The sequence below is a fragment of the Blautia sp. AM29-29 genome, from assembly GCF_003480555.1.
Taxonomy (GTDB): Bacteria; Bacillota; Clostridia; order Lachnospirales; family Lachnospiraceae; genus Fusicatenibacter; species Fusicatenibacter saccharivorans.
Genome location: NZ_QUJD01000012.1, coordinates 58116 through 107161, shown reverse-complemented (window position 1 = coordinate 107161; position 49046 = coordinate 58116). Strand labels below are relative to the sequence as shown.

At 44.0% G+C, this 49046-nt stretch carries 32 protein-coding genes (1 of these 32 only partly in view); 24 read left to right on the top strand and 8 right to left on the bottom strand.

Annotated features, from left to right (window positions below; translation table 11 throughout):
* Positions 1–220: 220 nt before the first annotated feature.
* The gene (locus DW769_RS10360; RefSeq protein WP_117805382.1) at positions 221–583 is read right to left on the bottom strand and encodes a helix-turn-helix domain-containing protein; all 363 of its coding nucleotides are present in this window, start codon (positions 581–583) and stop codon (positions 221–223) included.
* 217 nt (positions 584–800) lie between these two features.
* Between DW769_RS10360 and DW769_RS10355 the strand changes: the two genes are divergently transcribed.
* The 7 genes from DW769_RS10355 (at position 801) to DW769_RS10325 (ending at position 17813) form a co-directional block, all read left to right on the top strand.
* A complete protein-coding gene (locus tag DW769_RS10355) occupies positions 801–1676 on the top strand; it encodes a tyrosine-type recombinase/integrase (protein ID WP_242998507.1) in 876 nt (291 codons plus the stop codon).
* A 298-nt stretch (positions 1677–1974) separates the two neighbouring features.
* Positions 1975–3633 carry a PucR family transcriptional regulator gene (locus tag DW769_RS10350; protein ID WP_117814234.1) on the top strand — a complete coding sequence of 553 codons (1659 nt, stop codon included), beginning with the start codon at positions 1975–1977 and terminating at the stop codon, positions 3631–3633.
* Between the two features lie 274 nt (positions 3634–3907).
* Positions 3908–5374: an Rrf2 family transcriptional regulator gene (locus DW769_RS10345; protein WP_118750349.1), complete on the top strand. Its 1467-nt coding sequence runs from the start codon at positions 3908–3910 to the stop codon at positions 5372–5374.
* Between the two features lie 9 nt (positions 5375–5383).
* The gene (locus tag DW769_RS10340) at positions 5384–14266 is read left to right on the top strand and encodes a Cna B-type domain-containing protein (protein ID WP_118750348.1); all 8883 of its coding nucleotides are present in this window, start codon (positions 5384–5386) and stop codon (positions 14264–14266) included.
* A 115-nt stretch (positions 14267–14381) separates the two neighbouring features.
* Positions 14382–16136 carry a SpaH/EbpB family LPXTG-anchored major pilin gene (locus DW769_RS10335; protein ID WP_118750352.1) on the top strand — a complete coding sequence of 585 codons (1755 nt, stop codon included), beginning with the start codon at positions 14382–14384 and terminating at the stop codon, positions 16134–16136.
* A gap of 137 nt (positions 16137–16273) precedes the next feature.
* Positions 16274–17128 carry a class C sortase gene (locus tag DW769_RS10330; protein ID WP_118750347.1) on the top strand — a complete coding sequence of 285 codons (855 nt, stop codon included), beginning with the start codon at positions 16274–16276 and terminating at the stop codon, positions 17126–17128.
* Complete coding sequence (locus tag DW769_RS10325; protein WP_118750346.1) at positions 17112–17813, top strand: pilin N-terminal domain-containing protein; 702 nt, start codon at positions 17112–17114, stop codon at positions 17811–17813. The genes DW769_RS10330 and DW769_RS10325 overlap by 17 nt, the downstream gene beginning before the upstream one ends.
* Before the next feature lie 163 nt (positions 17814–17976).
* On the opposite strand, the gene DW769_RS10320 is transcribed toward DW769_RS10325, so the two are convergent.
* Positions 17977–18756 carry a hypothetical protein gene (locus DW769_RS10320; protein WP_243105446.1) on the bottom strand — a complete coding sequence of 260 codons (780 nt, stop codon included), beginning with the start codon at positions 18754–18756 and terminating at the stop codon, positions 17977–17979.
* A gap of 295 nt (positions 18757–19051) precedes the next feature.
* Between DW769_RS10320 and DW769_RS10315 the strand changes: the two genes are divergently transcribed.
* The 6 genes from DW769_RS10315 to DW769_RS10290 all read left to right on the top strand — a co-directional run bounded on the left by DW769_RS10315 (position 19052) and on the right by DW769_RS10290 (position 25455).
* Complete coding sequence (locus tag DW769_RS10315; RefSeq protein WP_243105445.1) at positions 19052–19342, top strand: ATP-binding protein; 291 nt, start codon at positions 19052–19054, stop codon at positions 19340–19342.
* Positions 19342–19560, top strand: a complete 219-nt coding sequence (locus tag DW769_RS10310; RefSeq protein WP_235853176.1) for an HTH domain-containing protein — start codon at positions 19342–19344, stop codon at positions 19558–19560. The genes DW769_RS10315 and DW769_RS10310 overlap by 1 nt, the downstream gene beginning before the upstream one ends.
* A gap of 124 nt (positions 19561–19684) precedes the next feature.
* Positions 19685–19864, top strand: a complete 180-nt coding sequence (locus DW769_RS10305; protein ID WP_028086473.1) for a hypothetical protein — start codon at positions 19685–19687, stop codon at positions 19862–19864.
* A 432-nt stretch (positions 19865–20296) separates the two neighbouring features.
* On the top strand, positions 20297–23170 hold the full coding sequence (locus DW769_RS10300) for a response regulator (RefSeq protein WP_118750345.1): 2874 nt from the start codon (positions 20297–20299) through the stop codon (positions 23168–23170).
* 80 nt (positions 23171–23250) lie between these two features.
* The gene (locus DW769_RS10295) at positions 23251–23454 is read left to right on the top strand and encodes a hypothetical protein (RefSeq protein WP_118750344.1); all 204 of its coding nucleotides are present in this window, start codon (positions 23251–23253) and stop codon (positions 23452–23454) included.
* A gap of 78 nt (positions 23455–23532) precedes the next feature.
* Entirely contained in the window at positions 23533–25455 is a 1923-nt protein-coding gene (locus DW769_RS10290) for a hybrid sensor histidine kinase/response regulator (protein ID WP_055221365.1), read from the top strand.
* A 93-nt stretch (positions 25456–25548) separates the two neighbouring features.
* Here the strand turns inward: DW769_RS10290 and DW769_RS10285 are convergent, their stop codons facing one another.
* Together DW769_RS10285 and DW769_RS10280 are read right to left on the bottom strand one after the other, a co-directional pair.
* Complete coding sequence (locus tag DW769_RS10285) at positions 25549–26604, bottom strand: DUF4097 family beta strand repeat-containing protein (protein ID WP_118750343.1); 1056 nt, start codon at positions 26602–26604, stop codon at positions 25549–25551.
* A gap of 17 nt (positions 26605–26621) precedes the next feature.
* Positions 26622–26939, bottom strand: a complete 318-nt coding sequence (locus DW769_RS10280; protein WP_022463160.1) for a PadR family transcriptional regulator — start codon at positions 26937–26939, stop codon at positions 26622–26624.
* A 213-nt stretch (positions 26940–27152) separates the two neighbouring features.
* Here DW769_RS10280 and pflA point away from each other — a divergent pair, with 213 nt between their 5' ends.
* From pflA to DW769_RS10265, 3 genes are all read left to right on the top strand, one after another.
* On the top strand, positions 27153–27932 hold the full coding sequence (gene pflA / locus DW769_RS10275) for a pyruvate formate-lyase-activating protein (RefSeq protein WP_330411471.1): 780 nt from the start codon (positions 27153–27155) through the stop codon (positions 27930–27932).
* A gap of 235 nt (positions 27933–28167) precedes the next feature.
* Positions 28168–28515: a HEAT repeat domain-containing protein gene (locus tag DW769_RS10270; protein WP_118750342.1), complete on the top strand. Its 348-nt coding sequence runs from the start codon at positions 28168–28170 to the stop codon at positions 28513–28515.
* A 247-nt stretch (positions 28516–28762) separates the two neighbouring features.
* Entirely contained in the window at positions 28763–30340 is a 1578-nt protein-coding gene (locus tag DW769_RS10265; RefSeq protein WP_022463163.1) for a flotillin family protein, read from the top strand.
* A gap of 93 nt (positions 30341–30433) precedes the next feature.
* Here the strand turns inward: DW769_RS10265 and DW769_RS10260 are convergent, their stop codons facing one another.
* Both DW769_RS10260 and DW769_RS10255 read right to left on the bottom strand, forming a co-directional pair.
* Positions 30434–31324: a LysR family transcriptional regulator gene (locus DW769_RS10260; protein ID WP_022463164.1), complete on the bottom strand. Its 891-nt coding sequence runs from the start codon at positions 31322–31324 to the stop codon at positions 30434–30436.
* A 147-nt stretch (positions 31325–31471) separates the two neighbouring features.
* Positions 31472–31945, bottom strand: coding sequence for an ATP-binding response regulator (locus DW769_RS10255; RefSeq protein WP_264466096.1), 474 nt, complete (start codon positions 31943–31945; stop codon positions 31472–31474).
* Between the two features lie 419 nt (positions 31946–32364).
* Here DW769_RS10255 and DW769_RS10250 point away from each other — a divergent pair, with 419 nt between their 5' ends.
* The 3 genes from DW769_RS10250 (at position 32365) to DW769_RS10240 (ending at position 38669) form a co-directional block, all read left to right on the top strand.
* Positions 32365–34236, top strand: a complete 1872-nt coding sequence (locus DW769_RS10250) for a beta-N-acetylhexosaminidase (protein WP_118750340.1) — start codon at positions 32365–32367, stop codon at positions 34234–34236.
* Between the two features lie 217 nt (positions 34237–34453).
* Entirely contained in the window at positions 34454–35443 is a 990-nt protein-coding gene (locus tag DW769_RS10245) for a glycoside hydrolase family 130 protein (RefSeq protein WP_055221374.1), read from the top strand.
* 115 nt (positions 35444–35558) lie between these two features.
* Complete coding sequence (locus DW769_RS10240; RefSeq protein WP_118750339.1) at positions 35559–38669, top strand: alpha-mannosidase; 3111 nt, start codon at positions 35559–35561, stop codon at positions 38667–38669.
* A 137-nt stretch (positions 38670–38806) separates the two neighbouring features.
* Here the strand turns inward: DW769_RS10240 and DW769_RS10235 are convergent, their stop codons facing one another.
* The gene (locus DW769_RS10235) at positions 38807–39829 is read right to left on the bottom strand and encodes a LacI family DNA-binding transcriptional regulator (RefSeq protein ID WP_055221378.1); all 1023 of its coding nucleotides are present in this window, start codon (positions 39827–39829) and stop codon (positions 38807–38809) included.
* Between the two features lie 51 nt (positions 39830–39880).
* The gene (locus tag DW769_RS10230) at positions 39881–40948 is read right to left on the bottom strand and encodes a carbohydrate-binding family 9-like protein (protein WP_055221380.1); all 1068 of its coding nucleotides are present in this window, start codon (positions 40946–40948) and stop codon (positions 39881–39883) included.
* Positions 40949–41190: 242 nt separating this feature from the next.
* On the opposite strand from DW769_RS10230, the gene DW769_RS10225 reads away from it, so the two are divergent.
* The 5 genes from DW769_RS10225 to DW769_RS10205 form a co-directional block, all read left to right on the top strand.
* Positions 41191–43431, top strand: coding sequence for a glycoside hydrolase family 3 N-terminal domain-containing protein (locus DW769_RS10225; RefSeq protein ID WP_147398855.1), 2241 nt, complete (start codon positions 41191–41193; stop codon positions 43429–43431).
* 454 nt (positions 43432–43885) lie between these two features.
* On the top strand, positions 43886–44821 hold the full coding sequence (locus DW769_RS10220; RefSeq protein WP_022463174.1) for an ABC transporter permease: 936 nt from the start codon (positions 43886–43888) through the stop codon (positions 44819–44821).
* A gap of 14 nt (positions 44822–44835) precedes the next feature.
* Complete coding sequence (locus DW769_RS10215) at positions 44836–45765, top strand: carbohydrate ABC transporter permease (RefSeq protein ID WP_022463175.1); 930 nt, start codon at positions 44836–44838, stop codon at positions 45763–45765.
* A gap of 138 nt (positions 45766–45903) precedes the next feature.
* Positions 45904–47544, top strand: a complete 1641-nt coding sequence (locus DW769_RS10210; RefSeq protein ID WP_118750337.1) for an extracellular solute-binding protein — start codon at positions 45904–45906, stop codon at positions 47542–47544.
* Between the two features lie 212 nt (positions 47545–47756).
* Positions 47757–49046: the 5' portion of an alpha-L-fucosidase gene (locus DW769_RS10205; protein ID WP_273693494.1), read on the top strand. Its footprint extends 9 nt past the window's final position; the window shows 1290 of its 1299 coding nt (coding positions 1–1290); the start codon lies at positions 47757–47759; the stop codon falls past the right edge of the window.

Below are 49046 nucleotides of genomic sequence, written 5' to 3'. Positions count from 1 at the left end.
GATCTGTCAATCCACTTTGACGGCATTCCATGATGAGACGGTATTGTTCTTCGACAGGTATTCTTTTGCTTTTCATGAGCACACCTCCATAACTTGAATAGAGTAAAATGCTCGCACCTATCATTTCTAGCAAGAAAAGATGAAGTAAAATGCTTGCATTCTCTATTGATTATTATGGGATATTTTTTAGGGCAACACAATCCGTCGAATTATTTTGCACTTACCTTTTTTGAGAGAGAAGGGTAATTTCTTTCTGATTAAAAAGGTTGTTACATTCATCTATAATAGCTTCAACTGTGCGTACCTGTGAAGGCGTGAGTCGGCGGAGCTTATCTGAAAGAATCAACAGATCCTTATCTATAATTTCACCAGTGAGTAAATAATCGGCACTTACTTCTAAAGCAGAGGAGATTTTTAGCAGATTTTCAGGCCTCATTGCTCGCTTCCCTGATTCAGCATAAGAAACAAACTGGGTAGTGACTTCCCCTTTTTCTGCAAGTGCTTCTTGAGTGAGTCCCAGCTTTTTTCGACGATCCATAATTCTTTTTCCGATTTCCTGTAAACATAATTCGCTATCCGACATTAGTATAAGACATCTCCTCTCGTATTGTTAAATTATATCCACAATAGATGATAAAAATAAGCGTCTACTGTTGACTAAAATCAACAATACGATATATAATCGGAGATAAATATTGAAAAATCTTGGATGCATAACAAGTAGAAAAAGTAGTGTATGGGAATACGAAAAAGCGAACAGCTATAATGAAAGAAAATGAATTCTCAGGAGGACTATGATTATGGAACAGATGGATTTTTCAATAGAGCTATCAGAAAGTGAGATAGAAAAATTTGCAGATTATCTATACCAGAAAGAAAATGCAAAAGCAACAATCAATAAATATATGGCAGATATAAAAAAGTTTTTATCTTTTTTGGCAGATGATAAGCGGATCAATAAAAAAGTATTGTTGCAATATAAAGAATGGCTTGCTCAAAAATATGCTGTCAATAGTGTTAATTCAATGCTTGCCGCCTTGAATCAGTTCCTGGAATTTTTGAATGTAGGAAAGCTGAAAGTGAAAAGAATAAAAGTGCAGAAGCAGCCTTTTTTACAGGATCAGAAAGAATTGACAGAAAAAGAATGCAGGAAATTGATTGCAACAGCTATGGCAGAAGGAAAAGAACAGCTTGCATTGTGTATTGAAACAATAGCATGTACAGGAATTCGGATTAGCGAAATAAAATTTTTTACAGTGGAGCGTGTAAAATCTGGAAAGATAGAGATTTATAATAAAGGAAAGTATAGAAGGATTTTTTTGCCGAAGGTATTGCAAAGGAAACTTCTTTCCTATTGCCATAATAACCAAATAGCAGAAGGTTGGATATTTGTCACGAAAAATGGGAAGTTAAAAGACAGAAGTAATATTTGGAGAGAAATGAAACGATTAAAAGAAAAGGCAGGAGTAGCAGAATCAAAAATATTCCCGCATAATTTTCGACATCTATTTGCAAGAATTTATTATAAAGTGACAAAAGATATTACAGGTCTTGCTGATTTACTTGGACATAGCAGTATCAATGTAACGAGAATATATACAGCAACTACAGAAACAGTGTTCCAAAAGAAGCTGGATAAGATTGTCGAACAGGAAATATTGGAATGTACAACATAATATCTGTTATGTTGTTTATGGACAGATTAAGTTTCGTACGATATAATGTTAAATAACACCCTGCTATCTGTTATGCTGTTCATATTACATAGTTCCTTTCTGATTTTTTGGTAGCTGTGCCCTATTTAAGTACCGCTCTTGGTAAATTGGCTATAATCTTTATTATTTTTATTGCTTAAAGTTATCTTTTAGAGGAAATGAATGACTTGCAGAAATAGGGTAGAACAGGTTAATAGAGGCACTGTACAACATAACAGATATTATGTTGTATTGATTTGGCAATGGATAAGGAGTAACGATGGGATATACTGTAAGAAAATTACTTGAATCAGAACAATTTCCAAAAATGAAGCTGCTTTGCGGTGAAAAAGGTCTAGATTTGGAAGTGAAAGGCATTCGAATAATCGAAATTGAAGATATGGAGCGATACCTGACGGGTGGTGAAATACTCATAACCAGTCTTCAGGTATATTTATCATGCAGTGATCGAGAAGTAGAGCAGCATTTTGAAGATTTAGTTAAAAGTGATATAAGTGGATTCATTGTAAAGAAAAAAAAAGAATATGATCCTACAGGACGCAGATTGAGTTTATTAGAAAAACACTGCAAAAAATATGAAATTCCTCTGGTAGAAATTCCAGGAGATTTATATTACTGGGGAATTATCCGTCATGTTATGATGCAGGTATTCGATAAAGACACTGCACGCTTAAAGTATTTTAAAATTACACATGATAATTTTAATACGTTTATTTTAAAAAATAATGGATCAAGCAATACAGCAAGTGATATTATCAAATTTTTAAGCATCATGATCGAGAATCCTGTTGTATTGTATTATGGTAATCTTAATTGTATGGTTTCAACAAACTTGGACAACTCCAAGTTAATATTGTCAGATGAAATTCAGCCATATAAACCCAATATTATTACGAAATTTCAATATATGAAGCAGATGAAAGGAAGCTGTGTTCAATATATAGTGAAATTTGCCATATTGAGTGAGGTGGATATATATATAACAATAACAGAAGAAAATAGAGAACTGATAGAACTTGATTATATGGCAATCGAGAATGCGATTATTAACTTGCAGTATGAATTTTTGAGTGAATTTGCACAGGATGAAGTGAAAAAGAAGTATCAGAGAGATATTATCCATAATATTCTGAATGGATTACTGAGTTCGAAAGAAATGACTGAAGCGGCAGCACAGCTCGGAATGAAAGAAAGCGATACTTACAGGGTTGTTGATTTTCATACCATCACAAAAAATGTACAAAGAAAATATACAAAAGAACAGCTTCACGAAGTAGGTGTTATCGAGGGTGAATTGATGCATCTTTTGCCGGATGCGCTTATTTACAGAAATATGGATCAGATTGTTATGATTCAACAGGTAGATTCCAATCAGACAGAACTGGAATATCAGAAAGAGATGGAAGAAATAGAGGAGGTTATCCAGCGAAGCATCCTTTATAGAAAGAAAGATACAGACTTTCAGATTGGTATAGGAAAAAGTGTGGAAGGGTATCAACGATTGAAAGAATCTTATTACGAAGCAAGTCAGGCTATCAAGTATATTGAGATTATCCGCCTGGTGACTGGTGATAAGAATAAGTCAGTAGTACATTATTCGAACCTCGGATTTTTCCAGATATTCGGCAAAGTTGATGATATGACGGAATTGGAAAGATGCATTCCGGAAACATTAAAGAAATTATATTTATATGATGATGAACATAAGGGAGAATTGATTACAACCTTGCAGATGTATCTTAGAAATAATCAAAGCATCAAGAAAACTGCAGGTGCAATGTTTGTTCATTATAGAACGATATCTTACAGACTTGAAAAAATAAAACAAATTTCTGGAATTAATTTTGACAATGCAAATGAAGTGCTGGCAGTCAGTAATGGTCTGATTATTTATAAAATGTTAAAAGAAATAGAATAGAAAAAGAAAGAGAAATCGTGTTGAGGCATGGTTTCTTTTTTTTTTGAACGAAGTTCATAAAAAGATATTAATGGAGAATATCGATACAATGGAACAGATTTTACAAAAAAACGGATAAATATTTTCATTGATTGTACATTATATTAACCGGTTTCAATCTGTATAATTGGGAAACTGATGAGAAAATATTTCAGGAAAAGAATCACTGCTACAGAGGATAGTATTTTTTTGATACAAACTAAGACCTTGCAGGGTTTAGATTAGAGGGATAACGATGCAACTAAAAAATTCAACAGATTACGCAATTAGAATTGTGTGTTACTTAGCAGCACAGGAACGGATGGTATCTACATCAGAATTATCACGGAAGCTAAATGTTTCTGCTAATTATGTTCCTAAAATAGCGAAAAAACTGAAAAATGCAAAAATAGTCACTGCCTGTGAAGGTACAAATGGTGGCTATATGCTGGCAAAACAACCGGAGAACATTTCTTTAATGGATATTATATCGTGCGTAGAGGAAACAATGGCAATTAATCGTTGTTTGGAAGAAGATCGATTTTGTTCCAGAAATTTAGAAGATACCTGCAAGATACATAAAATATTGTTGAGTTTGCAGAATACATACAATAATAAATTAGAGAGTGTAAAGGTTTCAGACGTTATTCGCCCTGGAGAAGATGAATATTTTGGACGATTTTATGTTGTATTAAAACTGAACTTAAAGGAAAAAAGCTACGAGTGTGTGTATTCACATATCCGTGAAGTGTACGAGAAAGTAAGAAAAACAGAAAGCTATGAAGAGTTCATAAGCCAATATGTAGAAAGATACGTGTATGCTTCTGACAAAAAAATGGTTCATGACTTCTTATCAAGTGAAGGATTAGAAGAAAGACTAGTTGATGGATGTGAGGAAAAAGATCTTCCGTATCGCAGAATTACTGGAAAAGATAAGAATGCATATGTTTGGATGGAAGCAAAAAAATATATAGATGCAAATGAGAATACTGCAATTATTACCTTACATAATGAGAAGATTGTCCAGAACACAGTTATAAAGATGGAACGGGAACTCATAAAAAAAGAACAAGATATGGCAAAGCAGTATTGGGATATGGTATCACTTTTAACTACTGTATTGAATCATAATCATTTAGTTGAAGTAGGGTACCAAGATGACATCAGTTTCTATACGAAACAGGTATATCTTCAATTGCAGAAAAAATATCCAGAATACGGGATTACGGATGAAGAAATTGCGTCAGTAGCTCATTTGGCACCGATTCATGATATTGGAAAGATAAAAGTACCAATTGAAATTTTAAATAAAAATGGAAAATTGACGGATGAAGAAATGAATGTAGTAAAGCAACATCCATTAGTAGGTGCAGCGATGACCCAGAGATTCCCAGAAGGGATAACAACGGAAAAGCTGAACCAGTATAGCTATGAAATATGCAGACATCACCATGAAAGATATGATGGTTCAGGATATCCGGACGGTTTGAAAGGGAATGCAATTCCAATGTGTGCACAGGTCGTTGGGATTGTGGATGCTTACGATGCATTGATCAATGATCGCCCATACAAAAGAAAATATGAACCGGAAGAGGCAATCCAGATGATTTCAAATGGTGAATGTGGAGCGTTTTCAAATCAGCTGATGCAATGCTTTCAGGAGGCAGCAAAGCAGCCAGAGTGGTTAAAAGTAACAAAAAGTCAAGCACGACAGAAGATTTGAGGCGATTTTGTGAACAAGAAATTGAGTGTTTTAAGACGAATTACAGCAGTTGTTCTGTGCGTTACATTATTATCTTCGCAAGTCGTAGTTGCGAATGCTGAAGATTCAGAAAGAATGAATGTGCAGACCAATAGTGAAATTACAGATATATCGGAACAGGATGGTTTCGACAGTGATACATCTGAAATATCTGATATCACGGAAAGTGATATTCCTGATTCTTTTGAAGGAGAATCAGAGCAAAATACAGATATTAGTACTGAAGTAACAGAGAAATTTGGTAATTCTGAAGATCAAGGATTTACAGATGGAGAAGAAACAATTATCGAGGATGAAAACACCTCAGATACTTTGGAAGAAGCAAATCCAGATTATGAAGATGGAAAAATATGTATCTACAATTACCAGCAACTTCTGCAAATCGGTACAGGAACACAGATGTTTTCCGGAGACAAAGATGGAAATGTTGGTGAAGGGGATAAGGTTCTTGCAGATGGTGCAGAACTTACCTATGCATCAGACGCTTCCTATTGTTTGATGAATGATATTCCAATAGATAATGAAAATGTCTGGAACTTCCCATCAGATTTTACAGGTAGCATCACTTCATCATCAGAGCGCACGGGCAACACAGTATATGATTCAGTGACTGATACGATTTATGTGTATAACCGATACCAGCTTGAATTGATGAAAGGGGAATCTTCAGACAGCGAACCTGTAATGAGCGAGGATTATATTGCTGAAAAAGTTGGAATGGGACAGGTTTTTACACTGGAAGATGGTACCTATCTTACTTATAGTAAAACACATAATTATGTGCTTGCTTCTTCATTTACAACAGAAACACCGGAGCTTCTTGCAAATAAGGCTGGGACAGAGGAGACAACTAAGGATATTACTAGCGCTTATCCATCTGATTATGAAGGAAGAAATTATTTCGGTCAGGTGGTAAAAAAGATCGGTGATAAAAATTATATTCTGATTGGAAATGAAACACAGCTCCGGGCAATCGGAACAGATGCGGATGTGACAGAACCAATCTGGCGAGTATATGAAACAAGAGAGAAAAATGAGGGAATACTGGGGGGATATACAGACTGGAAACCGGCAGCGGATACATCAGAATACAAAACGGAACTGTATTATCCGGGTGATGCGGATATTGTAAAGTTTAATGATACATATAATTGGTCCGGAAAGGAATTGTATGCTAATAAAAACGGTGCTCATAAGCTGAATGATACAGAATATTTGGATAATCAATCTTGGGATATAGCTGGTACAAAAGCTACACAGTGTTATGTGTATGTAAGTAGTACGATTCAGGAGTCAGCCGATATGACAGTAACTGCAACAGAAAGTACTGCCAGTGATTCCGAAGCGGCATCCGTTGAAGCAGATGAAACTGTAAATGACAGTGATTTGATTGATATGATTCCGTCAGATAGCGAGGAAGCAGCTGAGACAGGAAGTGATGATGCAGAAGCTTTTACAAGCAGTGGGGATGAAAGTGGTTTTACTGATGATATAGATTCGGAAAGTATAACAGTTGATGAGAATAAAACTTATGTACTTACTTATGATACGTCAAAACATAGCAATACCAATATTGCAGGATCTGGATATAAATACAGTAAGGATGCGAATTATATTATCTTTCGTGATATTGATCTTTCCAAAGAAGGGACAAATTCTAATGGGAAAGATGATAACTGGACTCCTATAAAGAACTTCCAGGGAAATATGGAAGGCCGCAAGGGAATGACAGAAGGTGCTAATGTCAAAATCAGTAACGTAAAGATTGTACAGGACACAGCAATTAATCAGAGTGCTTATTCAAATGGAAATAGCTCGGACACGGAATATGGTGTTGGATTTTTCAGAAGTTTATCGACCCCATATGACAGTTCATTACAGATTTCATCAAAACAGGTTGTCGTAAAAAATCTTACCTTATCAGGAGTTTCTGTATCAACGACAACGAATTCTATTAAAAAAGATTTTAGTTTGCTTGGTGTAGTGTTGACCGGAGTTTTAAAAATCCTGGGATTATCAAGTGGGTTGGAAAAGGATCCAAAATCTTTTTCAACAGGAGCTTTTGCCGGTGTTGTAAAAGGAAACGTACAAATATCAGACTGTCATGTAGAAGGATTATCAGGAGTGTCTAATGCAAACAGCTGGACAGGTGGTTTTGTCGGGTACATTTCAGGTATTACAAAATATGAAGCCCTTTCAGGAGTGCTTAAAGGAGTAACGGACGCACTTAGTACTTTATTAAACTTGATTCCAGTATTAGGTCTTGGGGATCTGATTACAACGCTTTTGAATGGAGGCGTTCTAAGTGTTGGAAACCTGATTCCAATTGGCTATGTGAATCCGGTGTTCAGCAATTGTTCAGTATCTGGCAATGATACGATATCTGGGCAGAATTATACAGGTGGATTTGCTGGTGAAACAATAGGTGCTGTAATGACTGGATGTTCAGTTAATGGTACTGAGAGTGTTAATGGTACAGATTACTCAGGAGGATTTATTGGTCGTGCTTCCAATGCAGTTGTTGCAGGTGCACTGGATCATCTGGGAATCCAAATAGCTGATTTCCCGGTCAATACAGTAATGCTTGGATGTAGCATTAATGGCAGTGCAAATGTATCTGCGACAGGAAGCTCTGGTAAGGAAAGTGGTTATGCAGGTGGATTTATAGGAGAAATGCGTAACAGTTATGCCGTGGACTGCAGTATTTCTTCTCTTGGTACAGTGTCCGGAAAAGATTATACCGGAGGATTTGCCGGCTTAGCAACCCTTGGTGCTGTTACATCTATTGATGAAAATAAAGGTCTTCTTGATCTTGTGAAAAAACTTCTTACAGGTTTGTTGAACGGTAATATTACGGATATGGATATTTTGAACCTGGTGGGACTTCGCCCTTCTGTTATAAGCGGATGTACCATTGACGGAAGTACGATATCCTTAGATGCCAGTGGCAAATATGCCGGCGGACTTGTAGGATATGCCGGAGCTGTTCAGGTTTCTAATACTTCAGAACTTGCAGATGGTTCAAAATCAACTACAAAAGCTTTGAATCGTATGCTTGCAAAAAACAGTATTTCTTACAGTTTTAATGAGCATTCTAATAGTATTACTGCATCAGAAAGCATGTCTGTTTCAGCAACAGAGAATGCTGGAGGAATCTTAGGTTACGCTAAAATGACCAGTGTCAGTGATGTCCTTGGCGGAACAGTTACAGCAGCAGACTACATGCGTTTTGAATGTAAAGATTGTTCCGTAAACGGAGGCTCTTTGGGACTTACAGTTACTGCGTCAAATCAGGAGAATGGTCGTGCCGGAGGTGCTATCGGTTATGGAACAGGTGGAGAAGTAAGGAAAACATCCGTCACAAATCTGAATTCTGTAACGGCTGGAAAGTGTGCAGGAGGATTTGCCGGATATTTCGGAAGTGGTACTCTTGCTAATGTTGGTGGTATTAAACTTCTTGGATTACCGCTTTTGAAAATTGACAGCCTTCTTTCTGTAGGGCAGATGATTGAGACGTTTACAGTTGACAGCACTGTTTCAGGTGTTTCGTCAGGATATAGTGTGTCTACTGGCAATGAGAAAGGTTATAGTGGTGGCTTTATTGGAGAATGCATTAGTGGACGAGCAAGGGACACTAAGATCAGCAACCTGAAAACTGTTACTGCATCTGCAACATCAGGAAAAGCCGGAGGCTTTGCAGGTTTTGCTAAAGCCGGAGATGCATTAAGTGCTGGAGATTCCACTACATCAAAACTGACAGGAATTGAATTAGAGAATCTGCTTGGAGTTGTCAGTGCCCTGAGACCGGAGTTCAATAATACTTCTATTGCCTATGTTTCGAATGGTTCTGACCCTCAGGTATCCGCTGATATGGCGGGCGGCTTTGTGGGAGACGGACAGGCAGTAGATATCAACTATGGAAACAACAATTCCGGATTCAAAGCAGACACGAATAGTGAGGATGGAACAACCGAAGGTGAGGCTGGTGCGATTGCAACAACAAATATTACCGGACTCTCTTATATAAAGGGAACCAGCTATGCCGGTGGTTTTGCAGGAAGGCTGATGCCTGGTGATGTGGCACAGACAGGTTCTATTAAGTTACTGGGCCTCTTAAATGTAAATCAGCTTCTCAGTGTTATGGATGTGGCTTATCCGAGAATTTCCGACTCTTCTATTGAGGGAGACAGCTTAGTTGTAACAGCATCCGGAAAAAATGATGATGTGGCTCTTGGAGATGCCGGGGGTTATATCGGTAATGGAAAAGCAGTCATGGTTAAGAATTCTGATGTGACCAATGTAAAAGAAGTCACAGCACCATATCATGCCGGTGGCTATATCGGAATTATGCGCTCCGGAAGTGCAGCGGAGGCAGGAGATGCCACAGGAGATCTTTTGAATAGTGTCCTTGGTAAGATCCTGAGTCTGAAAGAGCTGGCAAGTGTCCTTCAGGCGGCATCCAGCAAAATTACGAATTGCAAAGTTGCTGGTACCGCAGATGGTTTGACAGTTACGGCTGACAGCGGATTTGAAAACGCAGAAGGCTATGCAGGTGGCTTCGTTGGAGAGATGCAGAGCGGTCATGTAGATAATTCAGCAAATGCTGTTGATTCCGGAAAAGGAACGGCAGTAGAAAATCTTCTGAAAGTAGAAGGCCTTCGTTATGCCGGAGGGTTCGGAGGTCTTGTAAAAGCTGGAGCAGTTGCAGAGATTGGAGCTAAATCATCAATTCTTACAAAACTGGTTGATCTGACAGGATTACTATCCCTGGTCAATGCTTTTGTTCCGGTGATCAGTAATGCCAGTGTTAATTCTGTAGAAAAAGGGTTTACTGTTACCGTTACAGGTACTCTTGAAAAAGACAGCACCAACGATGCGGATACCGGAAGTGCCGGAGGCTTTATCGGATGCGGAACTGGTGTACAGATCAGCAATTCCGATGTAAATAAATTGCAGCATACAGGTGTCAGTGAGCCAAAGAATCTGCAGCAGGAAGATGGTAGCAGTTATTACGGAAGCGACAGTGCATATGCGGTAAATGGTTATCGTTATGCCGGCGGCTATATTGGGAAAGCTGCTATGGGAAGTACGGCGGCTATCGGAGGTGCAAGCGTTCTGGATAAGGTACTTTCTGCCTCAAATCTGTTATCAGCGTTGACCGTAGTTGCATCTATCATAGACAGCTCAGATGTTTACGGAGCAACAGGCGGATTTAATGTTCTTGCAACAGATGGAGATGGTGATACCGGAAAAGCCGGTGGATATGCAGGAGAACTTCTTGGAGTTCAGATTCAGAATAGTAATTCTTATAATTTTGCACATATCATAGGGCGTGAAAGTGCCGGTGGATATGTTGGAACCATGGAGCCGGGGAGTGCGGCAGATGTGGTAGATGGATTAAGTGCTCTTGGAGGACTGATCAAGGCAGATAATCTTCTTGGCGTTTTACAGGCATTTGTTCCTGTGATCAAAAACAGTGAAACAACCTGTGTACCTTGTGGAGGTGCTGTGAGGGCTCAGGCTGAAAGTGATGACAGCATTTACCGTGGACTTGCAGGAGGATATGCAGGTTACAACTATGGCGGTCAGATCTGGGGAAACAATACGGATAACTGGAAAGGCGCTGCATATACAGGAACCGTAAGAGAATGTGCGGCCTATCGTATCCGTTCCGTATATGGAACGGAATATGCCGGAGGTTATACAGGACTGATGCGGTGTGCGAATGTTGCAGATACAGGAAGTCTGAAGGTTTTATTTGGTCTTGTCAAACTAGATAATCCGCTGACGCTTCTTCAGGCGGTGTATCCGACAGAAAAGAATACAGCTGTTTATGGACCGCTTCGTGGACTGGATACGGATACCTGGAACAAATGGGTTGGTGCTGTCGGTTCTTATGGAAGTTACGGTAATAAATTACAGGCACTTGGTGAAGTCAATGATCAAGAACAGTTAAATGAGATCATTTCTCAGTATGCATATGGATACGCAGTCACAGCAGGAAGGAGCATTCTGGCAAGTAAAGCAACACAGGGCGGTTCTGCCGGAGGCTATGTAGGCCGTATGGAAGGCGGTACCGTGACAAATGGAACTGCAACAGATCTTCAGTCAGTGGAAGCCTTCAGAAGCAGCGGTGGATTTGCGGGTGAGATGCTTACCGGTTCTGTGGCAAACACAGGTGACGTTTCACTGGCAGGTCTTAAGATTATCGGTGCAGACGGTCTGGCGGCATTAAAAACCTTTGTGCCGGTTGTAAAACAGTCCCATGTGGACGGATATCGTTCCGGAGCAAGGATCAAAGCAACCGGTATTGCAGACAAAGACCTGGCAGGATTTGTCGGAGGCTATGTGGGAAGAATGATCGGCGGTCAGATCTGGGGAGATGAAAATACCTCTTGCAGTATCACAAATTTAAGGCGTGTAGATGGAACTTCCTATGTAGGCGGTTTTGCTGGAAAAGTAGATCCAGGTAGTGTGGCAGCTATTGATACAGCTACAAAGCAGGGACTTTTGAATAAGCTTCTGGATGTTCTTATGGTAAATGCTCCGGCAGAACTGATTAAGGTTCTGAATGCTACTGTTTCTACCATCCGCTGTGCATCTGTGTCAGCCTGGGATGACTGGGGCGTGATCGTAAACGGAACCTATCAAAATGGAAGCAATACCGGGTACGCAAAAGCAGCAGGAGGATTTGCAGGAAGTCTCTGCGGAGCGGTCCTCGGCGAGAAGGATACGCCGGGAAGCGGAATCTGTGCAGACAAGATTCGTTCCGTAGTAGCCGGTGAATATGCCGGTGGATGCTTCGGTATTGCGGATGTTTCCGGTGCCGCAAACATTAGTGCAGGTAATGAGACCTCGGTATTACAGTATCTTTTAAAACTTGGAAAAACCGATGTGTTGGATGCGTTCCGAAGTTATGTATATTACGGAAATGTCACAGGAAGTCCAGATGCAGGGCTTGGCGTCAGTGCTAACACAGCGACAAAATCAGGCCAAAATAATGAAGTAACATATAGCGGAACGGCTGGAGGATTTGGCGGTTCCCTGTTAAATGGCTCTGTCAAAAACAGCAGCGTAATGGGATTAAATTATGTAACTGGACTAAACAGCGTCGGCGGTTTTGTAGGATACTCCGGAAAAAGCGGAGTTGTAAAAATGGAGAAGCTGGATGTGCTGGGAGATAATGCAGGACAGCTCCTGGGCGGTGCCCTCGGCGTTCTGGATATTTTCGGTTCCCACATTGATGACAGCAGTGTGACAGGCATACCTGGAGGTTATACCGTTCAGAGTAAAGGCGGAGATGAGCAGATTGCGGGAGGATTTATCGGCTACGCAAATCTTGCCAGAATGTCAGGCTGTAATGCAGGAGATGCTCAAAATCAGGAAAACAGCCTGAAACTGGTAGAATCCGGTGGAACAGCTGGTGGCTTCGCAGGAAGAACAAGCTTTGCCTATCTAGCGGATGTAAAACTGGATTCCACAGTGGTGGATGCGTTGCTCGTAGTTCTGAATCAGCTTGTACAGGCGTTATATCTGGATAAGATCCAGGATTCCAACCTTTTGCATATCAATCTTGGAATTGTGAAGGTTGATGCACTGTATGAGGGAAATCTTCTCCATGTGAATCTGCTGGGACTGGACATTTCTGTCGGGCTGTCTAAAAAGTCGACAGAAAATAATCAGCAGACAGATCTTGCAATCATCAAGATCGGAGATTCATCCATCAAGCTTCCTTGTGATAAAGATGGAATCATAACAAAAGATAATGATGTAAAGTCTAATATCAGTATCAATCTGATCAAGGCAAACAGGACAAAGATCACGGACAGCAGTGTGTATGGAATTAGTACAGGATATGATGTCTATGCAGGCGGAGCAGGAAATGATGCGGATGGTTCTGCAAATGATGGACGAAGCGGAGGTTTTGTTGGATACAACGATGAAGGACTGCTGAAGAATAACAATATGTATTACTGCGATGTGGTCCGTGGAACATCTAAGCTGGTGGGACCATTCAGCGGAAAAAGTGATCTGGACTCTGCATATGACTTTAATACAAAAGCAGGTGTAGAAGGCGAGAATAACAATTATCGTATCTACCGAAAACCGGCGATTAGTTTTGATGAGATCAAAAAGAATTCTAAACTTCTGACAGATACGTTCAGTCAGGAAAATGGATGGAGTATCTTCTCGATAAAACATGTCGTGCAGGTAGATGAGTATAACACCTTGCAGAATGCAGTTATGGCAACAAAAGATTCTTCTGAAACAGCAGATCTGAATGCATATATATCAGATGCAAAAGCTGTTCTGATGTCAGATGCCAAAACGACAGTCAATACAGGTGACAGCACATCACCGGAACCGTCTGATACGCAGGATCCATGTGATGAGAATGTAAACCTGACGATAAACAAAGTCTGGAAAGATTTCCGAAATATGGACAATCTCAGACCAGACTCTATTACGGTCACAATTTCCAGAAGCTGGACGGATGCGGAAGGAACAAAACAAACAGAAGTTGTGCCGGGATATGAAAACTATGAAATAAAAGGTGATATTTCAAAATCTACATGGCAGAAAGTGATTGAAACTCTTCCAGCCTACATAAAAGATGATGCTGACAAAACGCATTATTATGAATATTCTGTTACGGAAACGGAAATAAACGGATATACAACTACAATAAAAAGCTCTGATGATGGATTTACCTTCACGATTATCAACCGACATTTTGCACTTCTTCCGGACACTGGCGGAAAAGGCATCATGATGTTCATCGTAGCAGGTGGTTTGTTGTTAGCGTTCCTGCTTTATACCGGACGCAGAAGGAAACGGAAACAAACGATGTAGGAAAGGAGGAGCAGAGTCATGAGAGAGGTATGGTTGCGTGGGGATCTTCCACCGTAAAAGCTGAAAGAATCCCCAGCGAACCACTAAAAAATCAAAAGAAAGTGAGAAAAAGAACATGAAGAAATTAGTATCAAGATTTATGGCAGTTCTGATGGCAATGACCATGATACTGTCCATGAGCATGACTGCATTTGCAGCAGAAGCTTCAAAAGGCACACTGACAGTTAACAATACAGTAGCAGGAAAGACTCTGGATCTGTATCAGATTTTTACAGCAACAAAAAGTGGCGATAGTGTAGCATATACACTGAACAGTGCATATGAAGGATTCTTCCAGAGCAAAATTACTGATGCTTCTACATTGAAAGGTGAAGCATTAAGTGAAAAAGCATATGCATATGTTAAAGATCAGGTCGGAACAGATGGAAGTAATGGCGCAGCGTTTGCAAAAGATATCATGGGATGGATTCTTGAAAATACTGCAACTGTAGAGGCTACTCATACAACTGCAACTACAACCGATACTACTACAGTAATTAGTAACCTGGATTATGGATACTATGTAGTTTATCCATTAGGTGCAACAGATACATCTACAGCACCTGGAAATGAAGCAGTAAAATCCGTAGCTTCTTTAGTCAGTGTTACAGGTAATGATGCTACAGTTAATATGAAGAGTAATTACCCGACAGTAGACAAGAAAATTATTCCAGCACAGAGTGGAAGTGGACTTACAGTTGGTGCTATTGTGAATCCTTCATGGGAAGGTATTCATCAGGGAGTCTTAGGTGAAGATGATGAGAACGCTCCTGAGGATACCATTGCACCACATGGTGCAGCAGATGAAAAGAAAGCTGAGGATTTTGCGATTGGTGACACCGTTACTTACCAGCTGACTTCTAAAGTACCGGATATGACAGGATATAATTCTTATACCTTTAAATTTAGCGATACCTTATCCAAAGGACTGGATTTAAAAGAAGTACTGTCTGTAAAAGTTGGAGATACAGTACTTAAAGCAGGTAAAACAGAAGCAAATACATACTTACCGACTTATACAACAAATAACGATGGAACACATACGTTAACTCTTAATTTTAATGATTTCTATAATTTATATAAGAATCGTACAGGCGAGACAATCACAGTCGTTTATACTGCAACCTTAAACAAAGATGCTGTTATCGGTATGAATCCAAATACCAACAAGGCGGTCGTTGAGTACAGTAATGATCCGAAGTCAGATGGAACAGGTACATCCGAACCAAGCATCGTAGATGTACATACTTTCAATTTTACAATCTTCAAATATTATTTAAAAGGTGAGACTCAGACTGGACTTGCAAATGCAGAATTCGAGCTTTACAAGGCAAACGAAGCAGGCGATGCAGCAGATACAAATGCTAAGATTAATATTGTAGACGAAGGAAACGGCGTATACCGTCAGGCAACAGCTGATGAAGCTAAAGCAACAGACTTTACTTCTGCAAAAATTGTATCTGATGCTGATGGTAAAGTTCTTGTAAAAGGTCTTGATGCTGGAACTTACTACTTAAGAGAGACAAAAGCTCCGGACGGATACAACAAACTTCTCAGCGACATCAAGGTTGAGATCAAACCAGTATATGATAAAACAACTGGCAAACTGACAAGCTATTCAGTTGATTACACATACAATGGAACTACAACAACAGGTAAAGAAATTAAAGATACAAAAACTTCTCCAGAAGTAGCTGTAGAAAACAAAACAGGTGCACAGCTTCCATCTACTGGTAGCAAGGGTGCCCTTATGGTAACACTGGCTGGTATCGTTCTTTTCGGTGCATTAACAGCAAGCAAAGCTTTTGGCAAAAAGAAAGCAAACAACTAAGACATTCTGAAGTTTAAGAATGGACAAAAAGACAGTTCATCTTCCCGGTATTGCACCGGGAGGATGTCTGCTTTTTCTGAAATGTCCAGTGTGGACTGGGTATTTCAGAAGAAACAGACGAAAAGGTGAAAGGTATTATGAAGAAAGTAGTAAAAATACTAAGAGGAATCGGATATCTGGCGGCATTTTCTTTAATTCTATATCCGGTGGTGAGCAATTATATCAATCAGATGAACAGCACAACCATTGCTACAGATTATGAACAGGAAGTTTCGCATTTGTCGGAAGAACAGGAAAATGCAATGATCAAGCAGGCACAGGACTACAACGAAAGCCTGATCGGAATTGGTTCCATAGCAGATCCATTTTCAGAAAGCAATGAAAACCAGACAGAAGATGATGAGTATAACAAACTTTTGAAAATTGATGATACTGGAATGATGGGATATATTGATATTCCAAAGCTTGATGTTGTTCTTCCGGTTTATCATGGAACATCCGAAAAAGTACTGCAGTCAGGTGTAGGACATCTGAAAAACACCTCGCTTCCGGTAGGCGGTGAGAGCTGTCATGCGGTATTATCCGGACACCGTGGACTTGCAAATGCCAAGATATTCACCGACCTAAACAAGATGGAGGTTGGAGATGTATTTTATATTAAAGTTCTTCATCATACCTTTGCCTATCAGGTGAATCAGATTCTTACAGTATTACCATCAGATACAGATGCTTTACAAATTGAAAAAGGCAAGGATTATGTAACGCTGGTCACATGCACTCCTTATGCAGTTAATACACACAGACTGCTTGTACGTGGCACCAGAATTCCGTATGAAGAGGCACAGAAGATAGATGAGGAAGTTGGTCTTCATCATACAATTCCATTCAATTTGATTCTATTGATTGGGGGAATTGTTGCTTTGATCATCATATGGGTGAGCATTAAATCTCATAAACGCAGGAAGGAGAAAAAACATGAGCAGAATAATTAAACGTAAGCGAATATATATGTGTATGGCCAGTGTGATGTGTATGCTTTTACTCCTCATTCCGTTACCTGTGTCTGCGAATGATCAGGGAAGTATATTATTAAAAGCAACTGTTGAAGATGAGACCACGGTATATAAGCTAAGTAATACTGAATTTACGATGTATCAGGTTGGAACATATAAAAATAATTCATGGGCATTAGTGAGTGAGTTTGCAAAGTCTGGAGTCATATTTGATTTTGAGGATTCTTCTGCTCAGGCAGAAGCTGCAAAAAAACTGGGAAAATATATACAGGATAACGGCATCCAAGGAATATCAGGGAAGACCAATTCCGATGGAGAAGTTATGTACAGAGATCTGGAAAAAGGTGTGTATCTTTTTGTGCAGACACAAAAAACACAAATTGGAAATCAAGTATATCAAAGCGAACCTTTTATCATAACAGTTCCAGGTAATTATGATGGTCAGATAATTTGGAATGTAACGGCAGAGCCTAAATTTAAAAATGAATCGATACCACCAATTACCACGAATACGCCACCAGTTTCAGAAGAACCATCAGGTGATAATAGCAGTCATACTCCAAATGTAAAAACGGGAGACGATACGAATGTAATTATGTGGCTTTCCTTAATGGGAATATCCTTAATCATATTTAGTATATGCAAAAGAAAATTCCATAAATAATATGAGAAGATCGGGAAATCCCGGTCTTTTCGTTTAACTACATAACTGGCATAATCCAAAGGCAAACGCCTCCGGAGGTGCACCGTATGGTGTCACCTGGGAGGAAAAGGAGCTGAAACCTTGGGAAGTTTTGGAAGAAAATGAGCGAGTTTCCAGTGCAATCTTATTTATCTCTTGTGACAGCAACAGATTCCCGCTTTGCCGGAAGTAAATCTGAATTGATTTCAGGAGCATCGAGCAGTGCTGTGAAATTCTGTCGGATGATATCCAGTGTCTTTTGCTTTTTCTGCAGTTCCTGTTTTTCCCGAACAGTAGCAGCCTGTTCAGATTCAAGATTTTCAATTCGCTTCTGAATTTTATTAGAGCTTGGAATTTTGGTAACACCGAGATCCTGAAGCTCTTTTTTTAGTGAATCGTGCAGTTGGTATTCTGCCTGATGTTTGGTGCGGTATGATTTTGGATTTTTAGCAGATTTGCAATCTTCAATCACTTTACGGCAAAGCCGGTAAGAATCGCAGTGTTTCTGAATGACTTTCTGTGTGCTCAGCTCACTGTTGATTTGTGTTATTCTCTGATCGGCAGCTTTAACAGAAGCTTCAATGTCAGAAACATGCTGTTGGAAATCCTCATAATTCAGTAGGTTGTTTTCGGAAAGATAGTTGAAGGTGCGGGCTGCCTCTTTCAGATTATTGAGTTTTGCCCATCGTTCAAATCCTTCTCGATTGCCGGTCGTAACATAAGTGGAAATATTGATATACAGGCGAGCATCTTTGGACAGATGCTTTGGAGTTTTCACTTTGCTACGATTTTTTGCCAGACGGATGCGGACATTTTCTTCGCTATAATAACTTCCGAGAGATTTCATGTAAGTGAAGTCCTTCTGCTCCGGTGCACGGAAGGACAGGTGTTTTCCTTGGCGGACTTCATATCCGGCTAACTGCATTTTTTGTAGAAATTCCTCATAGTTGATGGAAGTCCAGATTGCCTTATCAACTGCAACACGTAGCTTGACTTTTCAACTGGTGCCATGATGATATTCCATGTTCTCTTTATAGCTTTTTCCTTTTTCTCCGGTTGGCATACTGGTGGCAAGTCCATTTTCCTGGCAGATGCGATTACTGATCCGGCAGATTTTATGGTAGCTCCGCTTATTGGAAATGATCATTAACGCCCATTGTCACCGTAACCTGTTGGATGAATCTTGTATTTAGGTCGCAGTTTATGATGACAGACTGGAGGTGACTTCTCCGGGTGGATTATATAACGGATTAACTTATGAGGAAGTCATGAATGGTCATTCGAAGATCCGGAATAAAGGCATTGCCAATATATTCAGTCAGATGGGACTTGTAGAAGCATGGGGAAGCGGAATAAAAAGAATCCTTAATGCTGCAGAAGAGTATGGATTTTCGAAGCCGAGATTTCAGGAATTCGATAATATGTTTCGGGTAGAGCTGTTCCGTAGTTCATTTCCGATGACAAATGGAAAAGAAAACATCGGAGAAACATCGGAGAAGCATCGGAGGTAGTGTGGAGAACAGACCTCAACGATACACAGCAAAAGATTATAAAGTTACTTTCAGAAGATCATCAATTATCAGCAGTTAAGTTAGCTGAAAAAATTGGGGTTGCCAGTCGAAATATTGAGAACAATATTAAGAAGTTAAAAGAGTATGGTATTCTTATAAGACATGGATCTCCAAAGAATGGTTACTGGGAGATTGTAGATAAAGATCTACAGGAGTGAGAAGTAAATTAGTCCAAGATAGCTCAAGATTAGTCCAAGAGAATATATATATAAATAACAAAAATAGATTGACATTTTGTAGTAATCAGTAGTAAACTGTACTTGTGGAAGGGAAGTGATATGTTTGGCTAGAAAAACACCAAAAGATGGCAAAGAAGAAAACATACGAGTACGGGTGACTCCAGAACAAAAACAGAGACTTGTTGAGTATGCAGAAAGACACTATCAGAGCATGAGTGGTGTTGTATGTCAGGCATTGGATCTCCTGTACGCAAGAGAAGAACAACAAAATAATAAAGAGTAAAATGGAGTTATTTTGGAGTTTATTTCTTCATAAGCGGTGCGAAAAACGCAAAAACAGAACGCATGTTCGAAATATAAACCTCTAATAACAGCCTTTGCGTGTCATGAAACGCAGTCCGCAAAGGAGTTCGAGTAACGGACTAAAATGCCGAAAGCCTGTATTTATGCGGGTTTTCGGCATTTGTTTTATCGAATGGCTCTAGTTCGGCTCTATTTGTGGGGAGAGTAATAGCAAGATTAAGGAGTAAAAGAATGTAATTACTCTGTTAGTAAATTGACACAAGTTGGCTGTAGAGTATAATTATAGTAAAAGTACAGCAGAAGCTGTCGCAAAGATATTTATAAAAATGTTGTGGAGGTATTGAACATTAATGAATGTAAAATTAAAATCTGCAAGCAAGCAAGCGACTGTAGCCTGGAGGGTGGGAGAAAGATGAAGAAGTGCAAATTAGTACAGAATATAAGAAATTTCAAATTTTGTTATTTTATATTTTGCATAATGATATGTTTGGTTGTTTTTCCTGTTTCCACATCTGCCCAAGAAAATTCTGATCATGTTATCCGGGTAGGATCTTTTGAGGAGACTTATAATGTAGTCAATGAAAAGGGAGAAAGAAGCGGCTATGGTTATGAGTATCTTCAAGATATTGCAGGTTATGCAGGATGGACATATAAATACATAACAAGTGATTGGAAAAACTGCTTTACACAGTTGGAAAATGGAGAAATTGATATTCTTGGTGGCATTTCCTATACAGACGAACGTGCTGAAAATATGCTTTTTTCCGATATGCCTATGGGGGAAGAGAAATATTACATCTATACGGATGCATCCAATATGGATCTTACAGCAGGAAATTTGGATTCTTTTGAGGGAAAAAATATTGGTGTGCTTAAAGATAATATAACGGAGGATGTGCTTAACGAATGGGAGTTAAAGTATGGTCTGCATACGCAGCATGTCAATGTTTCTAATACCGCAGAAGTTATGGACAAACTGTCGAAACACGAAATTGACTGCTTTGTTTCGGTAGAAGAATCCCGTTGGGAAGAATCGGATATTTCACCGATTACAAGTATTGGAGAGACAGAAATCTATTTCGCTATAAATCCAGAACGTCCGGATATCAAAGAAGCACTGGATAGTGCTATGCGCAGAATCAAGGATGACAATCCATTTTACACTGATGATCTCTACAGGCGTTATCTTTCTGCACAGAGCAGCTCGTTTCTTTCAAAAGAAGAAAGGGAGTGGATCGGGCAGCATGGAGCAATCAGGATAGGGTATCTGAATCAGGATGGAGGTATCAGTAGTGTAGATCCATCAACAGGCAAATTGACAGGTGTTATCACAGATTATGTGGATCTTGCAGAAAATTGTCTGCAAGGTCAGACTCTGGAATTTGAATTAAAGGGGTATGATACAAGAAGTGAACTGCTTCAGGCATTGCAGGATGGAAAAATAGACCTGATTTTTCATACAAACCAGAATCCATACTTTGCAGAAACAAAAGGAGTTGCTTTGTCGGATACGCTATTGACTCTCAATATGGCAGCAATTACGGCAAAGGATTCTTTTGATGAAAATAAAGAGAATACAGTTGCCGTTGAAAAAGATAATTTTTCATTGAAGGCATATCTTTCATACAATTATCCAAAATGGGAGATTATAGAATATGGGACATCAGATGCAGCAGTAAAAGCGATGCAGAAAGGGGAGGCAGATTGCATTGTAAGCAGTTCAGGTACTGTTTCTGACTATTTGAAAAATAATAAGCTTCATAGTGTTTTCCTGACAAAAGAAGCCGATGTTCCATTTGCTGTTCGGCAGGGAGAACCGGTTCTTTTGTCCATTCTGAATAAAACACTGACATCTATGCCTACAGCTCAATTTTCGGGTGCAGTAGTTTCGTATAATGCTTCCTCACGAAAAGTTACAGTGAGGGATTTTATTCAGGATAATTTACTGACAGTTTCACTTATCGTTGGAATTTCTTTTTTCGTTGTTCTGTGTATCATTCTTCGTTCTTGGAAGAAGTCAAAACGTGCGGAGGAAAGATTCAAGAAATCTGCTGAACAGGCATTAAAACTGAATCAGGAACTGGAAGAAAAACGGCAGGAATTACAAAATGCACTTGTAGAAGCACAGAGTGCCAATAAGGCTAAGACTTCCTTTTTAAATAACATGTCTCATGACATCAGGACGCCGATCAATGGCATTATGGGCATGCTTACAATTCTTGAAAAAAGCGGAAATGATGGTGTGCGGGCAAAAGATTGCCTGAATAAAATAAATGAGTCTTCGAAACTGCTATTATCATTGGTAAATGATGTTTTGGATATGGCAAAGTTAGAATCGGATACCGTGGTTTTTAGTGATGAATCCATCAATCTGGATCAGGTATGTAAAGAAATCACGGAGTCGCTATACTTTCAGGCAGAAGAAAAAGGACTTCATGTTATAGGAGAACATGATGATTACAGTGGTATATATGTTTGGAGCAATGCAGTTCATCTGAAAAAAATATTGATGAATCTGTTTACAAACAGTATGAAGTACAATAAGGTGAATGGTTTTATTTACATGAGTATGAGAACGATTGAAAGATCAGAAGATCACATGACATGTGAATTTAAAATAAGAGATAATGGAATTGGAATGTCAGAAGAATTTATAAAAAATCAATTGTTTACTCCATTTGTACAGGCAGATAATTCCCCACGTTCTGATTATAATGGGACAGGTCTGGGAATGCCTATTGTGAAACAACTTGTAGAAAAGATGGGCGGAACCATAACCGTTGAAAGCAAGCTTGGTGAAGGAAGCTGTTTTACTGTAATACTTCCATTTAAAATTGATACGAATGCACGGTCAGAAGAAAAAGAAGATTTTGATGCAGATATATCAGATATCAGGATATTGCTGGTTGAAGATAATGAGCTGAATGCGGAAATAGCAGAATTCATGCTGACGGAAAATGGTGCTAAAGTAGAAACAGTGAACAATGGGTTAGAAGCTGTTCAGCACTTTGAAGCTTCCGCACCGGGAACGTATGATGTTATTTTGATGGATGTTATGATGCCGGTGATGGATGGTCTTACAGTTACAAGAACAATAAGAGCTCTGGAGCGGCAAGATGCAAAAACTATCCCTATCATTGCTATGACTGCAAACGCATTCAGGGAAGATGCCGAAAGGTGTATGGAAGCAGGAATGAACGCACATCTTGCAAAGCCGTTGGATGATGAAAAAATTAAGCAGACCATAAGCGAAGAGTTGAGAAAGCAAAATGCCTGTCATGAATGATTATGAGGCAACCGCAGCAATCAGGAGCCTTCCAGGTGCATGGGATAAGCAGGCAGGAAACATAGAGAGAGGATTTTGTTATGACAGAACAGAAACTGTATCAGTTTTGTGATACAATGGCTGCATCTGAATACCGCTCGCTGATCCGTCCATTTCTGGATATCTCTACACTTTCATCAAGATTGAAGGCGGAAGAATGCATTTCCACAGAATACCGTATGTGTGATGGCAGTTGGCACAGGATGCTTTTTACTGTAAAAAAAGGGATGAGTCTGGAAATGTAACCCATGTTTGTAAAATACGTGAAGAGTTGAGACGTTTTTGTATTAAATTAAAATTAGATAAAAGGCATGTGAAATACGATGATGAAAAATAACTATATAAAACAAAAAAGAAAAGATCAAAATCCGGTAAATCATTGGAAAATTTTTGAGGGACGGTTGGTATTCCTTCTGGCAATGGTGATTTTGGCTGTTGTCGCATATACTTTTATTTTACAACAAGCATATACCAAAACTGCTCTGAAAACAGAAATTGAACGAGATATTTCCAGTGCAGATGCGGTTCATAAGCTGGTAAATGACAGACTGGGACGAAAAGATTTTAATGAAATAAAAAGTAAAGCTGATGAGAATACAGAACTATTCAAGAATATGTCGACATATATGAATGAAATCAGAACGCTGAATTCTACGAGATATATTTACACAGCAACCAGAAATGAAGACGGTAGATTGATTTACGTTGTAGACGGACTGGATCCATCGGCTGGTGACGTCAGACATCCAGGAGATCCGATTGAAAAGGAGATGGTTCCTTATATAGAAAAAGCACTTTCTGGAAAAACAGTATATTCTCAGGATATTGTTGATACAACATGGGGACCTATTTTTACAGCCTGTTATCCTGTGACAGCGGAAGATGAATCTAATGAAGTGATAGGTGCTTTCTGCATAGAAATGGATATGCAGAAAGCGTATGGAATGGTTGAGAAGACGAATAAGTTAAGTATTGTACTGGGATGCATTACAGCGTGTATTTTGGTAATATTATGTACCTGTGGATATTCTGTATATAAGAAGCAAAAAGAAAATGAGCAGAAACAGCAAAAACTGTTGCAGGAAGCTGCAAGACTGGCCGATTCAGCTAACAAAGCAAAATCAACATTTCTATTTAATATGTCTCATGATATTCGTACCCCTATGAATGCAATCATTGGATATGCAGAATTGGGAGAGAAACATTTAAAGGAGCCAACTATATTAGAGGATTACTTTGAAAAAATATTATTGTGCGGAAAGAAAATGCTGCATTTGATTGATAACATTCTTGAATTAGCACGAATCGAAAACAACCAAGCAACGCTGGATGAAACAATAACAGATGTTTCTAAAAACTTTGATTTATGTATTGATATGTTTAGAAAACCGATAGAAGAAAAACATCAAACACTGAAAGTCAATAAGAACATTCGATATCCATACCTGCATATGGATGATGCAAGATCATCTGAAATTACGATTAACATTTTGAGTAATGCTGTGAAATACACGGGTGAAGGCGGTAACATAAGCTGTACATTGAACCAATATCCCGGCGAAAAAGAAGGTTGGAGTGTATTAGAGCTTATCATAGCAGACAACGGAATCGGAATGTCAGAAGAATTCCAAAAACATATTTTTGAATCATTTTCACAGGAACGATCTTCGTCAGACAGCGGAATAGAAGGTAGCGGACTTGGCATGGGAATCGTGAAGAAACTGGTGGATTTAATGAATGGCAAGATCACAGTTCAGAGCAAACCGGGAGCAGGTTCTACTTTTACAATCACGCTTCCATTAAAAATAGCAAATGCGGAAGAAAGGAATCCGAAACATGCAGACGGTCAGTTGAATATCAAAAAACTGGAAGGAAAAAGGGTTCTTCTGGTAGAAGATAATGACTTGAACGCAGAAATTGCAACGGAACTTTTGACGGAAGAGGGAATCATGATAGAAAGAGCGGAGAACGGCGTTGCATGTATTGATATGTTTAACAAAGCAAAGCAAAATTACTACAGTCTGATTCTGATGGATATTCAGATGCCGATTATGAACGGATATGAAGCATCCAGGAGAATTCGAGAACTGAAAGACGGTAACAAATCGCAGATTCCAATTGTTGCAATGACAGCAAATGCGTTTGAAGAAGATAAGAAGATGGCTTTGGCAAGTGGCATGAATGATCATGTTGCAAAACCAATAGATATGAATGTATTATTGCCGACTATTATGAAATATATGTAAAGGAAGAAAGAAGGACACTGATTTTGTAGTCAGTGTTCTTCTTACATATCAGTCGACTAAAGAAAAACATTTTATCCAGTCCATTCTTTTTTGTCAGTTTTCTGCCGGCAAGTCAGAGAGCAGGACATTTCCGTTGACGGTACTTGCCTGAATGGTGAATGCAGAAATACCGGAGCGGGTGAATGTTTTTGTGTAGGAATCCGTTCTTCCATTGGAGACGAGGCGGATTTTTCCGGTTGTCGTGGATGCATGAATGGACGCATCGGCAAGGTCGTGCGGGAGATGGAGTTTCACGGAACCGTTGACGGATTTTGCTGTCAGGTACTCGGAACAGGTTCCCTCGAAGAGGACTTTGCCGTTGACACTGTTTAAGGATGCGCGGGAGCAGTCGCCGGTGATTTCAAGTCTGCCGTTTGTGGCGGAAACATCGAGGCTGTCTGTGCGCAGACGGGTCAGGACGATCTTTCCGTTCGCAGCCTGTATGCGGCAGCTGGATGCGGAAAGGGAATCGCCGGTGATTTTGCCGTTTGTGGCGGAAATTTCGAGCGTAGTAAGGGAGAGGGTATCAAGCCCGGTCGCGCCGTTCAAAGAGCGGAGCGTCAGCTTCTGTACGGTGGACGGCACCTGGAAGGAGAACACCTCTTTCTGGTGATTATTGCAGAAAAGATGTTTCCAGAATACGGAAGGGATGAGCTTTTTCTCTCGCAGACAGAACGTATTGCCCTCAATGCCTGCTTCGAAGCGGTCCGGATCGAAGTCGCCGGAAAAGTCAAACTCAACCGAAGCGGAAGTGCCCGGAGCAAAGTCGGCAGAAGCGTTCCGCAGGGAGATTTCCATAGCGGTGATGGCGGTGGAAGGGGCGTACGGGTAGTTCGGATGTGTTTCTTCAGAATTGGAGTGGATTTTCTCCTGTGGCAGCACGTTTGCAACAGGCTGCTCCGTTGTGGCATATTCCTGACGGAAAAATTCGAGGACATCGTCGACATTGCCGAGTTCCGCACAGATTTCCTCATCGGAGAGACCCTGGCTGCGGGCGTCGGCGAAATGGGATTCGAAATCGTTTAAAATTTCCTCTGCGGCGGCAGAATCAAAGGATGCAAGGCCCTGTTTCAATGCATTCATATAAGTTTCATACGTTGTATTCATCATGATTTTCCTTTCTATCGTCAGATCGTTTCATCTGAAATCAGTCGGTTGATCTGCTGGGTGAAATCCAGCCATTCCTGTTTTTTCTCCTGCTGATAAGCTGTTCCTGCTTCAGTCAGATGGTAATATTTCCGGGCAGGGCCGGATGCGGATTCCTGCAGATACGTTTCCACGTAACCGGCTTCCTTGAGTCGTTTTAAAATCATATAGAGCGTTCCTGCGGCGATGGACATTTCGCGGGAAATGGCGTCTGTCAGCTCATAGCCGTATTTGTCCTCTTTTGTCAGCTGGGAGAGGACACAGAGCTCGAGGACGCCCTTTTTGAGTTGTGGATTCATATGAACACCTCCTTGTTGAGTAGATCATAGCACAGACTATATCATAATGCAATATAGCAAACCAAATTTTTATCCTGCCATGTGTTCGATTTTGTACATGGAAATGACTTGAAAAGAACCGCGGATTTCCGTATAATCAAGCAGAACCCTGAAATTTGACCGGAAAATACAGAAAAATAGAAAGATAGTAAGTTGGAAAGAAGAGGAAAAAATATGAGTGAAATGAATCAGAATAACAATGGCCCGGTAAAGGGCGCGATCCATTCGATCGAGAGCTTCGGATCCGTCGACGGACCTGGCGTACGCTACGTGATTTTCGTGAAGGGCTGCAACATGCGCTGCCAGTTCTGCCACAACCCGGATACCTGGACGATGAAAGATGCCGACTGGCAGACCGCAGATGAGGTGCTGAAAAAGGCGCTCCGCTACAAAAATTACTGGGGCGAAAAGGGCGGCATTACTGTAAGCGGCGGAGAACCGCTGCTGCAGATCGACTTCCTGATCGAGCTGTTCCGCAAGGCAAAAAAGAACGGCGTTCACACAACGCTGGATACCAGTGGAAATCCGTTCACAAGAGAGGAGCCGTATTTCAGCAAATTTAATGAGCTGATGAAATACACCGACCTGCTGCTGCTCGATATCAAGTTGATTGACGACAAGGCGCACAGAGAGCTGACCGGCTGCACCAACGAGAACATCCTCGACCTGGCGCGCTACCTTGACGAGATCGGCAAACCAGTCTGGATCCGCCACGTCCTCGTCCCGGAACGCAGCGACTACGATGAATACCTGATTCGCCTCGATGAGTTTTTACACAGCCTGCACAACGTACAGCGCGTAGAGGTTCTCCCATACCACACCCTCGGCGTATTCAAATGGGAAACCTTAGGAATCCCATACAAACTCGAAGGCATCAACCCGCCGACCAAAGAGCGCGTGGAAAACGCCAATAAACTGCTGCATACGGCGGAATATACGGGATATCTGAAATAAAAAGCAGAACAACAAGAAAAATCTGTGAAAAAGTAACAATTTTTATAAAAATTTTATAGTATTTCTGTTCAAAAACCAGAAGAAAAGGAGTATAATCTATGTTATGGACGAGAGCATGGTTACAATGTGGCGGACATGACAGGGACGACAGCAAAAACACTACGAACCTTTTTGATTCGCCGCGGCAGTTGCTGCATCCACCAAAAATAAGAGCAAAAAGAAAGAAGGATTTACAATGTTTGGTTCAAAAGAGGCATCGGAAGACAAGCTGAAAAAAATGGTGGAAAAAGGAAAATGGGACAAATTAAGAAAACAGTATCTGGATTCGGACAAGATAACGCAGGTAGCGCTTGCAAAAGCCTGTGCAGCTTCGAGAAATGATGGTTCTGTTAATATTCTGACTTCTCTTCTGGAAGTAGACGATGTAGACGTAAAAATCGCGGCCGTTACGAGCCTTGGTGAGGTTGGAGACGATCACGTAACAGCACTGATCCGTCAGCTGGCCGTCAAGACACCGGCAGATCAGACGGAGCTGAAAGCAGCGATCACAAAAGCGCTGGAGAAGATTGTCGAAAGAGCATAAGAGCAGGATCAGTGAAAAAAAGGAAAGGCGAAGAAGTTTCTGTAAAAAGAAGCTCCTTCGTTTTTTTGTTGCAAGGCATATCAGAATCTGCTCCAGCGGATTGTTTTTGCCCGAACAGAAATCTTACAAAATCGTAATAATAATGCAGTTGTATCTATCCCGCAAAAAATGCTATAGTGAAAATAACACAGACACAAAAGCAGAACGCGGAGCGAAAAGCATCCGCAGAAAAAAGGGAGGAAACAAGATGGAATTTGTATTCGAACATGCAACCATGATTGCCGTGATCGCCGTTGTGGTGATCATTCTTGCCATTCTGGCGAGCGGTTATGTGAAGGCGCCGCCGGATACCGCATTTATTATTTCCGGTTTCAAAAAAGGCCAGCGGATCCTGATCGGTAAAGCCGGCATCAAGCTCCCATTCTTTGAGCGGCTGGACAAGCTGAGTCTGAAGCTGGTAGCGATTGATGTGAAGACGAGCGACGCCGTGCCGACCGCTGACTACATCAATATTCAGGTGGATGCAGCCGTCAACATCAAAGTCGGGGACGAACCGCAGAAGCTCCAGAAAGCATCCCAGAACTTCCTGAACCGCGACAGCGAATATATTGCCAAGGTTGCAAGAGAAGTCCTTGAAGGAAACATGCGTGAGATCGTTGGAAAGATGCGTCTGGAAGAGATGGTTTCCGACCGCCAGAAGTTTGCGGAGCTGGTCAAAGAAAATGCAGAACCGGACCTGGCTGCGATGGGACTTGACATCATCAGCTTCAACGTACAGAATTTCGTTGATTCCAATCAGGTCATTGAAAACCTCGGTATCGACAATATCGTAAAAATCAAGAAATCTGCGGCGATCGCCCGTGCCAATTCCGAGAAAGAAATCAAAATTGCCCAGGCGCGTGCAAATAAAGAGGCGAACGATGAGCGCGTTCTTGCCGAGACCGAGATCGCAAAGAAAAACAACGATCTGGCAATCAAGTCGGCAGAGCTGAAAAAAGAGTCCGATATCAAAAAGGCAGAGGCAGATGCAGCGTACAAGATTCAGGAAGAGCAGCAGAGAAAAGAGCTGGAAATCACTTCCGCGAATGCGAACATCGCCCGTCAGGAGCGTGAGGTTGAGCTCCGTGCCAGAGAAGTAGAAGTAACCGAGAAATCCCTCGAGGCAGAAGTCAAGAAGAAAGCCGAGGCCGAGCGTTACGCAAAACAGCAGCAGGCAGAGGCAGATTTGTACCGCCGTCAGAAAGACGCAGAGGCAGACCAGTTCGAAAAAATCCGCGAGGCGGAGGCAAAGAAAGCCCAGGCAGAAGCCCAGCGCTATGCGATGGAGCAGGAAGCACTCGGTATCAAGGCAAAAGGTGAGGCGGAAGCCGCATCCATCCGCGCCCAGGCACTTGCAGAGGCCGAAGGTATGGAGAAGAAAGCCGAGGCTTATCAGCGCTACAACAAAGCCGCAATGGCAGAGATGATGATCAAGGTTCTGCCGGAGATCGCCGGAAAGATCGCAGAGCCGCTCAGCCAGATCGACAAGATTACGATCATCGGCGGCGGAAGCGAAGACAACGGCATCGGCTCCGTAGCGGGCAATGTGCCGGTGGTGATGGCAAAGCTGTTTGAGTCGATGAAAGAGGCGACCGGTGTCGATCTCTCCGAAATCATGAGAGCCGATACGTACGATGCAAAAGTAAACCGCAACATTCAGATCTCCAGCCCGGAAGAACTCAAAGAGTATCTGAAAGCAGAAGCCGGAAAGGCAGCAGCGGATGCAGAAAGCCCGGAAAAAGCGGAAGCATCCGAACCGGTGCAGAAAGACGGCAGCGAGCAGTAAATCCAGAACGGATCATAAAAACAGAAAAAGAGGCAGGGATCCAGAAAAATTTCTTGAGGATCCTGCCTCTTTTGACGTATAGATCGGAAAAAGTTATTCGGCGCCTTTTTCCAGCATGCTCATGAACTCTTTTGCCGCCTGCGGGATCGGCAGATGGGAGCTGTGGGCAACGACAAGCTGGCGCGGCGGAAGCTCCTCCACGAGGTCGAGCTGGAAGGCCGCCGTCTCTTTTACAAGGCAGTAGTCCGGCACAAACGCGATGCCAAGGCCGATACTCGCCAGGTCGATCAGAAGATCGTTGCTGCCAAGCTCAATTTCCGGCACGAGGTCGAGCTGGAACCGCTGAAACTGGCTGTGCAGGAACTCACTCGTCGTACTCTTGCGGTCGAGCATCAGAATCGGGTACTGCAGCAGCTCTTTTAAGTGAACCGGCCTGTTTTCCAGTTCCGGGTAATATTCGCCGTTTGCGATGAAGATATCGTGGAACGAATGAATCGGAATCGTGTGAAGACGGCTGGAAAGATGCGAGTTTGGATAATTGGTCACGATGAAATCCACCTGGCCGGATTCCAGCAGATCGACGCACTGGGTCGAAGTCTGGTTTGTCACCTTGATGTGGACATTCGGAAAGGAGCGGTGGAAACGGTTCAGGTACGGAACAAGGAAATAGCGGCAGATTGTGTCGCTCGCGCCGATGCGGAGCTGGCCGCCGCCAAGCGTTCCCGCTTCCATAATCTGTGCTTCACCGCGCGCAATCAGGTTGATCGCAGGCTCTACGTGGCGCAGCAGCGTTTCTCCCTCCGGCGTTAACTGCACGCGCTTTGTACTGCGGATAAAGAGCGTGATTCCAAGCTTTTTCTCCAGTACCTTGATCGACTGGCTGACCGCCGACTGCGAGATAAAAAGCAGCTTGGAGGCCTCGGAAAAACTGAGTGTGGTGGCAACGTAATAGAAAACCTTATATAACTCGTAATTAATATCCAAAATAAGCACCTCTTATAAAATATGATATCTTCACTCTAGCACACTTCCCCGAAAGAATGCAAGAAAAAATCTGCCGGAACCGTGAACTTTTTCTCCTCTTTTTCGAGTAAGAGAAAATTCACGGTTCCTGCAGATAAGAAAGGGGAATCAGCCAAGCACTTTGGCAATGGCGCTGTCCAGCGTGCGGATCTGGCGCGTTGCAGAGTATCCGTCGAGTTTCGGCATCTGAATATCCATCAGCACCAGATCGAACTGATCCGGCGCTGCGGTGCGGAGCGTCTCAACGGCAACATCGCCGTCGTCTGCAAGGCTGACGGAAAATCCGGCGTTCGAAAGGAGCTCCATCGCGATTTCCTGTACCATATGGCTGACGTTGATCGCCATGCCAAGTCCCGTACCCTGAATGCCGCTGACCGTAGAAGTCTCCTCGCGTGTAAACGATTCAAAGAGGTGCTCCTGGAATTCCCGGCTCATGCCGATGCCGTTGTCGCGGACGTGGAATTCGTAGAGCGCATACCCTTTTTTATAGTACGGTTTCTGAATAATACGGACAATGATGGTGCCGCCGTTCTGTGTGAATTTCGTGGCATTGCTCAGCAGATTCAGCAGAATCTGGTTCAGGCGGAGCTTGTTGCAGAGGATAATAGAAATCCCCCTGTGTTATGAAATATGTAAAGAAATTGCTTACAAAACAAAAATATAAGACAACATATATCTCATTATACTTGATACAGACAAAATTTACCAGCGTTTGTGTAAAAGAAAAGTAAAAAATGGAATGAACGATGCATCCGAAAAACAGATTTTGTTCCGGAATGGAAATGGGAAACAAAGAGAAATAAAAGTTACTTTATATATAAAAGAGCAGAACAGGAAGAAACTTTGAAAAAAGTTGAAGAAAATTACAAATTATTGTGGAATATGTGGAAAAAATATGGTAGGATGGGAGAGAAGAGAAAAGTAGTTTTCAAAATGTTACTTAACGTTCAATGAAAGTTCTAAGGTTACAAAGAAAACAAAAGAACAAGAGGAGAAGGAAAATGGAATTTTTACCAAAGCCGAAAGAGGTAAAACTCCTGACGGGGGAACATGCACTTTGCTATGACGGCAGAATCGTACTGGAGGGCAGACTGCTGGGAAATGGGGATACGTATGCGAAAGTGCTGCAGCAGGGAATCCAAAAGGAAACCGGAATGCAGTATGAGATGGGATACGGTGTTCCGGGAAGAAAAGAGACCGGTGCCATTGTACTGGGACTGGATGAGACGCTGAAAAGCCAGCAGTACATACTGCAGGTGACAGAAGAGAATATTACGATTCAGGGCGGTGACGGAGCCGGCGTGCTCTACGGCGTGCAGACGCTGTGCCAGATGATACACGAATACGGTGCACTGCTTCCGGCTGTGCGGATCGAGGATGAGCCGGATCTGCCGGTGCGCGGCTATTATCTCGATGAGACGAGAGGCCGTGTACTGACACTTTCCTATTTAAAACAGGTGGCAGACCGCATGGCGTACTACAAGCTGAACCAGCTGCAGCTCTATGTGGAGCACACGTATCTGTTCTCGGGACTTTCCGAGATGTGGCGCGATGAGACGCCGCTTACGGCAGAGGAAATCCGCGAGCTGGATGCGTACTGCGCAAAGCTTCATATCGAATTGGTGCCGTCGATCGCAACGTTCGGCCATCTGTACATGCTGCTCTCCACAAAGAGCTATGGCGACCTCTGTGAATTCCCAGACAGCTGGAAAGAGCCGTTTTCCTTCTGGGACCGGATGCAGCATCACACGGTGGATGTCTCCGGCGGCAGAGCGATCGAGCTGATCAAGGCCATGATCGAGGAGTACATGGCGCTTTTTGCCACGGATAAATTCAACATCTGCGCGGACGAAACGTTCGACCTTGGAAAAGGAAAATCGAAACCGCTGGCAGACGAGAAAGGCGTTCACCGCCTGTATATCGACTATGTAAAAGAGCTCTGCGAGTTTCTCGTGGCAAAAGGCAAAAAGCCGATGTTCTGGGGCGATATCATCTGCGCACAGCCGGAGCTGATCAAAGAGCTGCCAGAGGAAACCGTCTGCCTGACCTGGGGCTATGCAGCCGAGCAGAGAGAGCATGAGGCAAAAGTGATGGCGGAAGCTGGTGCAAGACAGTATCTCTGTCCTGGGGTCGGCGGCTGGAACCAGTGGATGAACCTGGTGGAGAACAGCTACAAAAATATCGCACGGATGTGCGGCTATGCGAGAAAATACCATGCGGAAGGTGTTCTGAACACAGACTGGGGTGACTGCGGCCACATCAATCAGCCGGACTTTTCCCTTCCTGGCATGATCTATGGAGCCGTCTTCTCCTGGGGAGACGATACCGACAGCTTTGAGGAGCTGAATGAACAGATTTCCCGTCTGGCCTACGGCGACCGGAGCGGAAAATTCGTTTCCTATATGGCAAAAACGGCAGAATGCTCCATCTTTGACTGGTGGGATGCCAACGTCGTTTACGAGGAAAAAGTGCTCGGTCATCCGAACAACCGGAATGCGCTGTTTGACGCGAGAATCCAGGATGAGGCGAAGCGTGCAGCTGCAAAGGAAACAATTGCGGCTCTGAAAAAAGAACTGAAAAAGACAGCCGGTGCTCTGGAAGAATCCTGCCGTCCAATGGTTCCGGTGCTGGAACTCACGATGGAAGCGATTGACATCTGGAATGAGACGGGCGCGAGAATGTGTGACATTGAGCTTGGAAAAGAAAAGGATGAGACAGCCTGCGCGGCACTTGCGGGACGGCTGGAAACCTGGTTTATGAAGTATAAAGCGTCCTGGAGAAGCATCAGCAAAGAAGGCGATCTGCACCACATTTCAGAGATTGTATTCTGGTATGCCGACATTCTGCGGGGAAGAAAACCGTACGAAAAATAGAAAAAATCCATTTGTGAACAAAGATGAACACAAATAGAAAATAAATGAACGATAAAAAGTAACAAAGAAAACGAAAATTTACATAAAAGTGAACAAAAACACTTGACTTTTGCGCAGAAATGGACGAAGATAGAAGTATCGGATCGAAAGATCAAAAATGTCCGTATGGCGTGACAAGAGAGAAAGAAAAAAATAATTTTCACAGAGGGAAACAATCATGAGTAAAATCATCGGAAACAATCTGCCGGATATGCCTTGGCAGGAAAAACCAGCAGGAGAGCACATGCCGGTATGGCGCTATGATCAGAACCCGATCATCGGCCGTTACGAGCAGAAACGTTCCAACAGTATCTTCAACAGCGCAGTCGTACCGTTCGAGGACGGATACGTAGGTGTATTCCGCTGCGACAGCCGTTCCATCAGCATGGACATCTTCGTTGGAAGAAGTAAAGACGGTATCCACTGGGAGATCGAGGATGAACCGATCAAATTTGAGGGCGCTGACGAGGAGATTCTGACAAGAGAGTACCGTTATGACCCGCGTGTCTGCAAAATCGACGACAAATACTATGTAACCTGGTGCAACGGCTATCACGGCCCGACCATCGGTGTTGCTTACACCTATGACTTCAAGAAATTCGTTCAGCTTGAGAACGCATTCCTTCCATTCAACCGTAACGGCGTGCTGTTCCCGAGAAAGATCAACGGCTACTACATGATGATGAGCCGTCCAAGCGACAACGGCCATACACCGTTCGGCGATATCTTTGTCAGCCAGAGTAAAGATATGGAATTCTGGGGAAGACACCGTCACATGATGAGCCCGGTCCGCGGCGATGAGTCTGCATGGCAGTGCACCAAGATCGGTGCCGGCCCGGTTCCGATCGAAACAGATGAGGGATGGCTGCTGATCTACCACGGCGTTATCACAACCTGCAACGGATACGTATATCGTATGGGATGCGCACTGCTTGATATCGACGAGCCGTGGAAAGTAAAATACAGAACGAAAGACTATATTATGGCTCCGATCACCCAGTACGAGTGCATGGGTGATGTTCCGAACGTAGTATTCCCGTGCGCAACCTTAAGCGATGCAGCAACCGGAAGAATCACTATCTACTACGGATGCGCAGATACTGTAACCGGTATGGCATTCACAACCGTAGATGAGCTGCTGAACTATGTGAAAGAGAATAGCCTTTGATTTATAAGATAACTTAAAAAGCGACAAGTCCGCCGGGCTTACGGGTGAAAGAAGCCTGCAGGTCCGGCGGACTTTCTTTTTAAAAATGACCCCATGGAAAGCATAAGGAGGCACTATGAAATTTGTAAAAGAGCGTGTGAACGTGATCTGCCAGGAACTGGCAAGACTTTCGATTTCACAGAAAATCAAAATCACCGATATGCAGGTGAAAAACGGATGCTATATCACACCGGCAGAGGCCGATGCATCAAAAGAGCCGTGGACATCGTTTGATACGGTCAATGACCGCTGGTACGGACCGGACAAACATTACTGGTTCCGCACCACCATCACCATTCCGGAGAGTTTCGATGGAAAAAATCTCTGGATGAGAGTCCATGCAGGACTGGACGACTGGGATGACGGAAGAAACCCGCAGTTCCTGCTGTTTGCAAACGGCGAAGTGATCCAGGGTATGGATATCAACCACCGCGAAGTACTTGTAAGAGAAAACGCAAAGGCCGGTGAAAAAATCCAGCTTGACCTGCAGTCCTACACCGGAACGCTGCACAGCGAGTTCCGTCTGCTGGCAGACCTTGAGGAGCATGATGCGAAAATCGAGGAGATCTATTACGACCTCATCGTTCCGATGCAGGGCCTGAACCGTATGGACGAGGATAATAAAACGCGTCTGGATCTCGAAACCGCACTGACCAACACGATCAATCTGCTGGACCTGCGCAAGCCGTACAGTAAAGAGTTCTACGCTTCCATCGAAGAGGCAGAAAAATGCATCCAGGAAGAGATCTATGAAAAAATGGGCGGCTGGGACGAAGTTGTGGCAACGTGCATCGGCCACACACACATCGATGTAGCATGGCTGTGGACCATCGACCAGGTGCGTCAGAAATCCTGCAGAAGCTTTGCAACCGTATTAAAACTGATGGATGAGTATCCAAACTATCATTTCATGTCAAGCCAGCCGAAGCTCTACAGCTTTGTAAAGGAAAGACACCCGGAAGTATACGAGAAAATCCGCCAGAGAGTCAAAGAAGGACGCTGGGAGCCGGAAGGCGGCATGTGGGTTGAGGCAGACTGCAACCTGACATCAGGAGAGTCCCTTGTGCGTCAGTTCCTGTTCGGAAAACGCTTCTTCAAAGAGGAGTTCGGCGTGGACAACAAGATCCTGTGGCTGCCGGACGTGTTCGGATACAGCGCTGCCATGCCGCAGATTCTGAAAAAATGCGGAATTGATTACTTCATGACGACAAAGCTGGCATGGAACGAGTTTAACAAAGTGCCGTACGATACCATGAACTGGGAAGGAATCGACGGAAGCAAAGTTTTCACGCATATGATCACAACGCTCGGCGTCGGCCAGCCGGAGACCAGCTTCTTTACGACATACAACGGCATGCTGCATCCGGATGCAATCATGGGCGGCTGGGACCGCTATCAGAATAAGGATATCAACAACGATATTCTGATCAGTTATGGCTACGGGGACGGCGGCGGCGGCCCGACCAGAACGATGCTTGAGACATCCAAACGAATGGAAAAAGGCATCAAGGGCGTGCCGAAAGTACGCCAGGCATTTGCGAGAACGTATTTCGACGAACTGCATGAGAAAGTAAAAGACAGCAAACGCCTCCCAACCTGGATCGGAGAGCTGTATTTCGAGTTCCACCGGGGAACGTATACTTCGATGGCACGCAACAAACGCGGAAACCGTAAGAGCGAGTATGCGATGATGGAATTAGAGCTTCTGTCCGTTCTGGCAGAAAAGGCCGGAAAAGCATATCCGACCGAAGAACTGAACCGCATGTGGGAGATGATCCTGACAAATCAGTTCCACGATATTCTGCCGGGTTCCTCCATCCATGAGGTATATGAGCAGACGAAGAAAGAATACGCGGAGATTGCAGAAACATCTGCAAAACTGATCGGTGAGCGTCTGGATACACTCTGTGCGAAGAAGGACGAGAGTGTGACCGTATGGAATACGCTGGGCCACAGAAGAAACGATATCGTAGAGCTTGGCGCAAACAGCGCAGAGGCACTGACCGACGGAACGAACGTGTACCCGGTACAGCAGACGAAAGATGGAGCCGTTATTTATGCGGAAAACCTGCCGTCCAAGGGATATCAGGTGCTGCGTCCGGTAAGCGGGGCAGCTGTGGAAACACCGTTTGCCGTAACAGAAGCAGGAGAAGGCTATACGCTTGAGACACCGTTCTACACCATCGAGATCAATGCAAACGGCGAATTTACTTCCCTGTTTGATAAAGAGAATGACCGCGAAGTGCTGCAGAGCGGAAAAACCGGCAATGAGCTGCGCATCTATGAGGATAAACCGCTGCAGTACAGTGCATGGAACCTGGATATCTTCCACACCGAGAAATCCTGGAAGGTAGAGGGCGTGCGCCGCATGGAGTGGACAGAAAACGGTCCGGTCCGCGCAACTCTTGAAATCGAGCGTGAGGTCATGGATACCGTGATCCGCCAGCAGATCCACTTCTATGCAAAAGACCGCAGAATCGACTTCGAAACCTACGTTGACTGGAAATTTGCCGAGCATGTGCTCAAAGTTCACTTCCCGGCAGACGTTCACAGCGACGAGGCAACGTACGATATCCAGTTCGGTAATGTGACAAGAAAACTGCACACCAACACAAGCTGGGATCAGGCAAGATTCGAGGTATGCGGCCACAAATGGGCCGATCTCTCCGAGGGAGGCTACGGCGTCAGCCTGATGAACGACTGCAAGTACGGCTATTCCATGAAGGACCGTGTGATAACACAGACCCTGATCAAATCCGGAACCGAGCCGAATCTGACCGCAGACCAGGAAGAACATTTCTTTACCTACTCTCTGTATCCGCACGCAGGAACATGGCGCGAGGCAGGTACGGTACAGGAAGCACTGAACCTGAACGTGCCGGCAAAAGCTGTTTCCAGTGCGGCAGAAAAAGACCGTATGGAATTCCTGTCCGTGGACAAGCGCAACGTTGTGCTTGAGACCGTGAAAAAGGCAGAGGACAGCGATGGCATCATTGTGCGTCTGTATGAGGTGGAGAATGCGAGAACGAAAGTGACACTGCACTGCGCAGATACGATTCTTTCCGCAGAGGAAACCAATCTGCTGGAGCAGCCGGCAGAGAGTGCCATCGATGTGAAAGAAAACGAGATTTCACTTACGATCAAACCGTACGAGATCCGTACCATCCGCATTCGCACGACAAAATAAGAAATCAGAACAGAAAATGCTTCCGGGAGCGCAGAACCAATGCGTTCCCGGAAAAAAGAAAACACAAAAAAGACACCGGATCCGAAATAAACGGAAGACGGTGTCTTTTCAAAAAGCAAAATCAAAAAACGGATGCATCAGTCGCCGGTGGAAGCGCGGTACAGAACTTTGGATTCCAGATACGTGACTTCATGCGGCGTGTGCGGATATTTGATCCGGTAAAGAATCTGAAGCGCCAGGCGGGAGCCGAGCTCCTCATTGAAGACCTGAACGGTAGTCAGATTTTCTGCCAGAAGATCCTCGATATTGTTGTCAAAGCCGGATACGGCAACGTCCTCCGGCACGCGCAGTCCCCGCTTTTCAAGAAGCTGCATCAGAATACAGGCAACGTAGTCGCTGGCGCAGACAAAAGCGTCCGGCATGCGGGAAAGGGAGGAAAGGAAAGAATCGATTTCCTCGCGGTAGGAGTCAATCCCAAGCGGTGTGGTCAGGCAAAGAGAAGGATTCGGTGTTTTTCCGGCATCCATCAGTGCCTGGCAGAAGCCCTCATAGCGTTCGCGGTTGGACTGTGCGTAGCCGATATCACCCATGAAGCCCGGAAGAGTGCATCCTTTCTCGAGAAGATGGGCGGTAATATTGCGGACGCTGTTCCGGCTCTCCATCAGGAGAAGATCGCCGTTCAGTTCATCCGGGGATACGAGGGAGGAAGTGTCCAGGAACACTTTGGGAATCTGTGTCTCTGCGAGCAGACGCAGAAGACGTTCGTTGTACACGTTCAGAACAATGATGCCGTGGACGCTTCCGTTTGTAAGTGTGGGCGGGAGAAAATACGTTTTATCCGCCGAAGTCGGAAGATACGTGTAAACGAGATTGACATTGTGTGTTGAAAATACTTTTGCAATCTGGTGGATGATGGTCATCCAGAAAAGTGAGGTTTCCGGTCTGCAGACGGCAACTGCAATGTTGACCGGCGTGGTCTCCTCCGCGCTGGAAGGATATTGAAAATCTTCCGGGATGGCATAGCCAAGCTCCTGGGCTTTGGCGATGACCTTGGTGCGCAGGGAATCGGAGACACCTTCGTGTCCGCTGAACACCTTCCAGACGGTGGTCCGGGAGATGCCCAGGGAATTTGCAATTTCCTGTAAAGTGACTTTTTTCATAGTTTCAACCGATCCTGTTACAAATTTTAACTACTAACCGATATTATACGCTTAAAGTGTAATTTTTTCAACCTTTCCGTTGGAATACAGAAGGAGGAGATGTGCACGATCGGCACTCGGACAGGAAATCAGGTACGTACGGCTGGTGGTTTCAATGGTATATCCAAGATCTTTTACAGATTTATTCCAGTCGTTCGGTGCATACGCATCCAGCGTTTTCTGCAGTTCATCGAGGCTGCTGCTGTAGGAGCCGGTTGTCTCAAACAGAATATTTTCTGCGTAATACAGCTTGCGGAGCTCCCATTTGCGATACTCGTCCTCCGGAATGGTGCTGTCGCATGGAGCATCCTCGCGGTCCTCGGAGAAGAAGACGAAAGCCCACAGCTCCGGATAATGAATATTGATGACGCCGGTCGGAGCCCATACCCAGTTGTCTTCCGGGAGAACATTTCCGTTTTCATCGGTGCGTTTTACGTAAGTGTTGTCCTTGACGTCCACATTCCACTGCACACGGGAGAAATTCATACGGTAAAATTCTCCGTTTTTCGGTGCGCGGCGCTCTTTCTGGTATTCGTAGAGAGCAGAGAACGGAATCACAACCTCAACACTCCAGCCTTTGTTTTCAGCGGAAGGATCGTTGATTGAACCGTCCACATGGACAGCGGTGCGAAGGCCGTGCATATCGTAGCCATTGAGGCCGCTGCCGCCGTCGCGGTACGGCTCTGCGAGAAACAGATCCCATACCGTGTTCAGAACGTTCATTTCAAATTCATAGTAATGGTACGTATCGGAATCCGGGTCAACGAAGATCTCGAAATCGTTGTCAAAGTAGATGACAGAATCGCGTTCTGTTAAATGACCCCAGATTTCATCGCCGGCAAGGTCGGCTGCAACGTAAAGATTTTCATCATCCCAGAGCATTTTTGCGCGGGTGACAAAACGCGGAAGCGGCATGTGGCTGCCCTGGATATCCAGAAATTCATCGGTATACGGTGCGTCCTCCCAGAATGGTTTGTTGATGTTTCCGTCCAGATGGAACTCTTTTTTTGCGCGGTGGCAGGTATAAACTGGCGGTGCAAACGGGACAGCCGGAACCGGAATCGTGATGTTTTTGCTCATAAGTAAAAACCTCCCTTTGTAATTTGCAAAATTTAGTAGCGAAAGGTATCATAACACTAAAAGTAATAAATTTCAACATGAAAAATGAACAAAAATGAACGAAATATAACTTATTGTGGACAAAAGTAAAAAAATGAGATACAATAAAGCCGTTTCATAAGAGAATTTTGGGGGAAACAGATCAAAAATACACCGGCAGGAAGAAAACGGCCGGGCAGAAAGCATATAAGGAGGAAAATCAGATGGAAGCATATCAGAATGCGGCCTTTTCGCCGGAAGAGAGAGCGAAAGATCTTCTGGGAAGAATGACATTAAAAGAAAAAGTGGGACAGCTCAACCAGCGGCTGTACGGATTCCGCATCTATGAGCGGCAGGGAGAGGAATTTACTCTGACAGATGAATTTAAAGAAGAAGTCGAGCGTATGGGTGGTCTTGGTGTTCTGTACGGCCTGTACCGTGCCGACCCGTGGGCCGATAAGGATGAGAAGACCGGTATCGTGCCGGAGCTCTCCGCAAAAGCCTACAATATGGTACAGCACTACGTCATGGAACATTCCCGCCTCGGCATTCCGATGATGATGAGCAGCGAGTGCCCGCATGGCCATCAGGCACTCGGAGGAGGTCTGCTTCCGGTCAACCTGGCTGCCGGAGCAACGTTTGATCCGGCGCTTCTTTCGAAAGGCTACAAGGCATGCGGAAAGCAGTTAAAGAGCGGTCATGTGGAGCTGGCGCTGATGTCGGCACTTGATATGGCGCGTGATCCGAGATGGGGAAGAAGTGAAGAGTGCTACTCTGAGGATCCATGCCTTGCAGCCGCGATGGCAAAAGCAGCCGTGACCGGCATGCAGTCGACCGGCGTCGGCAGCGTGGCAAAACATTTCTGCGCCCAGGGCGAGACGACCGGAGGTGTGAATGCGAGTGCGGCGAGAATCGGGGAGCGTGAGCTGCGTGAAATCCATTTTCCGTCTGCAAAAGCGTGCTGCGAAGCCGGTGTGGAAGGAATCATGGCGGCGTATAACGAGATCGACGGCGTGTACTGCCACAGAAATGCATGGCTGCTTCGCGATGTACTGCGCGGTGAGATGGGCTTTGACGGCATTGTGATGGCAGACGGACTGGCTGTCGATTTCCTGAAAAACACAGAGGGGGATACGCTGCATGCAGCCGTTGCGGCAAGAAAGGCCGGTGTTGATGTGAGCCTGTGGGATGAAGCCTTTGGCCGTCTCGGTGAGGCGGTTGATCAGGGACTTCTGGAGGAGAGCCAGATCGATGAGGCGGTGCTCCGCGTTCTGAAACTGAAATTTGAAAAAGGTCTGTTCGAGCATCCTTATATGGAAGAAAACATGCTTTCCCCGGAAGAAGCCGGCATCCCGGAGGTATCTCTTGCACTGGCGCGGGAGTCTGCTGTGCTTCTGAAAAATGAAAAGACGATGCTTCCGCTTGCAAAGAAATATAAAAAAGTAGCAGTGATCGGCTACCATGCGGCAGACCGTTACTGTATGCTCGGCGATTATACTCCGCCGGTGCCGGAAAGCGAGTGCGTCACGGTTCTGCAGGGCATGAAGCAGGAAGCACCGGATGGCGTGAAAGTCTCTTATGCGATGGGGTCCGGTTTTTCCGAGGCGGATGAGCATGAAAAAGCAAAAGCGATGGCACTTGCAGAAGAAAGCGATGTGATCGTAGCCGTTGTCGGCGGTTCCTCCTCACGGTTTAGAGGAGCTGTGTTCGATGCAAACGGAGCAGCCTCGAAGGGAACGGGCAGCCGTTCGATGGACTGCGGCGAGGGAATGGACACCGCGAAGGTTCACATTCCGGCCGCGCAGGAAGAACTGATTGCAGCACTTGCCCGCCTTGGCAAACCACTGGTAACGGTTGTAATTGCCGGAAGAGCATACTGTATCGAGAAGATCGAAAATGCTTCCGATGCCGTTTTATATGCATTCTACCCGGGACCGATGGGAGGCAGGGCAGTTGCTGAGCTTCTCTATGGAAGCAGCAATCCGTCCGGCCGTCTTCCGGTTTCTATGCCACGCCACGTGGGACAGATCCCGGTATGCTACAATTATCGGACTTCCGTTGCCCCGGCGTACTGTGATATGACAAGCCAGCCGCTGCATACCTTCGGAGAAGGAAGATCCTACACAACGTTTACCGGCAGTGATGTTTCCGTAACAAAAGAAGAAAATGGTATTTCTGTTTCCTTTACCGTGGAAAATACCGGAAATATGGCCGGAACTTCCGTTCCGTGCCTGTATGTGCGGAAACGTTCCGGCGGCGTTGTGGCAAGAATCAAAGAGCTGAAAGCCTTTACGAGAATTGCACTTGCACCGGGAGAGAAAAAAGAAGCTGTGTTCCATCTTACAAAAGAGGAGCTGAATTTTGTCCAGATTCCGGGAAAACCAGAGGTCATCTGCCATGAGTACGAGCTGATGCTTGAAGATGGAGCAGAGAAATGGTGGACTGGAAACGTGACGGAAATGTAAGAACGGACGAAAAAACATAAAAATATAATAAAAATGAACAAAGAAGGAAACTATATTACAAAATAAAGAAACATAGCTTCCTTCTTTTTGTTTGCAAAAAATGGATAAAAATATAAATGGATCGTATGCTCCGATGCCGTGAAACGAAAAACAAAGGGAAAAACAGGAGAATTTATGGGAAAAGTGCTTAAAAAGTATCGGTTTAAATTGCGTAAAAGTAACAAAATGATATTTGTGTTTAAAAATTAATTGACAAATAAGGAAACAAAATGTAAAATAAATTTATCAAAACAGTGTTGGATAAATCTTAAATAACAGATTTGATTGTGGCAGTTGCACAAAAAAGAAGCAGCATGCGAGGATGATGCGAAAGCAAAATGTTCAAAATGTTCACGACAAGGGATGCTCCAATCAAGGAAAACACGAAACCTTTAAAAGGGAGGACAAGAGAGAAATGAAAGAGAAACCAACAAAAGCAAAGAAAAAAGGCCGCACCATCCGCGCCTTTAAGAGAGACATCTCGCTTTGGCTTTTCTGTGTTCCGGGCGTAATCCTGACATTCATCTTCAGCTACATTCCGATGTATGGTGTACAGATCGCGTTCCGCCGCTTTAATGCGACAGCCGGAATCACAAAGAGCCCGTGGGTAGGCATGTACTACTTTGAGAGATTCTTCAACTCTCCATACTTTGCTTCCACCATCAAGAACACATTGATCCTGAGTCTGTACGGACTGGTTGTATCATTCCCGATTCCGATCATCCTGGCACTGATGCTGAACTCCTTCCGCCATAAGAGATACCGGAAAGTGATCCAGACCGTCACCTACGCGCCGAACTTCATTTCCACCGTAGTTATGTGTGGTATGATCATTCTGTTCCTGTCTCCGTCCGTCGGTGTTATCAACCACGTACTGGAAGCAATCGGAATTCCGGCGGTCAACTTCATGGCGAAAAAAGCCTACTGGAGACACATTTATGTGTGGACCGGCGTATGGCAGAGTACAGGATGGAGCTCTGTTATTTACTTCGCAGCACTCGCCGGCATCAGCCCGGAGCTGCATGAGGCGGCAAAGGTAGACGGCGCAACGAAATTACAGCTGATCCGTCACATCGACCTTCCGCTGATCATGCCGACCGCGACCATTCTTCTGATTATGAACTGCGGAAGCATTCTTTCCGTCGGCTTCGAAAAAGCCTTCCTTCTGCAGAACAACCTGAATGCCAGTGTATCCGAGATCATTTCCACCTACGTCTATAAGGTCGGTCTGATCAACAACGATATGTCGTATTCTTCAGCAATCGGTCTGTTCAACACCATCGTAAACATGGTTATGCTGATCATTGTCAATACGATATCTGATAAACTTTCGGGCAACAGCCTGTGGTAGGAGGAAACAAAAACATGAGTAAAGAAAATACCGCAGTGACAAAAAAGAAAATAAAACGCTGCAAAGAGGACGTCGTTTTTGACGCAGCCTGCTTCATTATCCTGACGCTGGTTCTGTTTGTTGTGGCATATCCGCTGTACTGGGTTATCATTTCATCCATCAGTGCGCCAAGCGCCGTATCGAGTGGTAAAGTACTGCTTCACCCGATCGGATTTACCCTGAAGGGCTACGCAGAAGTATTTAAAAACGACCAGGTTATGAGAGGCTTTTTAAACTCCCTGATCATCACCTTCTGCGGTGTCATGGTCAACCTGATCGTAACGCTTCCGACATCATATGCACTTTCCAGAAGCAATTTCTCCGGAAAGAAACCGATCACCATTTTTTACCTGATCACCATGTTCTTCGGCGGCGGTCTGATCCCTACCTATCTGGTTATTCAGAGACTGCAGATGCTGAACACGATCTGGGCACTGATTCTTCCGGGATGCTTAAGCGTATACAACATGATCGTGGCAAGAACCTTCTTCAAGTCGAACATTTCGGAAGAGCTGTATGAGGCAGCTGAAATTGACGGCTGCACCCAGGCGAGATTCTTTTTCCAGATTGCACTTCCACTTTCCAAAGCGATCATCGCAATTCTGGTTCTGTACTATGGTGTCGGTCACTGGAACTCATACTTCTCAGCACTCGTTTATATTTCGGACAAAGCAAAGTATCCGTTGCAGCTGGTTCTGCGTAACATCCTGATCACGAACCAGACCGCGCTGTCCCAGACAGCAACAACTGCGGCAGCAAGAGCAGCACTGCAGGAAAAACAGCAGCTGATCGACGTTATGAAATACTCGCTGATCATCATCAGCAGTATCCCGGTTCTGGTTATGTACCCACTGGTGCAGAAGCACTTTGTAAAGGGTGTTATGATCGGATCCATGAAGGGTTGATTTACAAGAAGAAGTTTTTTTAACGATTTATCTGCCGCACGGGAAACGGCGGTATGTAAATAAAGAGTCCGGACAACGGACAGGCAAAAGCGCTTCCGGCGGGAAAATGCCGCCGGAACAACACAGGAGGGAAAAATCATGAAAAGAAAAGCAGTCGCAGCAGTTTTAACTGCAGTAATGGTGGCATCTATGTTTACCGGATGTGGAAGTGATAATGGAAGCAGCTCGGCAAAGAGTGCTTCTGCAGCATCCGCAGCATCCGCAGCAAACGACACCGTGGATGAGGACGGAAAAGTAAACGGCATTATGTATCAGGAAGGTCTTCCGCTGGTAGACGAGGGAGATTACACCTTCTCTATCTTCTGCGATGATTCCAGCGAATCCGGCGAGTTTATCATGCTCGATGAGTTCAAAAAACAGACCAATGTAGACGTTGACCTGAAAATTTATCCATACGAAACAGCAACGGAGAGACTGAATCTGGATCTGAACTCCGGAGATTACGCGGATGTGATCGGCGGATGGACCTTAAGCGACAATGCAATCCTGACCTATGGTGTAAACCAGGGCGTATTCATTCCGCTGGAAGATTATTTTGAGAAATATTGCCCGAACATTTCTGCGATCCTGGATCTGCCGGGTGTAAGAGAAAAAATGACAGCACCGGACGGACACATCTACACAATTCCGTACGTATGTGCCGATTCAACCGTTGGATACAGCCCATACATCAATACGAAATGGCTGGAGAATGTTGGCATGAGCATGCCGACCACTACAGACGAGTTTGAGGCAGTCTTGAAAGCCTTCAAAGAGCAGGATGCAAACGGCAACGGTGACGCTTCCGATGAAATCCCGTTCTCTACCGACCCGAACAACAAACATATCGAGGCTATGGCCGGTTACTTCGGACTTCCGATGAACAAACTTGGTATTGCAATCCAGAATGAAAAGGTTGTTTACGGCGGTGTCAGCGATACATACCGTGAGTTCCTTTCCTGGTTCCACAAACTGTATGCAGAAGGACTCGTAGACGTAGAGCTTTACACACAGGACAGCTCCACATGGGAAGGTAAAGGAAATCAGGACCTGTACGGCGTTTCCATCGCATACGGAAGCAACGAGTTTACCGGAATCCCGGCTGCAGAGGAAAGAGGCGATTTCGACTCCATGCCTGTTCTGAACACAGACAAAGACGGAATCTGGCTGCGCGATACGGAAGGCTTCAGCGTATACAGAACCCAGGCTGTCATCACAAACAAGGCAGAGCATCCGGAAATCATCTGCCGCTGGTTTGACAATGCATTCGCACTGGAGAACGGCATCGGCTGCAACAGAGGACCGGTTGGTGTGATTGTAAACAAAGAGGATGACGGATACCATGCGATTGACACCACCACACTGTCTGAGGAAGATCAGGAAAAATATTCCTGGGGCAATCTGTGGCCGCAGTCTCTGCCGAAATATCTGCCGGCAGACTTCGAGTTTGTAGAAGAGCATCCGATGTATGATGAGAAAAAAGCAACAGAGGAAGCTTATGAGGCAAATCTGACCAAAGAGATTATTCCGTCCTACTGGATTGACCTGGATAAGATTGATACCTTCTCTGATACGAACACAGCAATCAAAGATTTCTTTGAGCAGCAGCAGGCGCAGTTCGTATGCGGCGAGCTTGACATCGACAACGATGCTGACTGGCAGGCTTATGTAGACGGTATGTACTCTCTGGGACTTGAGGACTGGGTAGCAACTCAGGGTATTGAGGAAATCGCGAAATAAATAGGAAAAGGTAATGATATTTCCTATGGAATGAAAAAAGGCATATTACAGTGTAAAACGGTAATATGCCTTTCTTTTTGGGCAAGAACTGATACAATGGGAAGGAACAATAAAGGGGTAATTGGATCGGATAAAAAAGCTATGCCCGGAGTCTTTTTTTCTTAACTTTTACGGGAACAAAAAAGAATCCGGGAGTACAAAAAAAGGAGGATCTGGAAGATATGATGCAGGACTGGTTTCGGAACGCAAAGCTGGGCATTTTTATCCATTATGGGATTTATGCGGTGGGTGATGTGTCGGAGTCATGGTCGTTCCACAACGGAAATATCTCTTATGAAGACTACATGAAACAGTGTGAAGGCTTTACGGCATCGAAGTTTGATGCAAAAAAATGGGCGGAGCTGTTTCAAAAAGCAGGTGCGCAGTACGTGGTTATGACAGCAAAGCACCATGACGGCGTGGCACTGTTTGACACCGGATACAGTGATTTAAGTGTTGTGAAGAAAACGCCGGCAGCGCGCGACCTTGTAAAAGAGTATACAGCCGCCATGCGTGAGGCAGGTCTGAAAGTCGGCCTTTATTATTCGCTGATCGACTGGTCGGATCCGCGGTATCGCACGGTTTACCCGGAAGGAATGAAAAAAGAAGACTGTCTGAACGATATCTATGGTTCCCCGGCCGGAAAAGAGGAGGAGCCGCAGAAATGGCAGGAGTTTCTGGAATTCAACAATCATCAGTTAAAAGAACTGATGTCGAATTACGGAACGGTGGATCTTTTATGGTTTGATGGTGACTGGGAACGGAGCGCGGCACAGTGGAAGATGCCGGAATTCAGGGAATATCTGCATACGCTGAATCCGAACGTTGTATTGAATTCGAGAATGCAGGGCTACGGAGATTATGAGACACCGGAGCAGGGAATTCCGCTGTACGGACCGAAAGGCGAGTGGGAATTCTGTACGACGATCAATGATTCCTGGGGATATCGTCCATCGGACAATGATTACAAGAGCAGCGGCCAGATCGTGCGTATGTTCTGCGACTGTATTACCCTCGGCGGAAGAATGCTGCTGGACATCGGACCGAAAGAGGACGGAACGCTCGATGAACGTCAGGAGAAGGTGCTGCTGGATCTTGGCGGATGGATTCATGACCACGAGGAAGCGGTATTTGGAACAGAAAAAGGACTGGATTACAATCATTTTCTCGGCGGAAGCACGATTTCGGCGGATAAGAAGACGATGTATCTTTTTGTCTATGATAAGCCACAGGAGACGTTGTGCGTGAAAGGTATTAAGACACCGGTGAAGAAGGTGACGGTTCTGCATACGGGAGAGGAGCTTCGGTTCTCCTATACGGGTTCCCTTCCATGGAGCGGTATTCCGGGAACACTTTGGATCTGGGCTGGCGAGATGAGTATTCATCCGTTTGCAACGGTTGTGAAGGTAGAGCTTGAGGATGAGATCACCTACAATCTGGGACACGGGGAAGTCGTAACCTTT

Coding starts and splice junctions, on each gene's coding strand:
- pflA (WP_330411471.1), top strand. CDS start 27,153: ATGAGTGAAATGAATCAGAATAACAATGGCCCGGTAAAGGGCGCGATC.
- DW769_RS10350 (WP_117814234.1), top strand. CDS start 1,975: ATGGGATATACTGTAAGAAAATTACTTGAATCAGAACAATTTCCAAAA.
- DW769_RS10240 (WP_118750339.1), top strand. CDS start 35,559: ATGAAATTTGTAAAAGAGCGTGTGAACGTGATCTGCCAGGAACTGGCA.
- DW769_RS10300 (WP_118750345.1), top strand. CDS start 20,297: ATGAAGAAGTGCAAATTAGTACAGAATATAAGAAATTTCAAATTTTGT.
- DW769_RS10355 (WP_242998507.1), top strand. CDS start 801: ATGGAACAGATGGATTTTTCAATAGAGCTATCAGAAAGTGAGATAGAA.
- DW769_RS10215 (WP_022463175.1), top strand. CDS start 44,836: ATGAGTAAAGAAAATACCGCAGTGACAAAAAAGAAAATAAAACGCTGC.
- DW769_RS10210 (WP_118750337.1), top strand. CDS start 45,904: ATGAAAAGAAAAGCAGTCGCAGCAGTTTTAACTGCAGTAATGGTGGCA.
- DW769_RS10265 (WP_022463163.1), top strand. CDS start 28,763: ATGGAATTTGTATTCGAACATGCAACCATGATTGCCGTGATCGCCGTT.
- DW769_RS10285 (WP_118750343.1), bottom strand. CDS start 26,604: ATGATGAATACAACGTATGAAACTTATATGAATGCATTGAAACAGGGC.
- DW769_RS10345 (WP_118750349.1), top strand. CDS start 3,908: ATGCAACTAAAAAATTCAACAGATTACGCAATTAGAATTGTGTGTTAC.
- DW769_RS10270 (WP_118750342.1), top strand. CDS start 28,168: ATGTTTGGTTCAAAAGAGGCATCGGAAGACAAGCTGAAAAAAATGGTG.
- DW769_RS10235 (WP_055221378.1), bottom strand. CDS start 39,829: ATGAAAAAAGTCACTTTACAGGAAATTGCAAATTCCCTGGGCATCTCC.
- DW769_RS10220 (WP_022463174.1), top strand. CDS start 43,886: ATGAAAGAGAAACCAACAAAAGCAAAGAAAAAAGGCCGCACCATCCGC.
- DW769_RS10225 (WP_147398855.1), top strand. CDS start 41,191: ATGGAAGCATATCAGAATGCGGCCTTTTCGCCGGAAGAGAGAGCGAAA.
- DW769_RS10360 (WP_117805382.1), bottom strand. CDS start 583: ATGTCGGATAGCGAATTATGTTTACAGGAAATCGGAAAAAGAATTATG.
- DW769_RS10295 (WP_118750344.1), top strand. CDS start 23,251: ATGACAGAACAGAAACTGTATCAGTTTTGTGATACAATGGCTGCATCT.
- DW769_RS10330 (WP_118750347.1), top strand. CDS start 16,274: ATGAAGAAAGTAGTAAAAATACTAAGAGGAATCGGATATCTGGCGGCA.
- DW769_RS10290 (WP_055221365.1), top strand. CDS start 23,533: ATGATGAAAAATAACTATATAAAACAAAAAAGAAAAGATCAAAATCCG.
- DW769_RS10280 (WP_022463160.1), bottom strand. CDS start 26,939: ATGAATCCACAACTCAAAAAGGGCGTCCTCGAGCTCTGTGTCCTCTCC.
- DW769_RS10245 (WP_055221374.1), top strand. CDS start 34,454: ATGAGTAAAATCATCGGAAACAATCTGCCGGATATGCCTTGGCAGGAA.
- DW769_RS10230 (WP_055221380.1), bottom strand. CDS start 40,948: ATGAGCAAAAACATCACGATTCCGGTTCCGGCTGTCCCGTTTGCACCG.
- DW769_RS10250 (WP_118750340.1), top strand. CDS start 32,365: ATGGAATTTTTACCAAAGCCGAAAGAGGTAAAACTCCTGACGGGGGAA.
- DW769_RS10335 (WP_118750352.1), top strand. CDS start 14,382: ATGAAGAAATTAGTATCAAGATTTATGGCAGTTCTGATGGCAATGACC.
- DW769_RS10325 (WP_118750346.1), top strand. CDS start 17,112: ATGAGCAGAATAATTAAACGTAAGCGAATATATATGTGTATGGCCAGT.
- DW769_RS10320 (WP_243105446.1), bottom strand. CDS start 18,756: ATGCAGTTAGCCGGATATGAAGTCCGCCAAGGAAAACACCTGTCCTTC.